Genomic DNA, 57,671 nt, shown 5'->3' with positions numbered 1-57,671 from the left:
ACCTGTTTTTGAATCCGTACGAACATCAAATAAAGAAATACCACATACTATAGGAATTTTTGCTTTTAAATAGGCATAGATATACTGTTTTAGTTCTCTTGTATTACGAATTTCTCTTATGGTTGGAGTAATTCCAACTTTGTTTACAGCAACAGCTATTTGTTCAGAAGTTAAACCAATACTAGGGTATTCCTTAACATAGGAACTTTCTGATAATGCTAATTTTGTAACTACAGAAGGAGAAGGTATTTCATGCTGATTATGTTTACCGGTTATTTGAAATGCAGACCACAAGGCAATAGAAGCACATACAGCTACAGCCTCATCTTGTTCTTGAAAAGCCATACTTTTAACATCCAAAGGAATTCCATACAAATTAACCTTATATTCTCTTACTGCCGTATATTGTCTATTACGTTTACGATCGTTCCCGTAATTTTTTAAACATGTTTTTCCGATACGCTTTGTTAAAGTAGAAGGGCGTAAAGTAATAAATCCTAAATAATGCTTATTTAATTTTTCAATTTCTTCTTTTGAACCAGTAGTTACTAATTGCTGAAATTTTTTCGTATCTAGGATAAAATCTTCTCCTTCAGAAAAAAAATGAATACGGTGACAAAATCTACCATGATCTTTATAACTTCTCGCATAATAATTAGAATAATCTTCTAAAAAATCCTTATCTATATAAGGATCCTCTGCAAGAAAGTAAGAAGTATTTAAATTACTAAAAAATTCTCTTAAAGCATCTTTAGTTTGAACCCGTTCGGTTATGTAGTCTAATAATTTTTCGGCTTTTTCTTCCTCTTTATATGACTCTATCTTTCCTTTAGTATACGGGGGCTCTAAATTCGTAATAGTATCACTCAATGTTATCTTACTATTTCAAAAGGTTTAGTTAATAATTCTCGTGAAATAGGTTTAAGAAGTTTTTCCTTAGGTTCTTCTGCTATTTCTTTTTCCACTCTTCTTTTAGTTTCCTCTATAACTTCGGAGAAGAAAGCTTTATCAAAATCTTTTGCTATTTCTCTAACTTCCTCGATAGTTAATTCTTCTAAAATTTTTATTTTTTCCATGTGTTTCTAAAAAAAGATTTTGCAAATTTAATAAAATTCACAATTAGAATAACAATTTATAAAGTATTTTCAAATTGTATTCAGTTAAAAATCAGTTAAATAAAGTAACTGAGCTTAAAAATATTGGCAATAAATATACCGTTTTTTTTCGATTGACCAAGTAAAATTCGATAAATCACCTAAAAAACACCCTCTCAAGCTTTAAAAAAGTTATTTTTTATTAGTAATAAGCTGTATCTATTTGTACTTTCTAATTGACAACTCTTTCAAAAACTAATACTTTTTCTAGTGCCTGAATGTCATTGAAAATGATGTCTCAAACAAATTCAAAACAGACATTTTCCGCTTAGATAAGCGAAAATTTGAGGGTTTTATTAGGACAGTCTTCCTCATAACCCGAAGGTCGCAGGTTCAAATCCTGCCTCCGCAACCAATCTCCTTTCATAGAAAGGAATAAGAGGATTTACAAAGAGACAAAAATACACTCAATGACCTAAGAGCATAGCCTTAAGTACATTGAGAACCATGCAATCTATCCTCCCTTTACACCAACAATACTGTGAATACTCCTTAACCTTTAAGGGGCTTTCTAAGCGAACCTTAAAGAATGAATATTATGTATTCAAGCAGTTTGTAAGCCATACCAACCTAAACCATCCCGACCAAATCACGAAATCTATTATAGAACGGTATATTACCGAAAAAAAGGTCTACCAAAACTGGAGTGCTAAGACCATTAAAAATACGCTCCAAGCTTTTAATAATTTCTTTAAGTTCTACGTCTCACAAGGCTACGGAAACATAAACCCTGTAGAAGACATCCCAAAACCTAGGATTCCTAAACGCTTGCCTAAATACATTCCTAAAGAGGATGCACTAAAACTTATAGAGTGGACATACGTTGCTAAATTTAGATATACCTTTGAACGTATTAGAGCTAGAGCAATTATAAGTACTTTTCTTTTTACTGGAGTTCGACAAGGAGAACTCTTAAGCCTTAAAGTTTCTGATATTATGCTTGATGAAAAAGTATTAAGAGTAGAAAACGGAAAAGGAGGAAAAGACCGACTTATCCCTCTCAATGCTCGTTTAATTGGTATTTTACAAGAATACCTACAAGAGCGACAAAAACGTAAAAAGATGTCGATGTACTTTTTTACATCGCTACGGTTCGACAAACAAATGAGTCAATCGGTTATTAAACGACTATTTATAAAACTTCAAAAAGACCTTGGTTTTAAAGTATATCCGCATTTATTACGTCATACCTTCGCTACCCTTATGCTCCAAGGTGGCTGTGGTATCTATTCCCTTTCTAAGATGATGGGACATGGCGATATTAAAACCACCACCATATATTTATCACTTACTACGGGACATCTAAACGAACAAATCAACAAGCATCCGCTTAGCTTTACACCAATACAGCCTCTGAAAAAGATTTTTTAAGACTATCTTTAGAGATACTCAAATAAATTTCTGTAGTTGAAACGCTAGCATGCCCTAACATTTCTTTTGTTTGATACAGCCCCAATCCCGCATTAATACAGCTACGAGCGAATGAATGACGTAAGTTATGGGGCGTAAATTTCACACCCGAAGCTTTACTTATTTTCTTACACATCGTATGAATTGTTTTAGGCATAATCTGCGTAGGTTGTTTCAAGCTCTGGAAGAACCAAATAGATTGATTCTTACATTTTTTTCGTTCGTTAATGTAATTCCGTAGCAAAGGAAATAACTTTGGATGTATCGGCACAATGCGCTCTTTATTTCCCTTTCCTTTTTTTATCGTTATTTCTCGTTCCATTATATTTATATCCGTAAAATGCAAATTCAAAAGTTCGTTTAATCGCATTCCTGTAAATAAAAATGTACTTACAATTGCTCTGTTTCTTGCTCGTTCTACTTCATATCGCCAAGGGTATAGCTCTGCATGTATCATGATAGAATGTAAATCTTGTACCTCGATGAATCTAGGTAAGGTTTTGGCAAGTTTAGGTTTTCCGATTTTGGTTACAGGATTGTTACTTATATAACCATGAGAATAGCAGTAATCGAAAAAGGTTTTTAATTGTTGTCGTTTATTTCGAAAAGTTTTTGCAGTCCATAACCTTTGTTCTTTCTGAGCATATAAATGCTCCCTTATGGTTACTGTGTTGATTTGTTCAATATTATTTGCTTGTGCACACTCAAAAAGTTTCTTTGCACTACTAATAATTGACTTGGTTACTTTCGGGGTAATTTCTTTTTCATACAAAGCATAACGTTTAAAGCCAGTTAGGTAGTTTTCAAAAAGCATACAAGAGTTATAAGAAATTAGGATTCTTCTTATAACATAAGAAGTAGGTTTGTATAGAATCTATTTTACTGTAACGGATGAAATTTCTGTACCATTTCCTGTAATTGTTGCAAATCTTCCTGTATATATCGTTCGGTGGTACTGATGTATTTATGCCCTGCTAAGATTTGAACTTCTCGGAGATTGTAGGTAGTGAGCCAGTTTACAATAACAGAAGTTCTAATTTGTTTTACACCTTCTACCTTATGATTAATCTTTTTTAACTTCTTTGCGATAACAGCTATGGTATCTGCTAGTTTTTTAGCTATAAACACCTCGGTAAGTTCCTGATTATTATCAGGTAATAACTTTGGACGTATCTCATCGAGATATTCCATAAAATCCATTACCTGCCAAGGTTTTAATTCTAATGTTCTACGGTTGCCTATTCTGCCTTTAGGCACATAAATTTTTCCTTTTCTTACTTGCAAATGCTCTAGTTCTAATCTTTTTAGATCAGATGTTGTTAACCCTTGATATACCAAAAGCCCAACAATTACCTTGTTACGTTTATGGATGAGATAACGCCAAGGATGTTTGTCGGTTTCTGTGTCGAAGGAATAGTACAAATCCTCCAATTCATCCGAAGATAATAGATTATGTTGGAGTTTATTTCTCATTTCCCCTTTTACACGAACATCTACAAATGGATTTGTAGTTACTTCACCTATTTCTATCAGATAATTAAAATAGAGTTTTACGGAAGAAAGTTTGTGATTGATGGTTTTAACTGCATTTTTTGTTTCCTTTAAAAAGTGTACGTACTCAGTAACTTTTATGTAATCTATAGCAGTTACAGGCAACTCTTGTGTTTCCGTCCACTCCAAAAACTTCTCAGCTAGAAAGGCATAACTTTTAATACTGCTATCACTGTATTTTTCACGCTTTAAGTATTCTTTATAGGCTCTCATAATCATCGTTTTTATTAAGTAAATGTGTGTACAACTGCGTTGTTTCTAAAGAACTGTGTCCTAGAAACTGCTGAATGCTTTCCATTGGCGCACCTTGTTCTAAAAGATGAGTAGCAATACTATGACGTAATTTATGTGCAGTTATATGCTTACTTTTTAGTGTTTCCGTACTCGCATGATTTACGATTTCTTTTAAACGATTATTTATACTCTGTGCACCTAATCGTCTCCCTTGTGAGCCAACAAAAAACGCTTCTATTTGATTGGCTTTATAAAAATCTGGACGTCCTTCAAATAAATAGATTTCCAGTATTTCAGCATTGTAATTGTTAATCGGAACAAAACGTTCTTTGTAGTTTTTTCCTTTTCGTACATATACAAGTTCCTTATCAAACAAAATATCTTTGATGTTAAGTTGTACTGCTTCGTTTACACGTAACCCCAAACTATACAATGCTACTAACATCGCTTTGTCTCTATACCGTAGATGTTGATACGGATGTGCTATTTCTGTAGCTTCAAATAATGCTTTTATTTCTGAAGTAGTTAGTACATTCACTGCTTTTATCGTTTCTTTTTCCTCAGACCGTAGATGTACTGGTATTGGTTTTGCTCCATGTTTTTTAAGAAATTCATTGAACTTGCGTAGTGCTTGTTGATGCTGATTCAAACTTGCTTTGCTCAATCCTCCAGCCTGTAATCTATTAGGTCGTTCTTTTAAATGTTCGTAGTATGATTTTATAGTATTTACAGTAGCTAGAGATACATTATGAAGTTCATTACATTCTAAATAATAAAAGAACTCTTGTAAGTATCTTGGATAGTTATCTCGGGTGCTTTGACTATATCCTAATATATCTAACCATTCACTAAAAGAGCGTAATAGCACTATAAAGTGCTGTTTACGCAAAACTAATTTTTTCATTATCGGTTATGGTTTTTTGGAGTAGCGTGAACCACTTATGTTAGTTTGTTGTTTTTCAGCTGTTTAATTAGTCCATTTTAACAGTGGACTATTAATGAACTTTTGAACTACTTATCTCTAATACTGTCAATTACCTGTTGTAGTATGCTCTGAATCTCTTGGTTTGTTTGTTTATAATCATCGTAATTCACTACTTCATACACAAAACCTTTTCGTTTATCTCCTTTGGTTTTCTGTATTAAATCTACTTGCTGTAACTGTGTCATATATCGCTTCTGATTACTTGGATTCATGCGTAAAGCTCTGCGCATTTCAGCATTGGTAAAGGTGCTTTGCTCGTTATTTTCTAAATAAGCTTTTAAATCCTCAAAGAAACGTCGGCAAGCTCCGTTTAATACATCACTTTTTCTAAGTAATACTTCTGTAATGAGTTCGTTTGCTTCTTGTATATCTTCGATTGTAGTTTCTATATATTCTTCTCCTGTTTCTTTATCGTATTGCTTTTCTCTTTGATACTGTTTATAAAATGTAATCGCTTCTATAAACTGTAAATAGTGAGCATTAGTTCTACGTGGTTTAAATACACTAGAAGGGAGGGATAAGGATAACGCATAAGGATTGACCACTTTGATAGGTTGTAATACACGTTGCGTATTCTGCAATAATCGTACAGCTTCTAACTGCTCATGGTCATTTACTTGTCCTGCGGATAGCATACGCTGATAATTCATAATACGCTCATCCTGTGCAGAGCTTTCATCTATATAAATAAGAAAGCTTCGATTGCTATTATCTTCATAGATACTTTCTCTTGTAGTACATCCGCCAACACTTACAGGACCTTCCACAGTTAGGTGGATGGTCTTTGTCGTTCCTTGTCGGTCTTTATGTACTACCGTTTTGGTAATCTTCTTTTTACTCTGTAATTCTCTAAGTGGATAGAGTACCGATTCTGCTCCGTCTAAATCTTCAATGAGAATCAGCTTATTTTGTAGTTCTGTTCGATTGAAATAATAAAAGGCATTTGCTGATAATACAGTGATCTCAACTTTATCTTCCTCAGGTATGAGTTCTGCTACTTTGGATTGAAGATGAGTTTTCCCTGCTCCTGAACTTCCTAAGCTAATACAGTGTAATGGATTGTTAGTTTTTCTGCTGGTAAAAATGAGATACATTAGCAGGCGATTATTGACTTCGCCAATCACACCGCTCTGGCCAATGTACTCATTTGTCCTCTTTAGCAATTCTCCCGAACGTAAAAAATCAATGGCTTCTTTTTCCTCACTAGCATTTAATTGTTTTATAACAGGTTTTCCTTCTTGTGCTTCTTTATCCAGTAGCACAAAACGGTAGTTTTCTAATTCTTTGGTAAGTTCTTGTAAGGCTTTACGAGTAACGCTTGTTCCTATTTCCAGCCGTTCAGCTACACGTCTGACAAACTTTTCTACTTGGGTATCATTATACAAGTCAATCGAATGACGTAATACATTGGTGTCATTTATTTTTTGGACACTCATAGTTACCCGCATACTGTCAAGTTTGCTCATTTTTAGACCTCCTAGTACATGTATCTTTAAAAATTTTGATTCAAACACATAATTGTTCGGATTAGATGTATTTAATGCGTTCATAGAATTTAATTTAAACCTTATGCGACCAAAATTAATTTTTATAATTGATTTAAGCAAACTTTAAACGCTTTTTATTTTACGTGTACGGTTCACTAATAAAAACCAATAAAACACGATTAACTAAGGTTTATATAGCATTATCATATATGTACTGGTCAACTGAAATACTGTGATTAGATTTTTTTTAGTCGAGTAAGGTTCATATATTTGTTGAAATTGTGTTATTAGAACCAATAGTAACAAGTAAAGCTCAAAATTTATGCTTTCATTCGGACAACGAATCGCTGTTTTAAGGAAAAACAAAAAAATGTCGCAAACAGATTTAGCGAATAAGGTTAATTCTTCGGTAAGTGTCATTTCTCGCTATGAACTCGATAAAATGATACCTTCAATAGAGAGTGCTAAGAAACTCGCTAAAGAACTCGATACTACTGTAGGATATTTACTAGGAGAAAATGAGGATAATAAGATGAAACAAGACCCTGAAATGCTAAAGCGTTTCGAGGATATTATGGCTTTTGATGATGAGGATAGGAAGTACATTCTGTATACCTTAGATGCTCTAATTAAAAATGTGAAGTTAAAGTCAATTACTTAATCAAAACCCAAAAACAATTTATGGATATTTTAAAATTAATTGGAATAACACTAATGGGTATCTATACTTTCATAAAATTATATACCAACTTTTTAGGAGATGATGAGAAATACGCAAAGTTTCAAAAAGCTAACAAAAGGTTTGGACTAATACTAACTGGAATATCTAATAAAATTCTTAAGCCAATATTTACACATCCTTTAACAAACGAACTGTTTTTAGTATTAAATAGAAGTTTAGGAGGGTTAATTTTTCTACTAGGTATTCTTTACCGTTGTATGGCTTACAGTAAATATCATAATTGGTATATTTCATTCGCTGTAATGTTTGCATTATGGGGATCAGCTATTAATATTCTTTACAGAGGAAAGCAAGTTTATAATGTTTTTGATTCAGCAATGAAAAAGCTAAATTAAATATTGGTTACACCAATAATCTTTCCTTTTCCAACATAACAATTCTCTTCTAAATCTATTATCTTAAATCTTCGATTGGAGATTAAGAAGTCTAATTCATTTGGAAAATTATTACTTTTAAAATACACTAATTTTTCTGTTTTTGCTGATAGTGTTTTTTGAGTTGGTTTCGGTAACTTTAAAATACCATCAATTTTTACAGCTTCAAAACCTTTAATTTTATACAAATCTAATTCGTATACCATACCATTTTTCAACTTATGATTATGGTATAATTGAATTTTGATTTCTATTAAAGAATTAAACTTTTCCAAATTTTAAGAGTCTTTTTGATGTTTAGTTGAAATACAGCCTTCTTCATACTCGAAAGTATCTAATAATTCACCTTTTATAAGAAAATTCTCTACTGTTGAGTAGTTTATTATTTTAGGAATGTTAACTGATATCAGCCCTTCAATGTTACTACCTTCATAGTCACAACCTAGCTTAATCAAATCATCAATAATTTCTTCTTTCAAATCCAAATCTTCTTCATTTATAAGTATTCTTATTGTACTATTTCCTGATTCTTCATATAAGCTATCAACAGATAAAATTCCATCTATTAAATTTGCCTTTATTAAATCATTAAAAGCATATTCTTTTACATAGAATGGGATATTTTCAACCTTATATATATTTTCCTTTATATGAGTTGCCCAAAGGCTTTCCACACCTATTTCATCTAAAATTTTGTAATTAAATAGTACTTTTCTCATAAACGATTTTAATAATTTAATAAAAGCCACGCTATTTTTATAATAACGTGGCTTGTAATATTTTTACAAATAACACGGATTACACTTCGTTAAATCCGCACCATCTGGCTTACCTATTCTCCAATATTTCCTACATCAAAACCATCATATAAACTAACATTCATTTCTTCTGCTATTTTATATAAATATTGATTTCTTTCATTTAAAGAATCTATAGTATGATGTTCTATTTTCTCTAGATGTAAATAATACTCTTGTGGATCTTTTTTATTTAGTTTTTCTGCCTCAAAAAACTCCACAAATCTATAATTATCTTTTTCTAATTTTTCTGAAAGTTCTTTTAATTTGTCTGTGTCTTTATCAAGAAAAAAATAACCCCAAAGTAATTCTGCTTCAGTATTAAAATCTTCCTTAGACTTTAAATCATTAAAAAATTCTATTATGGTTTCTTTTGTAATCATATTGTTTTAATTATCCTCTGGTTTTGGTCTTTTTTGACCTTCAGGAGTAGTTCCTGTTTTTTTATAATGTTGGTTCACTTCCTTTTGTTCCCAGTTTAAAATATTTTGTCGACCTTGTACATTTTTAACTTTTACTGTCGCTTTATATTTATCTCCTCCTTTTTTGTTTAGTTTATTAACTTGACTATTTGCTCTGCGTGAAGTTCCATTTTTATTTAATGCACCTCCACTAACACCAACTTTATGCCTTGTACCTTTTGTTTCATTAGTTATTTCATAACCATGCTGAGGCTTGGTGCTAGACTTTGAGTTTCCATTGACTTTACCTTTTACTTTTCTAACTAAAGCTAAAGCTACAATACTTTCCGCATCCTGAATATTTCCCTCACCACTCGTTACTCGGTCTGCCATTTCTTCCATTCCTCTAACACCTTCAACAGTCATTTCTGTTAGTGTCTTTCCTTGCATACCCTCATTCCAAGAAGTAGCTATACCATTCCAAATATTACCCGCTACGTTAGCTACAAAACTACCTACACCGCCGCCTTCACTTCGTTCAACCGTCGGTAATACAACATTATGCAAACCGAAAGTTAATACAGGCTTTCCACCGCCCTTAAAATTAAACATTTCTGTTGAATTTATAGGGTATAATTCCAATCCTTCTAACTCAATTCCCATTCCTAGTTTATTTTCTTGGAAAGCAAAAGTTGAGTTATACATATAATCTTCTGCTAGTGGGTCTACTTGCCAAAAACGTAATGTTGCAGGATCACTTACACGGTATCTCCATTCATGAGTATTTAAGCCTAAATCTTCTGTAAATTCTTGTTTTTGATATGTTTTAAGGTTATTCTTAACTCCCCTTAAAACGGTATTATACCCTTTGTGTTCCAGTCCCCCAGGGTAATAATTTTGTTCTCTTCTAATTTCACTTTGAGAAATAACACCATCATTATTATCATCCGCATAAGACAACCTTGTATTTCCCCAAAAATCAGTATACCTGTAGACATACTTCCAAGAACTTCCATTGGGTTCTAAATACCCTTCTGGCTGAGTGATTTGTTTTAAGGTATTATTTTCATAAACATATTCCCCATTATAATCTGTTGTTGTGATAGATCCGTTATCATTGGTGATTTTTCTAATCTTTGTTCCATCAGCAGTATAGGTATAGTTTATTTTTTTAGTATTGGAATTATTAAACTTAATTTCTGTAGGCATATTCAAGTGGTTATATATCACACTTGTAATTCCTTTATTTAAGTCTTTTATTTGATTTCCATTCGCATCAAAACTAAAATCGTTTCCTGTATTTGTGCCATCTTTAAAACCATAGGTTTTATTTCCTGTATCGGTAACTTTTAATAATTTATTTCCACTATCATAAGTGTATGTTAAATTATCCATTGTTCCGAAGCTGGTTGCTCCTGTATTCAGATGACCTTTTCGTTGTAAGGTTAAAATATTACCCATTTTATCATAAGTAACATTTTGTAGGTTATAACGTCCTGTGTTGTCGATAGCGCTTGAGATTCGGTTCAGAGCATCATAGGAGTAGGTATATGTCTTAGTAGACGTATCTACATTTTGTGTTTGCCAAGAAGTTTCACTTATATTACCGTTATAGAGCGGTGTAGCTCCATTTTCAGGTGCGTTGTAGTTGAGGGTAAAATTAAACAAATCATTGTCATTGTATACATCTTTGTTAATATGTGTCAACCATCCACGTACATTGTACTTATAATCTACTTTTTGTAAACCTTTACTGTTGTCTACAATTTTAAAGTCTTTGATTTTAGCACCTGAATGGTATAAGGCTATATCTCCTAGTAAAGTTCCTGTAGATTTAGTTGCGGACACATAGAAGGTAACACCATTCTTTTTATAATAGATTTTATCTCCAATACGTTCTACTCGGAATATGTCTCCTATTTTATAGGTAGTTCTTTGACCTTTATGAACACCAGATTCATAGACATGAACTTTGTAACTATCTCTAAGATAAATAGCATAATCTATTGTACTATATGAGGCATTAGTATTATCGCTAGATAATCCTACCATAAGGAATTTATCTACTTGTAAACCTGTAAATACTGCATACCCATCTCCTGCAATGGTTCCTTGTGTAGCCAAACCATGCGACCAGTTTGTAGCTCCAGTTTTTGTGATTTCATTATTTGAAACTACTAATCCACTAGTAACATCTTTATAGCCTGTTTTGGTACCGTTACCTAACAATTTACTTTCTAACTGCCCTAAATCATCATAATTGTTTTTAACAATACGCTCAGAGATTTGGTTATTAATCTGTTGGTTTTGGCTTATCAGTCTATCCATATGATCGTATTCAAAACGATCTATGGTAACAATCGGTGCATTACTTGCTTTTGTATGTGTGGTTTTTGTTTCTAACACTTTACCAGTAAAATCATGTAATTTACTTTCTACAATATCAATGGTGTTAAGATAATCATTTTTACTATAAACATAAATAGGTCTAGCTTTTTCATCGTAATAAGTTACGGTAGTAATCCAGTTTGTAGTACCCAACACTCTCGTTTTAGTAACGGTAGCTAATCCTTTGGTTCTTGTGGTTGAGCTTTGTCCATAACTAGTGGTTACTGTAGCACCTAAACCTGTAGGTAAATCTACGTAAGTGTCATAGTAACTAACCGTATGTACCTCAGTAACTGAACTGGGTATAGCTGTACTGGTGTAAAAAATGTTAGTATCCCCTCTTTTTTTAGCTGTAGTTTCTCTTTGCTCCCATTGCGTATAACTATCTGTATTTGCATACCCTTGTAAGGTTATTCTACTCGCAGCTTGATTTGATTGTATTCCTGTATATACTACTCTTCCTAATTCATCATACTTGGTATACAACCATTGATTCTTAGCTTTTAAATTTCCATCTTGTGTCAGCACAGGTCTATCCAGCTTGTCATACACAATATATTCCCAACCTTTACCTGGTATTTTCTTTTCTACCAATCGGTTTCTATGATCGTATTTGTATTGATAACACAATTCGACAAGTTCACTGTTCGAGATTCCATCTTCTGTATTTACTTTGGGTGGAATTACGTACGTAAGATTTCCAAAATCGTCGTACACATAATAGGTATCATGGGCTTCGACTGAGCTCAGCCCACCTGTTGCTGAGTTTATCGAAGCATAGGTACGTTTAAGGACTACCTGACCTTGCTTATTTTTAAACTCTTCGGTAGTATGTAATTTACTGGTAGTGCCATCATGATTTTCATCTTTCGTGATGGTTTTAAATAACTGACCTGCCTTGTAATATCCATTATTACTCGAGTTTATTTGTAAACTTGGTGTATAGGTGTTATTTGCAAAAGTGGTAGTTACAGCATAGTTACGTACTTCTGTATCTATATTTGAAAGGTAATTAAACTCTATTTCATGTCCTCCATCTGATTGCCAAGCTGTACCGGGAGCGGCTTGTTTTTCTACCCTGTTTAATGGTGAATTTTCAAAGGCTTTTTCGGAATAGGCATTGACCTGACTTGGTAATCGAACTCCTGCGAAATCTTGAGTATATTTTTGTTGATAATAGCTTTGCGAAGTTACTCCAATATCTCCTGTTCTTAATGTAGCTTCATTGCTTCCTGATGTGATGGGTAAAAATTCTTTGGTTTGTCTACCTAAATCATCATAAGCCACATGGGTAACAATATCTTTGATCTGTCCTTCTGCCTGTAGTGTTGAAGATCTACTCACTACTTCATCTAAAGGTAACTCACTACCATCCATTTCTTGGAATAACGGGCTCCAAAAGTATTGACGTGTAGCTGTATCGGTACCATGAAACAAATAGTTTCGTAAACGAGTAGATGTACTGTCTTCTTTCCATTTGAACTCTGTTCCGCCAAGGATTTTATTTCCATTAACATCATATACTCCACTTACTCCTGAGTTTTCTCCCGTATAGTTATGTGGATGTACTACTCCTACTAGTAAATACCACGTATTAGCTTGAGGTAAAAATCCATACCAGAAATAAGGATTACTATTGGCTCTACCATCTAAATTATTAACATTTTGAGTACCATGATACGTTCTTCCTGTAGTTGATCCTACTTTATTCTTTTTAACCCAAACCGTATAACGGTAACTTTTGGTATTGTCGATAGTAAAATCGTCTGTATTCCATCCACCATCAGCACCACTGGCTGCATCAGGAATACATTCCCATAATAGGTCTGTGCCACCAAAAGGTGTAGTTCCACTTACAATTCTGTTTTCTTCAGTTGTACCATTCTGGTTAAAGAAATTGGTAGAACCTGTATTTCCAGAGGTCCAATCTAGTGGAATAGTATTATTGGATACCGTATTTCCTCCGGCTTGTAAACCTATGGTTTGTTTTAATCTACCCAGTCCATCAAAATACTGCACGGTAGTCATTACTTGGTCTTTATCGTGACCTGTAATTGGGGTAGTTCTAGGCTCCCTATAGGTTTTAGATACCACAAAGTTCTCATCACTATATCCTCCATCAATCACAGTTACTGGACAACCTGTAGGGCTATTCCCTCCAAAATCAGTTGGACACTGATCATTAGCATTAGCTACATAACCAGAAGGTTGACTACAAGAGGTTGTGCTCACATTTGGATCTCCTAATCCATCATTATCTGTATCTGCATACCATGTTGTTCCTGTGGTTTTTGCTGTTGCAATAAGAACTGTAGCCGACGTACTCCACATACCAGTGTTATTATCTCTAGCTCTAAGGTAGTAAGTACCAGATGCGGTTACCAAATAGGTACTACTGGCATTAGTTGTACTAGTTCCATTTGCATTGGTTCCTTGCCAATACCAAGTCACTCCACTGGGTGGTGTACCACGTTGTAGTGTAGTTCCAGAACAGTTTTGAGAGGCTATAGTAGGCACACTTGGTTGATTAGGTGCTTGTGCTCCAGTGATAGTCACCAAATAAGAACCTAAAAAATTATCGCCTAAATTGTTAGAACCTGAAAAATAGATAGATCCACTACCACCTTGAGTCCATTTTACAGTTACAGAGGTATTGGTTTGACTAATTACATCTGCATTATCTACTAGCCAAGCACCTGTAGCTATACTTCCTGTATTGATAGTTGCCGTATAGGTTCTGGTATCATTCACATTGACTTGTGTATCTCCAGCAATGGTCACATTTATAATTGCTTCACCTCCAATGGGAGCTGGTGTCAATTGCGCTTGTATAGTAGTCACACATAAGACTACTAGTGTTAATAGTATTTTTTTCATAACTTTTTCTTATTGATTTTTATAGTGGTACACATTTTCTTTTAAGATTTGTCCTTCCGCATTTTTAACAAATTTCAAACGATTGAACTCATCATATTCATAATACACAACTTCTCCTCTAGGATCGGTAATACTAGTGACTCCAATTAAAGGATCGTAGGTAAAGAATGTAATTTGAGCATTCTTTAATGCTGTTAATTGATGTAACTTGTTTAGTTGCTTACGTAAATTTCCTTCTTTACCAACATAGCCTTGAGTTCTATCGTTATCTATATTTGAAGCCGCTTGTATAGGATTGATATACGTATCAGGAATATCACTGACTTTAGCTCCTTCAATTTTAGCAACGGGTTGGGTTTGATCATATCCCCAGATATAAACTATATGAGTACCATCAGCTTTACTAACTTCAATTGGATTTCTTCTATTGTCATATTTGTGATATACAATACGATCTTCGTATCCTTGGCTATTTTTCTTAGTTTGAATTATACTTGGTAGAACACCTGTATACACCGTGTTTTGTCCACTTAAAGTAGTGGTAGTACTTCCTACTTTTTTAAGAGTTTCCGTTTTAATCGGTTCGGTAACTCGGTTTTCATTAAGTAATGCTGTATTGTTTAACTCATGCGCATACCATGTATTGGTAATTAACGTTTCTTCTTTACTATTAGTAGTCTCTACCTGTGTAGGCTGTTGATGTAATGGATTAGCATACTTGTACTTTGTTGTTGTAGTAATAGGATTTTCTCCATTAATATCAAATACTCTACTAATTTCACTATCTAAATATTTCCAACGTTTGATCATGCTAAAGCTGGTAATATCAAAAAGATGAATTCTTTTAGCAGGGTCTTCTAAAAAAGCAGAAGCATCTCTTAATGATCCTCTCCTTCTGATATGATATCCTATAAATTCATCATCTAAACGATCATCATATTCATACATCCACTGCTTAGTGCTCAATGTTAAAAAGTGATTTCCCCTCTTTGTAAATACGTGTTCTTCTAGTTTATCACCTAAACCAAAATGATTCGTCAGTGGAGTACCTGGAATATACATACCATGAATACTTATATTTCCTAATTCAGTTCGTCTGGCAACACTAAATTTATGAATAGTACCTCCTTCGGTATAGTTTTCACCTAATTCTTCAATTACCGTATGGTATCCCATATGAGGTCCGCTATAGGTAGGAAAAGCGGAATTAGATAAAATGGTGGTATAACGACCAAATTCATTATTTCCTAATTGGCTAGTTCTGTAACATTCATTTACCAAGACACTAGATTTCCAACTTTTTAATAATGCTCCTGAAGATAAATTTTGTTTTTCTAAAGTGTTATAATGGTATTTTTTTGCTTGTAATAAAGTATGGGTATAATCGAAATTTTCTACTTTACCTATACGGCCACCACCAGCTTCTTTATTTACCTCTACAGTAATAGGTTCTTCATTATAATAACTTATATTAAACCCCGCCTTTGTATTGGCTCTAGTAACCGATAGCGTAAATTCGTATGAATGATTTTTTAGTAATCGTACTTTATAAGGCAAACCTGTATCTTCTAGATAAATTGTAATTCCTGATGATGTGGCTGTACCCTTACATGCAGGCTCAATATTTGGGACATACCTCCACATACATACATCATACTTATTTGTTGTAATGTCTTTTATTTTAAATAAAAATTGAAAAGTATCTAATGTTAACGTTGGATTTCCAAAACCTTCTTCAATCAATTCTCTTAAAAAACTTAAGTCAGCCCACTGATCAAAAGCTACATCAGATATTACAACTTTGTTAGATGCTGTAACCCCATTATTGGAAGTTTGCGCCCACTTTGTTTCGTGTATTTGATCTGGATATTGTTTTTCAAAGATAGAATATGTGTTAGGTTCAAAATGTAGTGTAGAATATCCTTTAGTAGGATAAATGATTTTGTTTAGTAACCCATATGAATAAAAACGAGATGTTTTATCTGCAGGATTAAAATTTGTAAATCTATTTCTATAGTCTAATTGAGAAGCTACAAGGGTAAGTGTTTCATCATCTATTAAACTTAAATTATTTTTACCATTATAAAATCCCCAATAATCTTGTGAAAATGAAAATCGTGCTGGTAATTTGTGAGGCTCATAATATTCAAATACATGTGGTTTTTTAGATACATTATCTGCATTTTGTTCCGTAATACGATCTAAATAAAAGCGAATTCCATCTGAGTTTTCGGTATGATAATATGGACTAGGTGCAACACTAGTAGTATAGCTTTTGTAAGCTAATAAATGCTTTTTAATTACTGCGTTGTTTTGATTACGGATAGTGATTTTATCTAGCTTATCCATACCATTTGGCATACCTGCTTTTTGAGAATATGAAAATTCAACATCTTGGATATCTGACCGAATGGCTTTTAAATAACACATAGCTGCTGTTGTTCTTAATTTACATGGAGTATCGTGTGGATTTCTACTACAAGAAACCCTACTTTGATTACTATCTCTAGATATACTTTGGGTTACTCCTGTATCATAATACACTGTTTTCTTTTGATATTCAAAATCTATTGTTCTACTACTAGGTAGTTTTATTTCTTTTAAATACCATGCATTAGCTACAAAATGAGGTGAGTTTTTATATGGAGTTTCACCACAAGACGAACTACTTTTACTACGTTCTATAGCATTACTATCACCACCAAAAGTATACACAATACCAGTTGGGTCGGTAATTACGAAGGTTAATTCATAATCTATTAATTGTATATCTATTAATAATGGTGAGGCTTCCATTAATACCACCGTTCTATTTGAAATAATACCATTAGCATCTTGTTTTAAGAAAAAACTACCAGAATATCCATTAAAATTAAATGTAAACACATCAGGCTGGTGATCGTATCCATCTTCTCCACTAGTTGCTGTATTGATCTGTAAAAAATTAAGCATTTCTGGAGTATACAATTTTGTTTCTGGATCAGGCATAATCACTTGATTAACCTCTTCATCAGGCTCATCATTTACTCTTCTGGTTATAACTCCATTGGCTATTAAATCCCAGCCTAAACCTACAGGAGAAGAATATTGATCTATACGTATTCCGTTAGAATTATATACTAAATTTACGGGTAATGAATACCCTTGTAAACTAATGGCTGTAATAGGAATAGCCATATTTGGCGAACCGGTAAACATACCTATAGGCACTTCTCCATACTGACCTAATGAATGCGCATTGGGTGTCGGCGGTACTATATTTGGAAGCTCTTGCGCATATCCAATGCATACCAATAACATCATAACGATGTTTACTACAAATTTTCTCATAAAATATTTGATTTTAGCAATTTATGTTAATGTAACAATCTTTATTTTTTTCATTACAAAGGTAATATTAATCTTGAAACCATAAAATAAAAAACATCACTTTTTACATAAATGGTAATAATAAACACACAAAAAGTAAGAAATACTATATAATTAGCCATTGATAATGATTATTTATTTTTAGGCCGTAATAATTTTCGGTCACTCTTCTCTACAACTCAATTCATATAAATCCTTAAAAAAGTAGTTTGTCTTCTGATTTGTTTCTAATTATATTTGTTGATTAATGTATATACTTTATGGGAACTATTAATGTTGTTTTGGTAGACGATCATGTTTTGGTTAGGAATGGTATAAAAGCATTACTAGAAGATCAGGAAAAGATTAATGTGATTGATGAAGCTTCTAATGGTAAAGATGCGCTAGAAATTGTAAAAAGCTTACAAGAAGGTACTGTACTAATTATTGATATTAGAATGCCTGAAATGAATGGTATTGAGCTTGTTAATGAAATCAACACTCATTTTAAGGATCAAAATTTAAAAACCTTAGTACTTTCTATGCACGATTCTGAGGAATATGTGGTGCAATCCATTCAAGCTGGTGCAGATGGTTACTTGCTTAAAGGTTCTAGTAAAGAAGAATTTATTAAAGCTTTATCTAAAGTAGCGGATGGAGATAAATATTTTTCTGGAGATGTGTCTGATGCTATTATTTCTAACTTTATTAATGGAAAAAATACCTTTTTTGAGAAAAAACAAACGGATCATCAATCTAACGTTTTTAAACTTACCAAGCGTGAAACACAGATTTTAAAACTTGTATTACAGCTGAAAAACAATAAAGAAATTGCAGAAGAATTAGCCATAAGTAAACGTACTGTAGAAGTACATCGTTTTAATTTAATGAAGAAATTAAACGTGAAAAATATTATGGAACTCAGTAATAAAGCTCAGGAGTACAACTTAGTGTAATTTTCTTATACAAAAAAAGTTTACAACAAAAAGATTGAAGTTGTGTTGTTTCAATAATATAATATGATTTACAGCTAAAAATTTCATACATACTTCCATGGTGATTATGAAAATAGAAGAAATTAAAAGTAATAGTGGATTTTAGATAGAAAATCGTATCGAAAAAGGCTATTTTAATCACTATAAAGATTGTTCTCGATACAAAATTCTTTTCAGAATTTCACCATCACCAACACCTTTGGTAAGAATTAAAAAACAGACACTTAGACCAGCACTCCAAATAATGTATATTTTCCCTCCTTTGTCTACCATATAACTAAGTTATAAAGATTCGTGATTTTTTTAGCTTCCTTGTTCATTTTTTTGCTTGTCCAAAAAAAGCCTTCGACTGCGCTCAGGATAAACCAAGCCAAAAAAAGGACACTTCTTCAATGAATTTTTTAGCAAATGCTAAAAACCAAATTTCATTCCTAAAATCTCTCCAAGGCTTCGATATTTTTTAACGAAATGAAATTTTATTCTGCGAAGAAGATTCAAAAGCACTGCTTTTCATCACTTTATAATATATTTTGTTATTTAAAATTAGTATCAATAGATCTTTTTAAGTAAAATATCATTACAATCGTTTCACCAATTTTTTGTCGGGAGTCTTGAGTTGTAAAGTGATAAGTTTTTTTTAGACAAAAGTTTAAAGTAGCTTGAGTTTAACATAATTTTACCTTGAACTTATTGTAAATAAGGAAACCATTGCAAAGAAGTGTAACAGATAAAGTAATCTTTTCCTCAAAACTGGATTTTCGTTATTAAATTAATAGATTACTTCTTCACTTCACTATGTTTCGCTTATCGTAATGACGTGATTCATTGATTTACATGTTAAACATGTATTTTTAAATAGAACTCACATTATTTAGCTTTTATAGCTATCATTTGTGATAAATATTCTCTAATCTTATGTAAAAAAAGGTAGTATCTTATGTAAGAAACTACCTTTAATCCAAACAAATAATTTAAAATCACATCGTTTGTCTCCCGATTCAAAATGAAATCGTAAAGTATCTTTGAAGGGTACTTTAAAATTTAATAATGTTATTTTTTAGTTCCGTTGAAAAGTTTAGGCTTAATAATTAACATTGCCCATGCCCAATTTTGGAAGTCTTTAGCAACTGGGTTTCCTGCTGGATTTGGAAAATCATCGCTCTCAAAGAATTGAGAGTATCCTGCTACTAATTTGAATCCTTTGAATTTTTTAGCTAATACTAAATCTATTTCTTGACCTAATGTATTTGCATTTCCAGATTCTTCCGTAAAATTGTGTCCTTTTAATGTTAAATTATAACCTTTTCCTAAGTTGAATTTTGCTCCTAAATTGATATCTACTAACCCGTTACCAACCGCGTGGTTTCCTACATAAAAACGATCCATTAAACCGTTGAATTTATGGTTAGTTCCATATAATGGAAAGAACCCCGGACCATTATCTCCTGCACCGGAAATGATTTCTCCTCCAGCTAATACAGTAATTTTATCTGAAGCTTTATATGTTGCATCTAAACTTGCTAAATAAGCGCCTTCTACTGGAATATCCGAAAGTCCATCTCCACTAATTCTATCTCCATCTTGGAAATATGCATTAGCTGCTAAACCAAACTTACCAAATGCTCCTTTGATATGAACACCTCCAGTAAATAAACCTGCTTTATTTTCTTGTCCATTTTGAAACACATTACCTAATAATAAAGCACTTACACTAACGTTTCCAAATTTCTTATTAGCATGAATAAAAGCTAATTCTCTGTAGCTAAATAATGCTGCAGTATCTACAATATTATCTCCTGCAAAATCCCCATTAGTATTAAGAGAATACCCCGCATCTATAGCAAATCCATTGTCTTTAAATTTTAATATTCCAACATCATGAGTTCTTGCTTGTTGGGCCCAAGCTAAGCCTCCTAAAATCCTTTGGTCGTCATATGACAAAGGTTGTCTACCAAATTTTAATCTCCACTTATCCGATAATTTCAGATCTACCCAAGCTTCTTGAATTCTGAAATTTCCATTTCCTGCTGCAGAAATCTGCGGTCTATCACCAAACTGAAAAACTTCTTGTACGCCTAAGTATACTGTGTAAGTTTCAGTCAAGTATTTAGCATTTAATGCTGCTCTAACTGATGTTCCTAAATATGGAGTTGTACCTTCACGTCCTGATGTAGTTCCGCCAGGTTGGTATCTATAATTGAATCCGTTTCCAAATAACTCCGTACGCGGTCTAAATTCACCTTCTAAAATGAACTGTGCGTTAGCAAACTCTATACACATTGCTATCAGACTAAATAAAATAAGTTTGTTTCTCATGTTTTAGTTTTTAATGTTCTAAAAAATCTATTAAATGTTTCCTGTAACGATAATAATCGTCATGCTCCAGGACTGTTTTTCTTGTTCTTGGTCTTTCAAAATCTATCTCCAACACATCTCCTATCTTAGCTTTAGGACCGCTAGTCATCATTACTACTCTATCTGCTAAAAAGATAGCTTCATCTACATCGTGGGTAATCATAACTGCCGTAATTTTTTCTTTATTCCAAATTTCAATTAGAATATCTTGAAGTTCGCCTCTTGTTAAAGAATCTAACATTCCAAAAGGCTCATCTAGCAATAACACTTTCGGCTTAATAGCAAAAGCTCTTGCTATTCCTACACGTTGCTGCATACCTTGAGATAAATCACTTGCTTTTTTATGAAACGCATCTTCTAAACCTACTTTTTGTAAATAGTACTTGGCTATATCGTTACGTTGTGCTTTTGTAGCGTGAGGAAATACTTGATTTACCCCTAGTAATACATTTTGTAAAGATGTCATCCAAGGCATTAAACTCGGTGCTTGAAAAATAACTCCTCTGTCTGGTCCTGGACCTTTAATTGGTTTTCCTAACACTGAAATACTACCTCCTGTGATTTCATTTAAACCTGCTATCATTGAAAGCATTGTTGTTTTACCACAACCAGAATGACCGATTATAGTTACAAACTCTTCTTTCATGATTTGAAGATTCAAATCTTCTAAAACAACGTATTCTCCTTTGGGGGTTGGATAAACCTTTTTAAGATTTTTTAAATCCAACATCAACTCTTTAGTTTCTATTTCGGGGGCAGTTTGAGTTATTATATGTGTTTCTGCTTCTAATATACTCATTTTTATAATTTTAATTATAATCTAACAAAACTCTTAGGCGCTAAATCTGGTAATATATAAGTACTTTGTTGTTCAGATTTACGCCCTTCACCTATACCCATTAGGTATTCAATAATTGCATTTCTTGTTGTTTTATAAATCGGATTGTCATTTAACTCCGTCTTATCTCTTGGTCTTTCAATATCTATTTTAAACTCCGGGCCTAAAGTTGCATTAGGTCCTGGACGTAAAGGAATAATTCGATCTGCCATGTAAATACCTTCATCTACATCATTGGTTATTAGCAAGGCTGTTCTTTTATCTTTACCCCAAATGTTCAGAATTTGATCTTGAAGATTTCCTCTTGTTAATGCATCTAAAGCTCCTAAAGGCTCATCCATGATAATCATATCTGGCTTCATGGAAAGTGCACGAGCTACAGCTACACGTTGTCTCATTCCTCCAGATAATTCTTTAGGAAGTTTATTGATAGCTGGTGTTAAACCTACCATATCTATATAATGAGCTGCTTTTCGTTTCCAAACCGCTTTTTCTCTTTTTGGAAAAGCTTCTCTAACTGCCATTAATACATTTTGTTCTACACTTAGCCACGGTAGTAAAGAATAATTCTGAAAAATAACCCCTCTTTCATGACTTGTTCCTTTTACCGGTTCTCCTTTAAATAGTACTTCTCCGCTAGTAGGTTCCAATAAACCATTAATTAAATTTACTAGCGTTGTTTTTCCACTTCCTGTAAAACCTACTATTGCTACAAATTCACCTTCCTCTATACTCAAATTGATGTTTGATAATACTTCAGTAGCATCTTTACCTTCTCCGTATGTTTTGTATATGTTTTTAAGTTCTAAATACGCCATCTTACCTTCTTTTACATTTAATTAATTAACTTAAAATTATATACCTTCACTTTTGTTGAATGACACCATATTTTGAATGGTTAACATGAATCTATCTAATAAGAATCCTATAATACCAATAACAAACATCGCTACAATAATTTTGGAGTTAGATTCACTAGATCCATTTTGGAATTCTTCCCAAACAAACGTTCCTAAACCAGGGCTTTGTGCTAATAGCTCAATAGCAATTAATACCATCCATGCCACAGATAATGTGATTCTTAATCCTGTAAAAATTAATGGTAAAGATGATGGCAATATGATTTTAAAGATCTTTTGCAACTGTCCTAATTTTAAAACTTTAGCTACATTGATGTAATCTTTATCTACTGTAGAAACTCCAACTGCTGTGTTCACCAAAGTAGCCCACATTGCACATAATCCTACACTTATAAATGAAATTAAGAATGAATTATCTGAGCTTGTTCCAATTAATAACGTTTTTACAATCATGAATACTAATAAGTACCAAACTACCGGTGAAACTGGCTTGAAAATTTGTATAAACCAGTTGATTGCATTTCGTAATGTTGGACTTAATCCTATAACAATTCCAATGGGTACAGCAATAAAGAAAGCTAACAAAAATCCTGCAAACACTGTTTTTAAACTTCTGATTACAATATCTACAAACGAAGCCCTACCTGTATATACTATTGGGGCTTTACCAGCCGCAATTCTTTTTGCATTTACAGCTGCTGTTTTGTTTTTAAAATCAAGTTTATCTTGTTTTACTACATAATAGTCATTTACTAATGTAATTACTGATGCCCAAACTTGAGTTGGAGATGGTAATGTATTGGTTTGACATGTAGATTCATTAGAAGCAAAGCAAGCTTGTAAAGCATTAGCAGCAGCCTGACCTTGATCTGTAAGTGCTTTTTCTACTCTAAAATTAATCTCTCTCTGACGCAATGCTTCTGCGCCAAGATACCATATTCCAATAAATGCAACTATTGAAATTACTGGGACAATAATTTTTTTCAGATTAAATGTTGGGGTTTTAAATTGTAGCTTAGATAATACAACTTTAATCCCTTCTAGCCATTTTGCTTCTTCTGATTTGCTTACTGTTACACTCTGCTTCATGATCTTAAACTTTTGTAGGTTATTTTATATTCTTCTTTATTTGTCTTTGTTTCCTATAGCGAAACTGTTAATGTATCCTATTGGATCTTTAGCATCATACGACTTCCCATCAATAAAATCAGTAGTAGCCGGTTTATATCCATCCGTAGTTGGTATATCTGTAGCAGGAATCTTTCCTTCTTTTACTAATAACCCTGCTGCTTTTTTCCAGATATCTGGTCTATAAATTTTTTGAATTGTTTCTGAATACCATGCTGCTGGTTTTGTTTCAGGAATTTGTCCCCAACGACGCATTTGAGTTAAAAACCAAATTCCATCTGAGTAAAAAGGATAAGTAGCATGATACTTATAGAATACATTAAAATCTGGCATTTGTCTTTTATCGTCTTTTTCAAATTCAAAAGTTCCTGTCATAGAATTCGCTAACACTACTTCATCAGCACCTACGTATTGTGGCATTGATAAAATTTTAACCGCTTCTTTTCTATTCTCTGGCTCATCTAACCATTTCCCTGCTCTAATTAAAGCTTTTGTTACTGCTACAGCTGTATTCGGGTTTTCTTCGATAAACTTTTTAGTCATAACAAATACTTTTTCTGGATTGTTTTTCCAGATATCGTAGTTTGTTGTTACCGGCACACCAATACCTTTAAATACTGCTTGTTGGTTCCATGGTTCTCCAACACAATACCCATAAATAGTACCTGATTCTAAAGTGGCTGGCATTTGTGGTGGTGGAGTTACAGATAATAATACTTCACCATCTATTTGTCCTTGAATATTATCTGCTGTATACATACCTGGATGAATACCTGCTGCTGCTAACCAGTAACGGATTTCATAGTTATGTGTAGATACTGGAAACACCATTCCCATATGAAATGATTTCCCTGATTCTTTGTATTCTTTTATTACTGGTTTTAGTGCATCTGCTTTAATAGGATGAATTAGTTTTCCATCTTCTCTTTTTGGAACATTTGGTTTCATTTTAGACCATACATCATTAGATACTGTAATACCATTTCCGTTTAAATCCATAGAATAAGTAGTTACTAAATCTGCTTGCCTTCCAAAACCTGCTCCTGCGGCAATTGGCTGTCCTGCTAACATATGAGAACCATCTAATTGACCATCTATCACTCTGTCTAATACATTTTTCCAATTTGATTGTGCTTCTACAGATACAAATAAGCCTTCATCTTCAAAATATCCTTTTTCTTTTGCAATTGCTAAAGGTGCCATATCGGTTAACTTTATAAAACCGAAAGTTAATTGTGGCTTTTCAATTTCTAATGTCGCTACTTCTGGTGTTACTTTTGATTCTGCTTTATTATCTTTTTTTTCCTTGCCCCCACAAGAAAATAATAGAACAGCTACTGATACTAGTGAAATTGTTTTTTTAAATAAAAAATTCATTGTTTTCATCTGTGAGCTTTTATACGTATTAATACTTAGTTTTTGACAAATATATAAGTAGTAATAGTTTAGTAGCATGACAAATACCATGCATTACTATTTTTTTACACCATATAAAAAACTGCGAAAAAACATGTTTTATAAAATCACGGCACAAATAAAAACAGCTAACAAACTAGTTAACTATCATTTAAACTAAACATATACAATGAAATTTTTAATGGAGTTATAGTACTTAATTACGTACTAACTATCTAAAAAGAAATTATGCTGACTGATTTCAGCCTTTAAATTATCAATATTATAAATACCAATTTTTTTTCCTCTTGTTCTAATTAATCCTTCTTTCTTTAAGGTAGATAACGTTCGAATAACTTGCTCTTCAGTAGTACCTGCATAGTCAGCATATTCTTTTCTGCTTAATACTAAATTCAAATAACCATCTGTATCACCAAACTTTCTATTGATATATAATATACTATCTATAACACGCTCTCTTACGGTCATTTGAGATATAGTTTTTACCTTACTCTCACTTCTATTTAACTCATTTGCATAAAATAACATCATATCATATGCTAGCTTTGCATTGTTTAATAATGCTTCTTGTAAGAGTTCTTTAGAAAAGTAACAAAGTAAGGTGTCTTCAAGCGCAACAGCTCCTATAGGATAATGTTCTTCAGTACCAAAACCTCTATGACCGATCACTTCTCCTGATTTAGCAAAACGAACAATTTGTTCTTTTCCATTAATTCCTGTTCTAAAAACTTTTGCTGTTCCTTTAAGGATGATAAATAAGCCATTTACCATGGCACCTTCCATAATAAATTGCTGTCCTTTTTTACATTTTAAAATCTTCTTACTTTCAATGAATTTTCGATTGCTTTCAGAATTCGCATATGAATTGACTATACAATTGGTTTGTGTACAATTTATACACGTGGTTTGTAGTATTGATATTTTAGATCTTGTATGCAAAAAAATACTTTTTATGTATGAAAAGTACGTAATAATACTTAATGAACAAGTGCTTCGTATCATTTTTCTCATATCACCAAAAAAAGCACTCTTTATTTGGAAGTTTTAATTTTACATCACCTTTTTTTATCATAAATCTACCTATATTTTTTAGCTGAGTACTATTGTTATCGTTATATTTATCAAAATATAGCGATACTAAAAATAAGCATATGATTTCCATTGAAGATGCCATTCAAATCATCAAAAAACATAGTACAGTTCAACCTAAAAGCACTATAAAAACTATAGAAAAAGCTTGTGGATATTTTTTAGCTGAAGACATTTCATCTCCTATTGATATTCCTTCTTTTAATCAATCTGCAATGGATGGATATGCACTACATTATCATGATCAACCTACCTATAAGGTTATTGGAGAAGTTAAAGCTGGCGATTCTTGGAATCCTAAACTAGACAAAGGTGAATGTGTACGAATCTTTACGGGTGCTGCTGTACCTAATGATGCGAATACAGTAATTATGCAAGAAAAGGTTTCGGTAGATAATGATCTTATAAAACTTGAAGCTACTATTACCGAAGGGAAAAATATCCGATATAGAGGTGAACAGCTTCAAAAAAATGAAATAGCACTATCTAAAGGTACTAAAATTACTCCAGCAGTTGTAGGTTTACTATATTCTTTAGGCATAAATGAAGTATCTGTATTCAAAAAACCTAGCATTGTCATAATTTCTACTGGAAATGAATTACTACAAATTAATGATAGTTTAAGTCATGGTAAAATCTATGAAAGTAATTCTAAAATGCTATTGAGCTGTCTATATAGTTTAAAGTTTTATGATGTTACCACCTATGTAATAAAAGATAATTATCATGAGATTTTAAAAAGCGTTAAAACAAGTATAGATAGTTGTGACATCCTAATTACTACAGGTGGTATTTCTGTTGGTAAATATGATTTTATCAGATCGGTACTAGATGAAATAGGTGTTGATGCGCTTTTTTTTAAAATAGATCAAAAACCTGGAAAACCTATATTTTATGGTAAAAAGAATGATACACAGATTTTTGCTTTACCTGGAAATCCAGCTGCTGCGCTAATTTGTTTTTATATGTACGTTTATGTCGCTTTGCAGAATTTCATGGGAAAAAAGATAGTAGAGCTACCCAAAATTAAAGCTCAACTTACACATAGTTTTTTCAAAAAAGGAGATAAACCACAGTTTTTAAAGGCTAAATATACTAATAGAAAAGTAGAAATTTTAGACGGACAAAGTTCTGCGATGTTGCAAACATTTGCTATAAGTAATGCATTGGTATATATTCCGAAACAAATAAAGGAAATTAAAAAGGACGATTTAGTTGAAGTTATAGTATTACCGGTTTAAATTAATAGGAATCCTGCGTAAGAAATTCTTGTTGGTTCAAGTGATTTTTCTGAAAAATAATGAAATAAAATTGTACTTCGATTTTACTCAGCAGAACTATTGAGAACAAGACTATTACTTCTCGATACAAAATTATTTTTCATTGTATTACAAATAATTTCACTCGAAGTGACACTATTATTCTTAAACGAGATTCTCATTAGACTAATATTTATGAATACGAATTATGAAATATAAGATCAAGAGTAGAATTTGGATTGAAATAGAGGGACATGTCTTTTTAGGTGAAGGACGCATTCAATTATTAAAAGCTATAGAAAATACTGGGTCTTTATCTAAAGCTGCAAAATCAATTAACTTATCCTATAAAAAAGCATGGCATTTATTAGATTCTATGAATCAATCTGCCAAAGAACCTGTTACTGTTAATAGTATTGGAGGAAAAGGTGGTGGAGGCTCTACCTTAACCGAATATGGTAAAAATTTAATTATAGCTTTTGAACAAATAAATCAGAATTGCTGGAATTTTCTAGATAAAGAGTTAGCTAAAATTAAAGATGTTTAACGTAAACATTATGATAAAAAAAGAAAACATAACTGGTATTGTATTAGCAGGTGGAAAAAGTTCGAGAATGGGAAAAGATAAGAGCTTATTACTTCTTAAGAATAAGCCTTTAATTTCATACAGTATTGATGCTTTACTACCTGTTACTAATGAAATAATTATTGTTTCCGATTATGAAAAACATGAGGCATTAGGATATAAGAGAACTAAAGATGAAATACCTGATTTTGGACCTGTTTCAGGAATTTATTCTGGTTTAAAAGCTTCTACAACTCCTTATAATTTAATTTTGAGTTGTGATATTCCTTTAGTACAAACCAAGATACTACAAACACTATTGAATGAAATTGAAAATGATTTTGAGATTATTATGATTGAAAGCGAAAAAAAAGCAATGCCTTTAATTGCTTTGTATTCAAAAAAATGTGAAGACAAATTTTATCAAGCTATACAAAACAAACAACATAGGTTAATGCATGTTGTTTCTGAATGTAAAACCAAACGAATAGCTCTATCTGAAGAAGAAAAAATATTGACCTCAAATGTGAATACTCCTTACGAATTAGAACTTGTAAAAAATTATTTATCTCTATCCTGAGTTCCATTATTATTGATAATTAACAATTAAAACTTAAAATACTGATTATCAAAAAAAAAAAAAAAAAACCTACTATAAAGGAGGTGTATCGAGAACAATTTGTGTAACGAAAACTTCTCGATAGCCCTGCTGAACTTGATTCAGTAAAAAATTATTTTCCATTTAATTGCGAATAATTTTATTACCATTGATATCTTTATTTAAATACTGAAAAACAAATATTTATACTAATATGCAAATAAATTATATTCCTTCTCCTTTGTCTTGATACAAAGGAGCAAAAATCAAGACTGGAATGATAAGAATTTAAAAATACTACGGCATCTCCAGCCACAGATGAAAAGAACTCGCTAACGCTCAAACAGCTTTTCATCTTTCAGTCAACCCTGCTACCTTGATTTTTACAAATTCTTATCAATAGGTCCTTTTTTTAGTGACATGTCATTACAGCCGTTTCATAAAATCTTTGTCGAGCATCTCGAAGTGACATTCAACAAGTCTATTTTTTTTTTTAGAAAAACCCCTAGGTTTTTAGCATAAAACTCCAATTATTTTAATATAAATCTTGAATTCTTGCAAAAACTTATAAGACGGTTATAGTGAAGTGAAGAAGTAATTTATTAATTTAATAACAAAAAATCTCGTTTTTAAGAGAATGATTGCTTTATTTCACTAACACTTTTTTCTCGAAACTTTCTTTAGGCGCTTGACAAACTGAACATTCATATGAATCTGGTAAATCTTCAAATGGTGTATTTGGAGCTATATGTTGTGTAACATCTCCATATTCTTTATTATACACTGTTAAACATTCTGAACATTGATAGATTTCATCTTCTATAACCTCTTTTTTCTCTTTCTTTTGAGTTGTAGTATCTTTTTCTGTTCCTAATTGTTCAAAATACAGTTTACTTAATTCCATTAATAAACCTGGTAGTTCAATTTTATCAACATCTTGAACATACATAATATACTCTTGGGTATTAGGATCGAAGTTTTTTGCATGTAATAAATTATAAGAATCTCTTATCACAAAATCTCCTATGGCCTCGGGTTTTCTATTCTTTTCAATAACAATTGCTGTAAAATGATACGGATTACTGATATAATTTGTAATTCCAAAACTTAGCCCATAAGTACTTATATCATTTTGATCAAAATTGGCTACTAAATATTTCTTTAAACTCATGGCATCATCATCATTAACTGGCAAATGCCAATTTAGTTCTAACATAGAGTGCCTTACGTTAATCCCGAATCTTCCCAAAAGTTTTTCCCAATCTAGCTTTGAAGCTACAGGAATTCCTTTAACAATAAAAGATTTCCATGGCGTAATCGATATTTTACCTATTTTATTTTCATAACACAGGTCACACATTTCTTTCAAAAATTCAGTATCATAAAGATTATTTCGCCAATATAATCCTAACCAATACTTATCCCCTCTTCTATTCATTCCTTCATAATAAGGAAACGGATGAAAAGGTACTTCTAACGGCTTATCTACTGTTCTATTATTAGTCGTTATAGCATCATTTACCAATTCGAAAACAGTTTCAATAGTTTCTGGTTCTTCTATTAAAATCTTTTCTATCACATTAGCCACTTTATGTAGATCCCAACTATACACTAATGCTGGATACATTTTATTTTTTCTCCACTTAGGTAATCTAACATACAAATACCAGTAATCTTCATATTCTGAAGCAATAAAATTGATATTACCCGTGAATAATGGCACTAATCTTTGTTTAGGATCTGTAATATTGATTCGTAATTTTGGTTCATATTTAAATTGTTCTAAAACATATAAATATCTTGAACTTGTTAGCCATGATGTATTATGGAAAATGTCTGAAGCTACATAAGATGATACTACATTTTGTATCCTGTCTTTTAATGGCGTAATAATTTTAAGTGTATCATACGAAGACAATTTATTCTCATCAATATCTTTAGGAAAAATAATATCTTGTCGAGATCCAAAAGAAATTGCATTCATCCCCAATTCTTCAGCTACTTCACAAATATGTTTCAACTCTCCTGGAGATAATACTCCACCGTTAACAATTAAGCGATTTAATTTTTCCATTATGATTTAGAATTATGGAGAATTTCTCGTACTTCAGTTTTGCAACTTCCGCAACCTAAACCTGCTCCTGTTTTTTTACATAATTCTGTAAAATTAGTACATCCATTTGCTATTGCTTCTTCTATATTTCCTTGTCCTACTTGACTACAAGAACATACTAATTTTCCTAACACAGGAACACTATTAGAACTACCTCTAAGTAACGTATCCCTTTTTTCTGCCATTTCAATTTTACTTTCAATCATGGTTTTAAACTCTGCAAACTCACTTTTATCTCCCATGAGTACAGCTCCAACCAACAGATCATCTTTAATCACACATTTTTTATAATATCGTTTTGAAACATCTGTAAAGATCACCTCTTCATATTTTGAATCGTTTTCTGATATATTAACATCTCCAATGCTACATAAACTTAAATCGTTAAATTTTAAAATATTCATCAGTACAGATCCTCTATAAATACTACTCACATCCCCCGCCAAATAGTTGGCTAAAATTGTAGCCTGTTCTTCGGCGGCAGAAGTGATACCAAATAATTGATTGTTAAATTCAGCTATTTCTCCCATAGCAAAAATATTAGGGTCTGAAGATTGTAAATATTGATTTACAATAACTCCTCTTCTACATTCAATACCATTTTGTTTTGCAATTTCTATATTCGGCTTTGTTCCTATAGCATAAACAATTGCATGTGCATTTATCGTTTTACCACTTTTTAAGGTAATATTAAGCTCTTTAGTATCTTCATCATCAAAAACGGTACTCACTTCGTTATCAAAATAAATTTGAATTCCACGTTCTTGTACATCTAATGCTAACAGTTTACTAGACACTAGATCTAGCTGACGTTCCATTAAACGAGAAGCACGTTGAATAATAGTGATTTTAACGCCTTTATGCTTCATTGCTGCTGCTAGCTCTAAACCTAACAAACCTCCTCCAACAATTACAATATGTTGTTCTTCTGGAGGTAAATTAGTCGCATCTAAATATGCTTTAAACTCATCGGCATCAGTTTTATTTCTCATTGTAAAACGACCAGGTAAATTAATTTGAACATCTTTAGGTAAAAATGCTCTACTACCTGTAGCCATAACTAGCTTATCATACTTATGTGCAACTCCTTTACTATCTATAACCGTTTTATTTTCTTTATCTATTTTAGATATGGGGTTTTCTGAATAAATATTCAGATCTAATTCATCTAATTCTAACTTTTTTATTTTGGTTAGTTGATTCCAAGCTAATTCCTCTGTTACATATTCTGGAAGTAAGACTCTATTGTAAAACAGATTAGATTCTTTAGAAAATACATGAATTTCATCAGATTCATTATATTCTCTATAATTTTGAACAAATCTAAATGCTGCTGCTCCCGCTCCAATCACTATAATTTTTTCAACAGGTTTTTTATATTTTGATACTGAAACTCTTGTAAATTTAAAATCAGGCTCTTTTGAAACTGGGTCAACAACAGTTTTTGTAATATTATTTGCTCTATTTAAATCGCTTTGTAATTGTTTTCCCCAGTGCATTGGTAACATTACCACACCTTTCTTAATGTTATCGGAGATTTTAGCCCTTACTCTTACTAATCCGTTTTCTCCTTTGACTTCTACTATATCTCCATCATTAATTTTGTTCAAATGTGCATCCAGATTACTGATTTGCAACACTGGTACCGGATAATGCGTTTTAAGTCTAGAAACCTTACCAGTCCTAGTCATGGTATGCCATTGATCTCTAATTCTACCTGTGGTTAAAATTAAAGGATATTCAGAATTAACTTCTGTAATAGATTCATAATTAGATACAGGTACATTAAACTGTGCCTTTTCTGATGGTGTGTAAAATTTTTTATCTTGAAATAATCTTACAGTACCTTGATGTCTATGCTCAGGAACAGGCCATTGAAACGTTCCTTCATTTTGTAATCTATCATAATTTAGGAAAGAAACATCAATGTTAGTTCCTTTAGTCATTGATGCATATTCATCGTAAATTTCACTAGTTTCATTGTAATTAAATCCTCTGTAGCCCATTCTATTGGCAAAATCACATAGAATTTCAACATCTGGTCTGGCTTCGCCTGGAGCGTTAATTACTTTTGGTAGGTAAGAAATTCTTCGTTCAGAATTTGTCATCGTACCTTCTTTTTCTAACCATCCGGCAGCTGGTAATACGAGGTCTGCTTTTTCTACAGTGTCTGACTTGAATGAAATGTCTTGAACTACAACAAACTTTGCTTTGTCTAGTGCTTTTTCAATACGATGTGAGTTGGGTAAGCTTACCATTGGATTTGTACAAACAATCCAGATCGCTTTTAAATCACCTTTCTCCAGAGCATCAAACATTTCTGTTGCTGTTAAACCGGGTTTGGGTGAAATTTCTTCTACACCCCAAAACTCAGCTACTTCTCTCCTATGTTCTTTATTTAATAAGTTTTTATGGACTGCTAATAAATTAGCCATTCCTCCAACTTCTCTACCTCCCATTGCATTTGGTTGCCCTGTTAATGAAAAAGGTCCAGAGCCTGGCTTACCAACATGTCCGGTAATTAATGATAAGTTTAATAACGCTGTATTTTTATCTGTTCCTACCACACTCTGATTGAGCCCCATAGCCCACATACTGATAAATCCTTTTGCTGTACCAATGGTATTTGCAGCTTGCTTGATTTCCTTTTCAGTAATACGACAAATCTTTGCAGCTTGTTTAATTGATGTTTTAAAAATCAATTCTTTGTAGGCTTCAAATCCATCTGTATGCTTGTTGATAAAATCTTCGTCTATTAAGCCTCTTTTATATAGGTAATTACCTATGGCATTATACAAAAACACATCTGTTCCTGGGTGGATTTGTAAATGTAAATCAGCAAAGCTAGCGGTATCGGTTTTTACTGGATCTACTACTATAATTTTTACTCCTGGATTTTCCTCCTTATGTTTTTCTATTCTTCTAAACAAAATCGGATGACACCAAGCAGGATTGGCTCCAGTAATCAAAAAACAATCTGCCAATTCAATATCTGCATAAGCAATGGGCACACTATCTTCTCCAAAGGTTTTCTTATACCCTACAACTGCTGAACTCATACAGAGTCTAGAATTGGTATCTATGTTGTTAGTTCCTAAAAAACCTTTGGTCAATTTGTTTGCGATGTAGTATTCTTCTGTTAAACTTTGCCCTGATACATAAAAACCTACACTATCTGGACCATGCTTTTTAATGATTGAACTAAAAACTTTTGATGCTCTATCTAATGCTTGATCCCAGGTTACTCGTTCTCTTGGGTGAGATCTACTCCAACGCATTTCTGGATATAAAATCCTATCTGAAGTATCATTTACAACATAATGTAAATTCATCCCTTTAGAGCATAGCATTCCTTTGTTTACAGGATGATCTTTATCGCCTTCAACAAAAATTTTATTATTGATGTCTTTTTTTACGATAATACCACATCCTACTCCACAATAAGAACATGTCGTTTTAAATTCCATACAGTAAATACCTTATTACACAAATCTAAGTATTTATACTTAATTTTAAATAAAAGAAATACGTATTTCAAAAAAAATCTTATATTCTTATTTTCAGGGATTAAAAATAGAAAAACGTTAAAAATTCACCTTTAAAATTAAATTTTAGATAATATTATCTTCTTACAAAATAATAAATGATTGAATTAGTTAACCTTTACAGAACTGATATCTTTTAGTTATATCGGACTCACATTGACCTCTAAAAAAACTACTACCCAAGTATGGATAGTAGTTATATATAGTTCTCAAATTTAGTGATCTAAACTTATTTATGATTTAGCTGTTTTAGAAAGATCATGATACATTTTGGCAAATGCTAATTCTAAAAATATAGATACTTCTCTTTTCGTTTTGCCTTCTTCTAACATTCTAAAAACAGTATCTATGTGCTCATTTTTAAAATCATTAAAAACTCCATTAGTCTGTTTTAAATCTTGTTTTTTTAATCCTTTTAAGTTTTCAATAATATATTTATTAGCGACATAAGCCGCTTCTCTCTTTTTCAAGAATTGTAGTAATTTCTTCTTTTTTTGGCTGTGCGCTTTATTGTACATCAATTGAGCTTGATTGAATTTCTTTTCTACATTTCTTTCTATTCGTTCTGCATCTTCGTATAATTTCTTTAATCCTCTGAAACCAAGATCAAAATATGTATCTAAAAAGCCTTGGTTTTTATGTAACAGGTCTAAATAGGCAATCGCTTTCTTTTTATAGGTTCTTTTCGATTTTAATTCTCCATCAATCATTTCTTGTTTCGCCTCTCCTAATCGATCTTCAATCGTCTTTATTTTGCGTTGCTCTACAAATTGTTCTTTTTTAGCAATATCTAGAATATCAAAAGTAATTTCATTAGGTTCTCCTTCAAAAATATAGGTTTTATATGCAAAACTGAATGACTTTTTCTTCTTACTCTTCTTGTCTTTGGTAGAAGATTCTGATGAACCATTGTTTCTTCGATTACCTCCTAATCCTTTAATTCCTGTTAAATCAAATGCATAACTATATCCGAATGTAACTGTCAAATCTTGTGTATTTCGATCTGAAACACTTCTAAATAATTGAATAGCACTCAAATTAAAGTTGTGTTTTTTTCTATAAATGTAATTTGCACTTAGTCTAATATTTGTCGCTTTTGTATCATTCGTTTTTCCTTTACTTTGATTATATGATGTACTAAACGTAGTATTTAATTTATCTTGTAAAAATTTCTTACTAACCGCAGCTGTTGGTCCCCAAGTAAAAGCTTCTTCTGTACCTATTGTATTATAGGTTGTGTTTAAAGCAGAAGTAATATTAATTTTTTGCTGTGGTAAACCTAAAGTATAGGAAGTATTAAAATTATGAAAGGTCGAACCATCTCCAATTCTAACAATTCCATTTTCTTCATTTGCTACGGTAGCTAATGAATAATTTGTATTTAAATTTTGTCTTCTTTGCTTACTATTTTCTATGATGTAGCCTACGTTTACATTTGCATTTTGAGAAAGTTGTTTAAAATCGAATAATTCATCTTGATTATCTGCAAGATTATCATCATTAATATTGTCAAACTGATCTAATCTACTATTTGTAAATGTCGTAAAATTCGAATAACTCCCCGAAATATTGATCTTTTCATTTAAAGCATATGTCGCATTTACACTACCAATGGTTCTATTGGTACTTGTTTCCTTTTGATTTTCGAGATCGTCTCGTTGGTATCCTACATTGAAAGATAGGTTTACCTTATTTCTAAAAATAGACGTTGTACCATTTAAAGTGATATTTTCAAAATCATTATTAAAGAAATATCCTCCTAAAGTTTGGTAGCCAGGATCAATTCTTTCATACCCAACTCCGAAACTAAATTTATCAAAAGCGTATTCTAGTTGTGTGTTGTATGCGTTATAAAACTCTGTAGAACCTCTGTTATTGAAAAACAATCCTGCAATTCCTTGGTTTGTATCACTTTCCGTTGCTCTTAAGTCTTGTGTTATTGCCGTAGACGCAAACTCTCCTTTCACTCGTAAACCATCCATAATACTTACACCCCCTTTCATGCTCACTACTAAATTTTCTTTGGGTAAAACGTTCTTTTCTTCTGGAATAGCACTAATAGAATTTATTTCATCTTTGGCATAAAATCCAATTACTTCAACACTGTACTTATCTTTTTCGTACCCAATTTTAGCACCGTATCCCATTCTTCTAAAAGCAGGTTGTGTTCTATTATCTTCATCATCTTCGGTAGCTTGCAATAAACGACCACTCATAGCAGAAAATGTAAAACCTCCATTTGGTGTTAATTCAACTCCTCCTCCAGTAAACTGATGCCCCGCTAAGGTGTAAGGTGAGAATGTCATGGTAACATCTCCAATATGTGCTTGAATCCATTTATATTTTGGATGTAAACTTAAGCGGTTGAAGTTAAAAGGCAATTGATATTCTAAATCTTCTCCTTGATTGGAAAAACTATAACTTACAGGTACCGAAAACTCGTACACACTAAAGTTTAATGTTCCTTGTAAAAAATACGTAAATGGTGCTCTAGATGAATTCTGACTCGAATTATAAAACACTGAATTCGCCGCAATATTTCCATTTACTTTTAATGGCGACCCTTTTCCTATATTTTCAAAATCTATTTGTTGTCCCCTAACTGTAAACACTCCAAAAAATCCCCCAAATACAAGTAGTAAAACTACTTTATATATTATTTTCATCATTCTATTTGTAAACTTTCTCTTTTATTATTCTATACTACATTTTTCTAAATCACTCACTTGAATCCTGTAATTGTTTTTCACTATATGTTATTGATTATTCTTTTATTTATATTGCTATATATGTAATATTCTATTTATTATCTTGCATAACAATTATTTGAATCTCTTACTTGTATTCTATATGTATATTCTCCTAAACCAGAAATTCTAGTTGTATTTGGATTGCTAAAAGGAATCCAACTTTGTCCTGCTATTGTTTGTAATACTCCTCCTTTTAAATATTGATAAAAAAATGTTCGCCCTTTTTCTCCATTTGCATTAATTTCTATATAACCATCGTCTCTAACAAAACAGGTTTTATCTGATCTTTTTGTAATATTAAAATTTACTTGAGCTGTCTCGTTAATTTTTACGTTCCTAGCTGTTAAGCTTGTCCAATTTTCTTCTCCCAAGTTTCTATTTACTGTTTGATATTTAACTTGATAATTCCCCGCATCTAAATTCTCTGGAAACGTATAGCTATAATTTGTCCCATCGTATGATAAATTGGTTGTAGAAAAACTTTTATAGAAATAGAAACTATTAGATCCTACAGTATTTTCAAAGTATAATGCGATTAACATCTTTTCATTGGTTCGCAATGGTCTTTGAAAATTTAATGTTATCCCTCCATCAGAAGTATAATTACATCTGGTTTTTGTTACTGAGTGTGATATAATTGGGGGTGGATTATCTATGAGGTAATAGCTTACAATTGTAGAATTGTAATTAGTATTACATGTTTTAATTCTAAATCTAATGTACTGACCTATATAATTCCCTGATAAAAAATCTTGAGGTCTTTTTATTAGTACTGAACCACTTGCATTGGGTACATACTTCCATGCTCCATTTCCTAATTTATATTCCCATTTTCTATATGTGGGGGCTAAAAATCCTGATGTTGCTCTAGTATTAAAATATTGATTAGGTGCTATATTATTATCTGTAGGTTGAGTTAATTTTATTATAGGATAAATTCTATAACTAAAACGAATATGTGTCATACGTGGAGAATAGCCTTCATCAAAACTACCTTCAACACAATCATTAGAAAAATTTACAGTTTTTGTTCCATTAGCATCTGTTCCAGTTCTAAAATTCACAAATGCAAAACAGGTTATTTTTACAGGCCTACTGTACGCTATAAAAGGAGTTATTTTAAAGTTATTTTCATTATCTCCTCTATTTCTGATAGGTCTATAATATAAATTTCTTTTTGTTCCATTAGCATAATGAATTTCAATATTTATATTGGAACTGGTTCTATTTTTTACTCCTTTATTAATTCTATAATTAAGGTTAAAAAATTCTATTCTATAGCTAGCTTGTGCACCCAAGCTTAGTACTCCCTTAAAACAAAGGAATATGACTATTAATGCTTTTATGTTCAACCTAACTTTACCTCGCATAACAATCATTTGAATCTCTTACTTGTATTCTATAACTTGCTTCCCCCAAACCAGAAATTTTGGTTGTATTTGAATTACTAAAAGGAATCCAACTTTTTCCTGATATTACTTGTACTTGTCCGTCTTTTCTATATTGATAGAAAAAAGTTCTACCACTTTGCCCTGAGGCACTAATGTCTATATAACCATTATTGGTAAAAAAGCATGTTTTATCTTCTGCTTTAGCTATGGAAAAACTTACAGCTTGAGGAGCTCCGATGGTAACTTCACCAGCAAATTCTAAAGTTCGAAAAGAAGCATCTGTAATATTTTCACTAACACTTGCTGTTTGGTATTTGATTTTAAATCTTTTAGCAGGTAAATTATTTGGCCAAAAATAGCTGTAGGTACCATCACCATTGTTTGTTAAAGAGGTAATATTAAGATTTTGTCCTCCTGTAGGAATAATATCGAAATCACCTGTTATTGTATTTCTTTCATAAATAGTAACTGCTAGTTTTTCATTCGAAAATAAATTTCGTTGTAATTTTAATTCAAAACTTCCATCTGTAGTATAACTACATTTAGTACTTCTAGGATTTGCTTCCTTAAATTGAGGCGAACAGGCTCTGATGAGATAAGATAAAGTTCCAGAATATGCTTTAGGATCTGTAGTACCTAATAAATATTTTACTCTTATTTGTAGGTTTTGTCCTGGTACTAATCCTGGAAAATCGGTATACGAAATAGACACTGTTCTAGGATTATTACCATACGGTAGCAATTCTAACCAATTGGAATTGCTTGGAATTTTATATTCTAGTGCATAGGCACACTGTACAGGAATTACAATAGATTTGCTCTCACAGGCTTTAATTTCATTATTGGTATTAGAGAAATTATTCACCACCCTGATGTCGTCAATTTTTCTTAATTCGAAAAACTGAATATTTCTAGTTAAACATTGAAATGGACCAAATGTTCCTGAAATCAATTGTGCACCAAGACAATTATTGAATGCTATTGTATTAGTATTATTAGTGATATTATTACAACTTGGTCCGCCACCACCACCAAGTCCACCTCCACCTATAAAACCTGGAGAATATCTTCCTGTAGAAGTAACTGAAGTAATTTCATTGGTAAATGTTACAATTCTAAATTCGTCTATAGTTGGCACTTGTCCTCTAGTAAAGCTAACATCTAATAACGCTCCTGCATTAGTAGTGATGGTGTTTTCAAAAAACAAAGGGGTACTGGTAACTGATGAATTGAAAGTAGCTTTATATCTGAACAAATAAGTGTGCTGACCATAGCCCAATGTTGTTACTAATATTAGTAACAACATTAAAACTCTATGTTGCTTTATTATATTCATTTTATGGTTGATTACTTAACTTCTTATCTTGCGTAACAGTCTTTCCCTTCTCTTACTTGTCTCACTTGTACTCTATACGTTGCCTCATTTAAACCAGAAATTCTTGTTGAACTTGTAAAAGGAATCCAACTTTGTCCTGCTACTACTTGTACTTGTCCATCTTTTCTATATTGATAAAAAAACATATTTCCTAATCCCGTGGCTTGAACATCTATGTACCCATCATTAGTAGAAAAACAATTTTTATCTGATTTTGAAACTGTAAAACCTACACTGGGAGAATTCTGTATGGTTACCTCTCCCGCAAATACTAAACTGTTAAATGAACTCTGAGTTATATTATCTGTTCTGCGAGCTGTTTGATATTTTATTCTATAGGTTTTTGCAGGTAAATTTCTTGGCCAAACATAACTAAAAGTCCCATCTCCATTATTTCTTAATGAAGTAACACTAAAATTTTGTCCTCCAGTAGGAATAATTGTAAAATTACCAGTAGTAATATCTTGTTCATAAATAGTTACGGCAAGTTTTTCATTCGCAAATAAATTTCTACCTAGTTTTAATTCAAAACTACCATCCTCAGTATAACTACACACTGTTGAACTTGGAGTAGCGCCTTTAAATTCTGGAGAAGGAAATTCAAAAACATAAATGTATGGTCCAGCAGGAGACCAACCATTACATAACTCTAACTTATACTGAATACTTTCATCTATATAATCTTCCGCATTGGCGCCAAATAAATCTTCTGCATCAAATGTAATACTACTTTGCCCCAAGAAACGACTAGGAAATTGTTTCCATCTATTATCTTTAATATCAAAATATTGCCAGTTGTACACTAAAGGATGATACCCCGGGCTTGCTTCTAATGTAATTTCAGTTCTCCTATTTCCCATTCCTGGATTTGGGGTTATGATTTTAAAGTTATCATCTGGACGAATATTTATGTATTCTATATATCTATCCTCACAATAGTTTGATCTGTCTAGTGTGGGATTAAATGTATAACCACAAAAAAGTTCTTGTGGTGATATTGCTATATAATTTCCTGTATTGTTACCTTCCAAACGGACACCTCTTACATTTGTACCAGTACCTACAATTAATAATTCAGGTGTGTCAAAAGCTCCAGGAGGTAAACCATCTGCAATATCTCCCTGTCCACATGATAGAGAAACATCTTCAATTAGACTATTAAACACATATCCTTGTGAGAAAGAAAACTGTTGAATAAACAACATTAGCAATAGTGTCGTATAGTAATATTTAGTTCTCATTTTGCGTAACAGTTTTTAGTTCCTCTTCTTTGTCTTACTTGTACTCGATACGTTGCTTTTCCTAATCCTGAAATTCTAGTAGTTGTACTACCTGTGAAAGGAATCCAACTTTGTCCTGCAACTACTTGTGTAGTTCCATCTTTCTTATATTGATAAAAAAATGTGTTACCTGGCTGTCCAATGGCAGATACATCAATGTATCCGTCGTTAACAGCGTAACAATTTTCATCAGTATCATTGGTTATAGAAAACGTTACTTTCTCCGACCTTCCTATGGTAAATACTGGAATAAATTCTAGGCTATCCCAAGATGGATCAGTAGTAGCAATTCCTCCATTCCCATTGTGAGTTTGGTATTTTACTCGATAACGTCCAGCATCTAATGGTTGTTGCCATTGATATCCATAGGTTCCATTTCCATTATTAATTAATGTTTTGGTAAATTCTTGATTGTACAAAATAGCATCATTATCTCCATCATAAAGGGTAATCACCAAAGTTTCATTAGCGTTTAAATTTCTTCTGAAGTTAATTTTAAAACTCCCATCAGTAGAGTAATTACAAACAGTATTACTAACATTTGTACTATGATATGCAGGCGAACAGGATACAATTTTATACCCTTTAAAAGAAGATTGAATACCATTTTTCATTTTAAACCTGAAATAGATGGTTTTCCCAATATGATTTCTCAGATTCTCTTGAAATGTATTTAAAGCAACTGTGATACTTCTTTTTCCTTGAGAGTTATTAACTACTCCAACTGAAGAGTTTAATAAATACTCCCATTCTATGATAGCTGATGTTGGAACTACGGAAGGGACACTAATTACACTACCTCCATTACAATTTAACTCTCGTATATTATTATCTTCTACCTCAAAATAAATAGCAGAAGGTGCTGCTAAAGCAAATGTTTTTACTTCGTAATAGGAATTTTGATTTTCTGGTATGGTAAAAGTATATCCACCTAAACTATACGTACTACCTCTATTTGATCCTTCTATCCATCTACATTTTCCGCTATTTTCTATAAATCTAGCAGGTCTAGTAGTTAAGGTAAAATGACCATCAATATCCTTTAACAAGTTCCCGTTTTTGTCTTCTAATCTTAAAAAACCATCTACACTTGGTACAGAAGCTGGATTAGACCTAAAACAATAGGATGCTGAACCTGTATTTTGATAGTATAAGGTATTGTTTACACTTACATGATAGGTTTGACCGTAGCTTAAAAAGCTGCAGAATAATAAGATGATATGTAGTAAGTGGTTTTTCAAAATTTAACTTTCCTTATTTTTATTTTTTTCATATTCAAAAGCTCTGATCATATTATGAGATACCTCTGTGAAAATTGAGTTTGTGCATTTTTCTTCTTCTATATGCCTTTTTATTTCTTCGCTAACAAAAATAAAACTTGGTGTTCCCCAAAGAACATCATAATTATATTTATAAACCTGATTATCATATTCAAAATAATTATCATATTCATCTCCATAATAATCTTTGAATTTATGTAATGATATTCTCTCATTTCTTCCCATCTTGGCTTCAGTGAACTCAAACCTAGATTTAATTATTCCTTCGGAATATGTTTCAATAGTAATTTTTTCATCTTTTTCATTTCTCGTTAGCTGTTTAAATGTACATTTCTCAAAATCTACAATTTCCCCCTCTTTATCTTCTATCATATGAAGTAAAAAATAATCACTTCTAGTTTCTTTAACATACTTACATTTAATTTCAACAGGATAAAATTGATGGGGTGGTAAATTATATTTTTCAATAATCTTTTTGACTTTATTACTTATGATTAATAATGCTCCTCCTCTAGGTTTTGTACTTCCTAAAGTAAAATCATCAGACCATCGGATAATATCTACAAAGGGAGTTTCTCCTTCCCACTCGCCAATATTTTCATAACTATCAATTAACTCCATCTTTATAGGTAACTCTTTATCTTCTATAAATATTTCTTCATTAATTGGGACAATAACCTCATGTAATTTCTTACCTGCTAACTTTACTTCCCATTGAAATACATCTGCTGACAATTCGTAAAAATTCATAATTTGTTATAACATATTTATTTTAGCATTCTTCTTAAAATTGAAACAGTAATCAAATCATTAACTTTAGTTCGTTTCCAATTTTCACTTAACTTCTCTCCTTCACCTATTACACTATCTTTTGCTAATTTTTCTTTAACTTTTCTAACTAAAGTCATTATATCCCTATCTATTACTTTTATGGCATCATTTATATTTAATTTATCATTTTTAATATAATTGTCCCATCTTTCATTTATTACATTCTTTAACGCTTTATTATATTTCGAATGAGATGCATGTACTCCTTTTCCTTTAGTAAACTTTTCAAGCATTATAACATTAATTAAACTTGTTTCTCCATTAAGATCTAATTTGGTATATCCTATTGATTCATACCATTTTCTGAACCCTCTAGATTTTAACATTTCAACAACTAAAACATGGTGTGACTCAAATACATGAAACAATTTGCTATCTCTTAAATCATCAAAGAAATCTTTAGCTTTTCTACCTTCTTTCAAGTATTGTTTTAATGATTTAAGTTCTCCATTTATGATTACCTCGTACGCTTTACTAAAATCATCGAAACTTGCTCCAAAGGCTAGATCAGCTTTTCCTTTATTATAATAGTCTTTAATACGTGAAAAAGTATTTGCTGCAACATCAGAAGTACGACTTGCAAATGCAGAACAATTAAGATATCCTAATTTTTTTAATAACGAAGATAAATTATACCCCCTTAATCCATAACTTATAACTACATCTTCTACATCTAATGTTTTGTTAGATATGGCTTTAATATCTTTAAAACTATATTGAGCATTTACTTCATCTGCATACTTTCTTAATTCTAACCAAGTATCAATAATAGCTTCATTATTCTCTATATCTTTAAAATTCTTAATGTTATTGATTAGTAAATCTTTTTTACTAATTGATCCACTGGCACCTATTTTATTTTCTTGAGAAGCAACATTAAATTCTGATGTACTTATAACCTTTAAAAATTCTTTTTGATCAGCATCTGACAACTTATTAAATCTAGGTAAAATATGGCTAAAACCATCTAATAAAAAATAGCCTCTTCTAATATCTTTAAACTCTTTCAAAGCCCTCCATGCGTCAATATGAATACTTTTTAGGCTTTCCATATTACTTTTTCTATATAATAAACTTGCAATACCTATCTCTGGTGGACCACTTAATTTTTCGTTATGAAATAAGTCTGCTAAAAACTCTGCTTTTTCTTCTAAATTATTCACAAATCTACTTTCTATTGTAGCTGCAAAATCAGGATTCAATTTTTCAAGTCTCTCCCAATTAATTTGATCTGCAGTTCTATTGGATAGTTCTATAAAATCATCTATAAAATCTACATCATCTAGCTTGTTTTTGTCAGGTCCTCTAGGTCTAGCATTTTCAGGTATTTCAGTAGACTTTTCAACATTATGTTCTAGTTTATACCAATCAGAATCTCCTCCTGTGTTTCTTGATACACTAGTAATCGAACCATCATTATACACCCTTACAAACCCATCTGTGGCATAAACTTTATATCCTTCTCCTAAATGGTCAACTAATTCTTGCGCTGAATCTAAACTTGTACATGAAAGAAGTCTAATTTCTTTCATATCAGGTTTATTTTTCTTTAACCAATCAGCTATATCCGTAACATTATCTACATAGTTGCCATCAATCATGAAACGTTCAGCACTTCCATGAATCACTAAATCTAGAATTCCATCAACATTTTCATTTTCAAACTTTGCTAATCGTGCCAGATCAATATCATTGCCCAGTACTACCAAATGCTTACTGATATCAAAATCTAAACCACTCTCTAGTTTATTAATTGCATTTACAATTTTAGCTTCTTTAGCTTCATCTAAAAGATCTAAAGCCCTAAAATCTTCTAAATTTCCTTCAAGGATTCTTCTACCAGCTCCTATTTCAACAGCACTCAATTTATCTATTGGTGTGTTTTCAATCTCATCTGTAAACTTTATAACATCTTCTACAATATCATTAGCTGATTTAGCAAGATATTCTGCAGGGATTACCGTTTTTAACAATTTGTTAGGTGTTAACATATCACCAATACTTGTAACACCAGTAACAAGACTCAATTTATTATAGAATTTAGAAAGTTCAGGGTTATTCTCTCTATTAGCTGTAGCTAAAAGACTGGATACTGAACTTATTTTATCTGCATAATAAAATACTTTACCCAGCTTTGTTAAATTAGCTGCAGGTATCGGTAGAGTAGCTAAATCTATTACAGATTGTATTATATCACTTTTCGTTTGTTCATTTCCTACTTCACTTGCATAGTATAAAATAATTGCAGGTAATGGTACGGACTGAGGTTTTCCTTCTTTATCTTTTAAACTAAATCCATTTAATAAGCTTTCTTTACTTAGATTCATCATAAGAGATAAATCAAACGGTCCAAAGTCATCTTCATGTAATGTTTGACTTGTAAACCCCCATTTTAATTTTTGTTTTAAATGAATCTTATGAGTCGATTGTTTAATTTCAGCATCTATAGAAAAATAGAAGTCTTCAGGATCATAAAATATACCACCAGGAGCATTTGAGTTTTTAAAATGAGTAAAACCTCTTCGTAATATATTCTGATAGTCATTTTTAAATGTATATAGTTGCTCATTAAGCGCTTTAATAGCACTTACAGGTTGCCCTAAAACTTTTTCTTGGTAATCTAAAAATACACTTTTAACATCTGTCTCGTATAATGAAGAATTATAATAATGATTTAGCAATTGTAACATTATTGCATTTCTATTGTCACCAGGGTATAGAAATTTAGAGTCATCTATCTTATCAAATAATACTTCCCAAAGTGGTATATCAAAATAGGTTGTTGTTCCATATTGAGATGTAATAGATAACGAAATAATTGTATCAGTTAAGTACTTAATAAATGTATCGGTATTAAAACTAGATGGAACATATTTAATTAATCTTTGGACAACAGTTTCTTCTCTATCTCTAAGATAATCATCTGTATTTCCATCATTAGCAATAATTCTTAAAGCTTCCTGCCTATTCTCCTGCGATATTAATTTAAGTTCGTCATCACTTGCTAGTTCAATACATGCATAGATTTCATCAGCTGTTTTATTTTTTAAATTATTTAAACATTCAAAATTACTTTCGCTTTTACTATCAGTATAATTTCTTAAATCAATTGTGAACTTTTTATAGAAATCATATAGTTTCGAATTATGATTCGCTATATTATCTTTCCATTTTCTATAGTCGCTCAATTCACTTTCTATTGTCTCTTGAGTTACATTATTCTTATCCCACTCTCCCCCTTTGTATGCAGATATCCTTGCTATAATATTAGCACTTACTGATAAGTAATTTTTTTGTGTTAATGCATAAACATTCCATTGATCAAACCATCTAGAATACTTATCAAATAAAAATGGATATCTGTTTTGTATTTCGGCTATTTTAATTAATAAAAATACTTCAGGTTTTTCATCGTGACCTACTGTAAGTATACCTTCAATTAAGGTAGTAAAATCAGTAATGTTAGGAACTTCAAAATATCTACCTCTTAAAATCTTCAGTTCAGATTCTGTAACATCTACTTGTTCTTCTCCTAAGATTTTTGATATATTATCAAATTTTTTGATTCTTGTAGGTTGTACATTATCAGAAAATAACCCTAAACTTTTAAACTCATTAGAAGTTACTTTTAAAACTTTCTGTTCTCCTTGTGTATGCTTTTTTAAATCTTTAAGTACAAACTTATAATTCTTCCATTTAGATGTATTTCCTGAATTACCTCCATAAGGTAAACCTATAACAACACTATTATCGTCTCCCTCTAATTTATCTTCTAGATATTCAAAATTATTATTGTACCCTGAAAAATTTTCCCCATCAGAAGATAATGAAGACACATATTTTATTGATTCTGCTTCCCCATCTGCTCTTTTTCTGAATCCAATTAAAGTACCTGGTACTATGTGAGTATATTTATCATTACCTATTCCATGATAAAAAATTGGAAAATAATCCTGTGATAATACTATTCTTTTTCCTGATGGTGTTAAATAACCATAATAATACTTTCCTTTTACTGATTTAACACAATTACCATCTTCACATTTATATTTTACTTCATTTATAGCTAAAGATTTATGTAAAGTTGTTATGACACTTTCACCTGCCTCATCTCCTTGAAACCAGTATAACTGAATACCTGGCGCATGTAATTTTTGCCAATCCATATGAGTGAACTTCGTACCTGATCCGTAATCCATCAGATATTCTGTTTCTTCTCTAAAGTCTTCATAACTATATTGGTCCCAAGGGTGCTTTAAACCAAAAATACCATGTCCAATTTCGTGAGATGCAATTCTGCCTGCATCATTTTCTGTAAATACAAAACCAAACTGGCGTTTTAATGGCATAAAACCTTCTAATTGCTTTGATAGTTGAACACTATTCTTTACAAAGAACATGTAGTATTGATCACTTTTAGTTCCTTTACTCGATTTGTATGCCTCGATTATATTTTTTTCTCCATTTGTATAATGTGATAATAAGTCGCTATCTCCTACATCTAATGAAGACAAATTTAAACTTAGGTTTTCTTCCGTAATTTTAAAATGTACTCCTGCTTTGTTATAAATTTCATTAATTCGTTTTCCTACATCAGTTAATGGAGCACCATCTATAGACACTAAGGTTAAATTAATTTCTCTTTGTTGCGCATGCCATAGATCTAACTTTCCAGCAACATCATATTTACCGTCTTTCTCCTTAGGTTTAACTGTTGCTATGATTTCATCTTTACCGAAATCAAATTGTCTTTTTAAGGTTATAGTTGCTTCATCAGTTGACCATGAAACGTCTACTTTAGAACCTTGCTTGGTTTTAAAAACAATATCTTCTTTAGTCTTTCCATTGGCAAAAGATACCTTAGCTTTTATTACATCAGTTTGTTTTGGTTTATCTGTAATAAACTTATACAATACAGGATATTCCTTGTTATCATGTGTTTTGATGAACTCATACTCATCTTTATATTTATCTGATGAAATTTTATCATTATACTGATCTATTCCATAGTATCCTGAAGGAATAAATTCAACTTCAACATCTTTTGACGTAATTTCATTTACGTTTCCTGAGCCTGAAACACCATTGGTATTCGCACTTGTTGCTTGCCCACCTTCAGCAGCTGCTCCTTCTGTTACATTACCTTGTTCGTCTACCGTCCATTGATCTCCATTTTGATCAGTAATTACTACAGGTACATCAGATATTATAGTTTGCTGTTCTCCATCTTCAGTAGTGATTACTATATCTCCATTTTCACTAACCTCTACTGTTGCTATATCTAAATTTGTTGCATCATAAGTAGATATGTTTCCGTTATCCCCTGCAATATCATTTATAATTTCATCAGCATCTAAAATTCCTCCCCAATCTGGATCGTAATCTGTTACAACAACACCTTCAATTAATTGCTTGCTGGTATTTATTCTAACATTTTCAAACTTTACTTTGATACGGGTATACTTTCCTATATTGATTTCTCCTCCAGACGCAATGTTGGCAGCATCTATAATTTCTTTTAGGTTTTCTAAAAATGGTAGTGTAATATATCCCCAACCACTAAACGAACCATTTCCTCCTGATACTTCTCTGGTGATTACTGGAAAGTCTCCCGCAGTAAAGGCTTCATTAACTTTTAAACTTGGTAAAGGATCTTGATTTTTAATATCAATTTGTGGTGTTAATCCACAATTATAATATGCAGCCTCATCGTTAGTAGGCGTGGTAAATTCTTGAATGTTAGAATAGGCAAAACCTGATAATGGTGTACATTCTCCTCCTACTCTGAATTCATATACTGTATCTGGTTCTAAATTGTATATGTTTCCATCCGTAGTGTATGAGTCTACTTCAAACCAATCGTTATCTCCAAAACCTTTTTTTCTATATTGAATTCTATATTTTATATGATCTGACGTTTGCCACTCTATACGAACTGATTCTGCTGTCAGTGCTTGTGATATTACAAAGCTTGGTGGTAAACAATCTTCTAAATATTTAAACCAGAAAATTTCACTTCTTCCATCATTTTTAAATACGGATGTTTCTTCTATTCCATCACTAACAAAAGCTCTTACCTGCCAACCATACACTTTTCCAGGAATCATTTGTGGTGCTTCAGGACCAACTAATAAAGTGGTACTTCTTGTTGTAGTTTGATAAAATGGTATTGATCCTAGAAATATTGCTTGTGGATTTTGATTATCCCAAAGTTCTTTTAACGTGAATTCATATTGTACATCACTTAAATTGCTATGTCTAGGTGTCCATGTAAATAATACATTTTGTGGGTTAGTAGCATTTACAATATTATCTCTAAATGGTAAGTTTAAAAATGGTGGATCGCTTTTTAAGATAAAAATAGTTGTACATCCTCTATTCGATAATAATCTCCCTGTAAAGAAGTCATAAACTTCAAAGCAGTAAGTATAAGCCCCATCAGGTAAAGGATTGTTGTATTGTTGAGGAGTTATTCCTAATAAATTATTAAGCTGAAAATATGGTTGTAAATCTAAATTTGACAATCTTAAGTTAACCCCACCATCTACAAAAATTGGTGCTGCTCCATTTACTACATCCTGTGTTGTGATTGAAAGCCCTTGACCTTCAATATACATTTTTAGACGCACTCTTCTTCCTACTTCATTTACATCAGTAAGTAGAATATTTGCAAATAACTTTTCACTAGTTATAGTAGTATAATCTGATAACTTGGCACTGTATGATGGAATTAATTGAGGAGTAACCTGTACAGGAAAAGTTTGTGCGTTTACCAACCATGTAGTAAGCATAAAACTTATTGATAAAATAAATTTTTGTAGCATAATTCTGTAGTTAACTTTAGTTTTCATAACTTTTCTTATCTAGCTTCTTTTTGTACTTTAATATCTACCGTAATAAATGAGTTTAATCCATTTTTAGTAAACTCTTTTATTTTTATGGCACCTTTTCGTTTATCTGCTGTTTCAAATACTACGATTCTTGGTACTACAGTATTATCAAATTCTTTTGATCCTTCAGTTGTAGCTGTTATTACTAAAGATTGTAGTGTATTGTCATTATTCATCGCATCAAATTCTGCTTCTGATATTGTTACTCCACAATTACAACCTTCTAACTTATTTATGATAGTTGTTTTTACTGCATTAGGAATCGTAGTGAAAGCTGACGACATTGCTTCATCAGGACTTACAAACTTGTTAAAAATGAATTCTTCATTTAACCCAAAAAACACTAAGTCTATCTTTGCCCCAATTTCGTCTGTAATTTCACTAGCAGTATACACTTCTCTTGTTGAAGTAGAAAAGAATGCTCCTATAGTATCATCTTTATGGGCTGTATTAATTCCTAGTTTTATATTCTCAAACGTCCTTAAATTGGTGTTTTCTGTAACTGTAATTTGTTTAGTCGCTACGTTATTTCCTTTGGAATTTGACGCTATTAATTTAATAGTATATGTTCCCGGAGTGGTATACGTGATACTTAAATTTTCATCAGTACTTGTTGGCACATTTGAACCTGTAAGCTCCCATTGATATCCAGTAGCACTTACACTTTTATTTTGTAATGCTATAGTTACTGGAGCTTGAAAATCGTCATCTTCAAAAGTTACTTGAGTATCAAAACTAGCGGCTAATAATGGAGCAACTTCTATACTTTTTTCGATGACCTGTTGTTCATCTCCATTATCTACCATCAGAATGATTTTATGCTCTCCTGGAGTGGTAAAAATAACTTCGGGAGGGTTTTGCTCTGTAGAACTAGCTGGTAAGCCTCCTTCAAAAAACCATTGATATGAGGTAGCACCAGTAGTAGTATTCGTAATTATTGCTTTTACTGGAGAAAAGTTATCATCTATTGCAACATCAAACCCAATATTTACTGCTGGTTTTGCTATTACTTTCTTTTCAATAACATCAAAACTACCATCTCTATTTGAAGCTTCTAATTTAATCGTGTACTCTCCTGGTTGTTCATAAGTAATAATCCCTGGGTTCCTATCATTAGATGTAGTTCTATCCCCTCCTTCAAATTCCCATTTGTATGTATCTGCTCCTTCAGTATTATTATTTATCCTAACTCTTACAGGTACTGTCTGATCTGAGTCTACAATTTCAGTATCAAAATTAGCTTCTACTGGTATTGCCACTTCATCAATACAAGCGGATAAGACCATTACAGCGAACAAAAAATAAATTACTCTTTTCATTATTCTATGACTACTTTTCTAATTCTTTTAGTTTTTGCTGTTTCTAATAATAAGATATAAATACCAGCTGGTGCTTTCATATCATAATCTACTAAGTACTCTTTATTACCTTTAAGTACTTTATCATCATTAATTGTATTCGCTCCTAAGCCGAACAATCTTAACGAAACTTGCGCTTCTTTTTCTAGTTCTATTTCAGCTTTAAATTGTCCTTTATTTGGATTTGCATACACCTCAAACTTCTTCACAAAAGGACCTTCTGTATCTCCTACATCCGGTAATACTCTTTCCTTTAAAACATTTACGGTTTTTATATCCTTTTTAATACAATTTCCTTCTATAGATACTAGACCAATATTATAGTTTCCAGGCGCAGGGAATCGTACTACTAATCCTTCATTTTCTTTTTGGATTACTGTAACATTAGATGGTATTTCCCATTCTACTGTTGAACTTATTGGATCAGATACATTAATAATTGCAATATCTTCACCTACAAATGCTTGAGAAGTTAAAATCAATTGTGCGTCTATTTCTACATCTGATTTAGTTACCGTAAGTGTTTTTGTTATTGTACAGCCTTTATCTGTAGTTACTGTTAATGTATATGCTCCACTTTCATCAAGAGTTACTATACTTTCATTACTTGTGAACCCATTGTCTGAAGTCCAATCGTAATTAGCAATACCACTCATTGTTACGTCATATTCAATAGATTCTCCAGCACAAAGTGTCACTTCATCTGGCACTAATTCAAAAACAAACTCTTGAGGATTTTTTAAAGTGAATGTTTTTATAATACTACATCCTCTTAAGTCGGTTACTTCAACAGTATAATCTCCGCTACATAATCCTGTAAGTGATGAAGTAGTTTGACCTGAATCCCATGTAATAATGTAAGGGGCTACTCCTCCATCTATCGCTAAATCGATTCCTCCAGAGCATGCATCAAAACATATAATATCTGTGATAGTTTCTTGCACTCTTAATGGTGAATTATTTTCAAGGACTACATTTTCTGTTACCTGACAACCATTAGCATCTGTGATGAATACAAAATAAGTTCCTAATGATTTATTTTGAATTGTTGCTGTTCTTTCTCCTGTATTCCAGAAATAACGGAATGGTGGTGTACCTCCTGTCACATTCGCTGTGATTGTCCAATCATTATCAGTTCCACAACCTGCACTTACTGGCGCTAAGTCTACCTCTAAAACATCTGGTTCGGTAATCACTAGATCAGCACTTTGAACTACATTATTCTTAGCATCTGTAACAATTACATAATAGATTCCAATACCAATATTACTTATCGAATTGGTTGTGGATTGAACATTGGCATTTCCTTTTATATACCATTCATAGGTATAAGGGGCTATACCTCCTGTAACTATTGACGAAATACTTGCTGTAGTATCTCCTTTACATAACACTATAGTTTGTTGAGTTGTTGTTACTTTTAAAGCATCTGGTTCTGTTACCGTATAGGTTTTATTTACTGTACAACCTTGTGCATCTTCCAAGTCCAAAGTATATGTTCCAGCTACTAAGCTTGAAATGTCTTCAGTATTTGCAACTACTCCTCCTGAAATATCTTTCCACACAAAAGTGTATGGAGTTGTTCCTCCCACCACTGTAATATCAATACTTCCATTATTTAATCCATTTCCTGTTACATCAGTTATCACTTCACTTACCTCTAAAAGATTAGGCTGTATAAGTGTATATGATATCGTTTTTACAGTTCCTGATTCTTTTAATAAACAATCGTTTGTATCTTTTACTTGTACTTCATAATCTCCAATTGATAACCCTGAAATACTTGTTGTTCCACTAAACGCTATCCAAGTACCGTAATTACCTCCGTCTTTTCGATATCTATACAAATATCCTGGAGTACCTTGACTAGCTGAGATGTTAATTGTTCCGTCTGCACTTTCAAAACAAGACAAGTCTTTTTTACTAGTTGTAACTTGTAATAATGTTGGTTGGATTATTGTGTATGTAGTACTTGTAGCTTCATTATTATTTGCATCTACCACTTTTACATAGTAATCTCCAGCAGATAAATTAGAAATACTTGTTGTATTTCCGCCTATTGGTGTATTGGTAATCGCATTAAACCAAGTATATGTATTTCCGCCAATACCTCCTGAAGTTTCTAACTCTAGAGTTCCTGAACTATCTCCATTACATTGGATTGCTCCTATTTCTTTTATTGAAATAGTTAATACATCTGGTTGGTTTATTACAAAGCTATCCGTAAGTATACATCCTTGTGCATCCTCTAATTCTACACTATATGTTCCTGCTGTAAGATTTGAAATATCTTCAGTATTCGCAATAACTCCTCCACTAGCATCCTTCCATACAAAAGTATATGGAGTTGTACCTCCTGTGATGGTTACATCTATACTACCATTACTTAAACCAAATCCGGTTGCTGGTTTTGTAATATCACTAAGTTGTAATACATCTGGTTGTGTTACTGTAAAATCTAAGGTTTGGGTAAATCCTGATGCATCTTTTAAGAAACAATCTTTATCATCTTTAACTTGAACCTGATAATTTCCAATGGCTAATCCATTTATAGTTGTAGTTGAAGTAAATTCGATCCATGCTCCATATCCTCCACTATCTTTTTGATATCTATAATAATAAGGAGGTGTTGCTAAAGAAGCAGATAATGTAATCTCTCCATTATTACTTTCAAAACAAGATAAGTCTTTTGAACTGCTCGTTACGGCTAATAAGGTAGGCTCAACAATTGTGTACGTAGCACTAATGGTTTCGTTATTCTCAGCATCAACTACTTTTACATAATAATCTCCTGCTAATAAATTTGAAATACGCAATGTACTTCCTATAACTCCATTTGTAGTAGCGTTATACCAAGTATATATATTTCCTCCAACTCCACCAGAAGTTTCTAATTCTAACACCCCAGCTGCATCCCCATTACATTGTATTGCTCCTATTTCTTTTATAGATATAAGTAACGGATCTGGTTCTCCTAAATTAAAATCTGCTCTAACTTCACATCCTCTATCATCTATAACTAAAAGATCATATTTTCCTGCGGTAATATTTTGTATAGATGCAGTATCTCCCACTTCTGCTCCAGTTTCATCAGTCCATTTATAAGTGAACGGCATCGTACCTCCAAGTACTTCAATTGCAATTTCTCCATTTGATAATCCTGCTCCTGTAGGTCTTTTAAATACTTTAGTTTCTATCTTATACTCATTTGGTTGCGTTATGGTTATGGTTACCTGATCTTTACAACCGTTATTATCAGTAACAGTAACAGTATAATCTCCAGCTACTAAACCTGAAATATCTTCAGTTCTATCTCCATTACTCCATTCGTAAACATAAGTACCAGTTCCTGTACCTCCTGTTACTGTAATATCTATACTAGCATCACTACCATTGTAACAAGTTACGTTTGTGATATCTGTAGATGCATATGTAATTTCAAGTACTGGATTTTCTGATAATGTTTCTTCTGAAGGAATAATAGCTCCTGAAATATCTCTAGATTTTGATACATTTCCATTTGAATCTGTAACTACTAATCTATACGTTCCTGCTTTTGCCGTTAACGTAGTATTTGTACCAACTACTGTAGATAAGTCAGATACATTATACCATTTATAATCGTAAGCATCACCAGAATTTAGAAACCCTCCTGTTACTGATGAACTCAATGTTCCATTTTCTCCATTACATTTTACAGTACTACTTACAGATAACTCTACTAATAATTCTGAAGGTTGAATGATAGTATATTCTTTACTCACCAAACAATTATTTGCATCGGTAATAGTCATTATGTATACTATACCTGTTTCCGAACCAGCTAAAGTAGTAGTTGTGCTTGAAGTACTAACTTCTACACCCGTTGCCTTATTTCGTAATGAATATTCATAATACGCATTTCCTGAAGCATCAACAAATGGCGTACCTCCTTGACCCAAAACGGTAATCGTACCATCAGAAACTCCAAATCCAGTTGCATTCGTAATCACTTCAGAAGCTGTATTAACAGAAATAACAGTAGTAGGTTCTATAATTTCTACTTCTAATTCTTGGTTTACAGCATCAAAACATCCGTTATCATCAGTTACTTTTACATAATATTTACCAGCTGCTAACCCTAAAAGATTTCCTGTGTTTAGACTAGCGTCATGTCTCCAACTATAATTGTAATTTCCTGTACCTCCTTCTGGAGTAATCATAATTGATCCTGTACTTTCTCCTTTACATTTTACATCAACTTGAGTAAACTTCACAACTACTTTTGGGTTATCTCGGATAACAACTTCAGAAGAAATTATTGCTCCAGATATATCTCTAGATTTTGATACGTTTCCGTTTGAATCTGTAACTATCAGGCTATATGTACCTGCTACTTCTGTTAATGTACTTAATCTACTAACTACAGTACCAGTTGCAATATTTTTCCACTCATATTTGTATGTGTCGCCTGTTTTTACAAGACCACCTGTTACTGTAGGAATAATCGTTACTGTTTCGCCATTACATCTTGTGGTTACAGGATTCGTTGAAAAACTTACTAGTAATTCATCTGGTTCTCCTATCTTAAATTCTAATGCCTTTGCTACTCCTGCTATTTTTAAAGGACAATCATTTGAATCTTTAATTTCGACTTCGTAATCTCCTTTTGTTAATGTATTAATTGTAGCCATAGAAGTAAAACTAGTCCAAACACCATAAGCTCCTGCATCTTTTTTATATCTATAGAAATAAGGTGCTGTTCCTCCATTAATTGAGAGTTCTATAAAAGCATCTGCTTCTCCGAAACCTGTAGCATCTGTTGAAGATGTAATAGCTGTATCAACAGTTAAAGGATTTGTAGGTTCTAAAATTTCTACCTCTAATTCTTGATTTGCCGCATCAAAACAACCATTTTTATCTGTTACTTTAACATAATACTTCCCTGCAGTTAAATCTGTTAAACTTCCTGTATTTAATGTTGAATCATGTCTCCATATATAGTCGTAATTCCCCGTGCCTCCTTCAGGAGTTACTGTAATTGATCCAGTATTATTTCCTTTACATTTTACATCAACTTGAGTAAACTTCACAACTACTTTTGGATTATCTCGAATAACAACCTCTGAAGGTATTATAGTTCCTAAAGCATCTCTTGTTTTTGACACATTCCCATAAGAATCAGTAACTTTTAAACTATATGTTCCTGCTATTTCTGTAAGACTCATTAATCTACTTACCACTCCTCCTGTTGTCACATTTCTCCATTCATATTGGTAATCTTCACCTGATTTTAAAAGTCCTCCTTTTACATCAGGATTCACAATTGTTGTTTCTCCATTACATCTTGTAAATACTGGATTAGTAGTAAAGTTTACTATTAATTCTGCAGGTTCTTCTATTTTAAATTCTAAAGTTTTTTGGGTTCCTGATTCTTTTAACACACAATCATTAGCATCTTTGATTTGGACTTTGTAGTCACCTTTATCTAAGTTTGAAATTGTAGTTGAAGGGTTAAAACTCACCCAAGCTGTATAAGTGCCATTATCTTTACTATATCTATAATAATAAGGTGCTGTTCCATCTTCTGCAACAATATCTATTTTACCATTAGCTAATCCGAAACCTGTAACACCTTCATGTTTCGTATTAGCAGCATCTATTTTAAGCGCTGTAGGTTCTACTAGAGAGAAAGTTAAGGTTTCAATTGTACCATCTGTTTTTTTAGCATCACAAGTATTTTTATCTTGAACTCTTACTCGATAAGTACCTTCTCCTAAATTCGGAATTGATGTTGTGTTTGTAGCGGTAAAAGGTATTCCTACAGTATTAAAAGCTCCACTATCTTTACTAATAAAATATACATAATCTCCAACTCCCCCTGTAACTCTTATATCTATTGAGCCTTTTTCACCAAAACATTTAATATCATTTTCTTTGGTATTAGCCATATCAAAGGCCAGTTTACTAGGCTCTTTTAAAGAAAAATCAGTTTTTGGATAATTTTTTACTTCAGTTCCATTTCTAT

Annotated in this window: 35 protein-coding genes (2 of these 35 cut by a window edge); 7 read left to right on the top strand and 28 right to left on the bottom strand. The window is 32.0% G+C overall.

Annotated elements, in window-relative coordinates; all coding sequences use genetic code 11:
* Positions 1–870 carry the 5' portion of a hypothetical protein gene (locus tag BVC87_RS02155; RefSeq protein ID WP_075340706.1) on the bottom strand. Its footprint begins 735 nt before the window's first position, so the window shows 870 of its 1,605 coding nt (coding positions 1–870); it begins with the start codon at positions 868–870; the stop codon falls past the left edge of the window.
* 2 nt (positions 871–872) lie between these two features.
* Positions 873–1,076, bottom strand: a complete 204-nt coding sequence (locus BVC87_RS02150) for a hypothetical protein (protein ID WP_075340705.1) — start codon at positions 1,074–1,076, stop codon at positions 873–875.
* Positions 1,077–1,601: 525 nt separating this feature from the next.
* Here BVC87_RS02150 and BVC87_RS02145 point away from each other — a divergent pair.
* On the top strand, positions 1,602–2,525 hold the full coding sequence (locus tag BVC87_RS02145; protein ID WP_075340704.1) for a tyrosine-type recombinase/integrase: 924 nt from the start codon (positions 1,602–1,604) through the stop codon (positions 2,523–2,525).
* Here BVC87_RS02145 and BVC87_RS02140 read toward each other — a convergent pair.
* The 4 genes from BVC87_RS02140 to BVC87_RS02125 form a co-directional block, all read right to left on the bottom strand.
* On the bottom strand, positions 2,491–3,378 hold the full coding sequence (locus BVC87_RS02140; RefSeq protein ID WP_075340703.1) for a tyrosine-type recombinase/integrase: 888 nt from the start codon (positions 3,376–3,378) through the stop codon (positions 2,491–2,493). The two genes, BVC87_RS02145 and BVC87_RS02140, sit on opposite strands and share 35 nt — an antisense overlap.
* Before the next feature lie 65 nt (positions 3,379–3,443).
* Entirely contained in the window at positions 3,444–4,328 is an 885-nt protein-coding gene (locus BVC87_RS02135) for a tyrosine-type recombinase/integrase (protein WP_159439304.1), read from the bottom strand.
* Positions 4,315–5,253, bottom strand: a complete 939-nt coding sequence (locus tag BVC87_RS02130; RefSeq protein ID WP_075340701.1) for a tyrosine-type recombinase/integrase — start codon at positions 5,251–5,253, stop codon at positions 4,315–4,317. The genes BVC87_RS02135 and BVC87_RS02130 overlap by 14 nt, the downstream gene beginning before the upstream one ends.
* A gap of 107 nt (positions 5,254–5,360) precedes the next feature.
* Complete coding sequence (locus BVC87_RS02125) at positions 5,361–6,884, bottom strand: hypothetical protein (RefSeq protein WP_075340700.1); 1,524 nt, start codon at positions 6,882–6,884, stop codon at positions 5,361–5,363.
* 259 nt (positions 6,885–7,143) lie between these two features.
* Between BVC87_RS02125 and BVC87_RS02120 the strand changes: the two genes are divergently transcribed.
* Together BVC87_RS02120 and BVC87_RS02115 are read left to right on the top strand one after the other, a co-directional pair.
* Complete coding sequence (locus tag BVC87_RS02120; RefSeq protein ID WP_075340699.1) at positions 7,144–7,482, top strand: helix-turn-helix domain-containing protein; 339 nt, start codon at positions 7,144–7,146, stop codon at positions 7,480–7,482.
* A 20-nt stretch (positions 7,483–7,502) separates the two neighbouring features.
* The gene (locus BVC87_RS02115) at positions 7,503–7,898 is read left to right on the top strand and encodes a hypothetical protein (RefSeq protein ID WP_075340698.1); all 396 of its coding nucleotides are present in this window, start codon (positions 7,503–7,505) and stop codon (positions 7,896–7,898) included.
* Here BVC87_RS02115 and BVC87_RS02110 read toward each other — a convergent pair.
* The 5 genes from BVC87_RS02110 to BVC87_RS02090 all read right to left on the bottom strand — a co-directional run bounded on the left by BVC87_RS02110 (position 7,895) and on the right by BVC87_RS02090 (position 17,730).
* The gene (locus BVC87_RS02110; protein ID WP_075340697.1) at positions 7,895–8,212 is read right to left on the bottom strand and encodes a hypothetical protein; all 318 of its coding nucleotides are present in this window, start codon (positions 8,210–8,212) and stop codon (positions 7,895–7,897) included. The two genes, BVC87_RS02115 and BVC87_RS02110, sit on opposite strands and share 4 nt — an antisense overlap.
* Positions 8,213–8,215: 3 nt before the next feature.
* Positions 8,216–8,656 carry a DUF4265 domain-containing protein gene (locus BVC87_RS02105; protein ID WP_075340812.1) on the bottom strand — a complete coding sequence of 147 codons (441 nt, stop codon included), beginning with the start codon at positions 8,654–8,656 and terminating at the stop codon, positions 8,216–8,218.
* A gap of 113 nt (positions 8,657–8,769) precedes the next feature.
* Entirely contained in the window at positions 8,770–9,117 is a 348-nt protein-coding gene (locus tag BVC87_RS02100; protein WP_075340696.1) for a ribonuclease E inhibitor RraB, read from the bottom strand.
* 6 nt (positions 9,118–9,123) lie between these two features.
* On the bottom strand, positions 9,124–14,400 hold the full coding sequence (locus BVC87_RS02095; RefSeq protein ID WP_083629196.1) for a DUF6443 domain-containing protein: 5,277 nt from the start codon (positions 14,398–14,400) through the stop codon (positions 9,124–9,126).
* Between the two features lie 9 nt (positions 14,401–14,409).
* A complete protein-coding gene (locus BVC87_RS02090) occupies positions 14,410–17,730 on the bottom strand; it encodes an RHS repeat protein (RefSeq protein ID WP_143569692.1) in 3,321 nt (1,106 codons plus the stop codon).
* Between the two features lie 299 nt (positions 17,731–18,029).
* Here BVC87_RS02090 and BVC87_RS02085 point away from each other — a divergent pair, with 299 nt between their 5' ends.
* Positions 18,030–18,704: a response regulator gene (locus tag BVC87_RS02085; RefSeq protein WP_075340693.1), complete on the top strand. Its 675-nt coding sequence runs from the start codon at positions 18,030–18,032 to the stop codon at positions 18,702–18,704.
* 1,089 nt (positions 18,705–19,793) lie between these two features.
* Here BVC87_RS02085 and BVC87_RS02080 read toward each other — a convergent pair.
* From BVC87_RS02080 to BVC87_RS02055, 6 genes are all read right to left on the bottom strand, one after another.
* On the bottom strand, positions 19,794–21,059 hold the full coding sequence (locus BVC87_RS02080; RefSeq protein ID WP_075340692.1) for a hypothetical protein: 1,266 nt from the start codon (positions 21,057–21,059) through the stop codon (positions 19,794–19,796).
* A gap of 10 nt (positions 21,060–21,069) precedes the next feature.
* Positions 21,070–21,828 carry an ABC transporter ATP-binding protein gene (locus tag BVC87_RS02075; protein WP_099098827.1) on the bottom strand — a complete coding sequence of 253 codons (759 nt, stop codon included), beginning with the start codon at positions 21,826–21,828 and terminating at the stop codon, positions 21,070–21,072.
* An 83-nt stretch (positions 21,829–21,911) separates the two neighbouring features.
* A complete protein-coding gene (locus BVC87_RS02070; RefSeq protein ID WP_075340690.1) occupies positions 21,912–22,754 on the bottom strand; it encodes an ABC transporter ATP-binding protein in 843 nt (280 codons plus the stop codon).
* A gap of 36 nt (positions 22,755–22,790) precedes the next feature.
* Positions 22,791–23,885 (bottom strand): ABC transporter permease, encoded by a 1,095-nt coding sequence (locus BVC87_RS02065; protein WP_075340689.1) that lies wholly within the window; start codon positions 23,883–23,885, stop codon positions 22,791–22,793.
* Between the two features lie 36 nt (positions 23,886–23,921).
* A complete protein-coding gene (locus BVC87_RS02060) occupies positions 23,922–25,301 on the bottom strand; it encodes a CmpA/NrtA family ABC transporter substrate-binding protein (protein WP_075340688.1) in 1,380 nt (459 codons plus the stop codon).
* Positions 25,302–25,547: 246 nt separating this feature from the next.
* Positions 25,548–26,279, bottom strand: coding sequence for a Crp/Fnr family transcriptional regulator (locus BVC87_RS02055; RefSeq protein WP_234974620.1), 732 nt, complete (start codon positions 26,277–26,279; stop codon positions 25,548–25,550).
* Positions 26,280–26,491: 212 nt separating this feature from the next.
* Here BVC87_RS02055 and BVC87_RS02050 point away from each other — a divergent pair, with 212 nt between their 5' ends.
* The 3 genes from BVC87_RS02050 to mobA all read left to right on the top strand — a co-directional run bounded on the left by BVC87_RS02050 (position 26,492) and on the right by mobA (position 28,833).
* Positions 26,492–27,670, top strand: a complete 1,179-nt coding sequence (locus BVC87_RS02050; protein WP_075340687.1) for a molybdopterin molybdotransferase MoeA — start codon at positions 26,492–26,494, stop codon at positions 27,668–27,670.
* A gap of 226 nt (positions 27,671–27,896) precedes the next feature.
* Positions 27,897–28,235 (top strand): winged helix-turn-helix domain-containing protein, encoded by a 339-nt coding sequence (locus BVC87_RS02045; protein WP_075340686.1) that lies wholly within the window; start codon positions 27,897–27,899, stop codon positions 28,233–28,235.
* Between the two features lie 10 nt (positions 28,236–28,245).
* Positions 28,246–28,833, top strand: coding sequence for a molybdenum cofactor guanylyltransferase (gene mobA, locus BVC87_RS02040; protein ID WP_159439303.1), 588 nt, complete (start codon positions 28,246–28,248; stop codon positions 28,831–28,833).
* Positions 28,834–29,497: 664 nt separating this feature from the next.
* Here mobA and BVC87_RS02035 read toward each other — a convergent pair.
* The 11 genes from BVC87_RS02035 to BVC87_RS01985 all read right to left on the bottom strand — a co-directional run.
* Positions 29,498–30,925, bottom strand: a complete 1,428-nt coding sequence (locus BVC87_RS02035) for a rubredoxin domain-containing protein (RefSeq protein ID WP_075340684.1) — start codon at positions 30,923–30,925, stop codon at positions 29,498–29,500.
* Positions 30,925–34,431: a nitrate reductase gene (locus BVC87_RS02030; protein ID WP_075340683.1), complete on the bottom strand. Its 3,507-nt coding sequence runs from the start codon at positions 34,429–34,431 to the stop codon at positions 30,925–30,927. Before BVC87_RS02030 ends, BVC87_RS02035 begins: the two co-directional genes overlap by 1 nt.
* A gap of 311 nt (positions 34,432–34,742) precedes the next feature.
* Positions 34,743–37,178: a porin family protein gene (locus BVC87_RS02025; RefSeq protein WP_234974619.1), complete on the bottom strand. Its 2,436-nt coding sequence runs from the start codon at positions 37,176–37,178 to the stop codon at positions 34,743–34,745.
* A gap of 137 nt (positions 37,179–37,315) precedes the next feature.
* Entirely contained in the window at positions 37,316–38,629 is a 1,314-nt protein-coding gene (locus BVC87_RS02020) for a hypothetical protein (RefSeq protein ID WP_143569691.1), read from the bottom strand.
* Complete coding sequence (locus BVC87_RS02015) at positions 38,619–39,986, bottom strand: hypothetical protein (RefSeq protein WP_075340681.1); 1,368 nt, start codon at positions 39,984–39,986, stop codon at positions 38,619–38,621. Before BVC87_RS02015 ends, BVC87_RS02020 begins: the two co-directional genes overlap by 11 nt.
* Positions 39,987–40,009: 23 nt before the next feature.
* Complete coding sequence (locus BVC87_RS02010; protein WP_143569690.1) at positions 40,010–41,266, bottom strand: hypothetical protein; 1,257 nt, start codon at positions 41,264–41,266, stop codon at positions 40,010–40,012.
* Positions 41,263–42,546: a hypothetical protein gene (locus tag BVC87_RS02005; protein WP_075340679.1), complete on the bottom strand. Its 1,284-nt coding sequence runs from the start codon at positions 42,544–42,546 to the stop codon at positions 41,263–41,265. The genes BVC87_RS02010 and BVC87_RS02005 overlap by 4 nt, the downstream gene beginning before the upstream one ends.
* A 3-nt stretch (positions 42,547–42,549) precedes the next feature.
* Positions 42,550–43,335, bottom strand: a complete 786-nt coding sequence (locus tag BVC87_RS02000; protein WP_075340678.1) for a hypothetical protein — start codon at positions 43,333–43,335, stop codon at positions 42,550–42,552.
* A gap of 17 nt (positions 43,336–43,352) precedes the next feature.
* Positions 43,353–50,267 (bottom strand): fibronectin type III domain-containing protein, encoded by a 6,915-nt coding sequence (locus BVC87_RS01995; RefSeq protein WP_083629193.1) that lies wholly within the window; start codon positions 50,265–50,267, stop codon positions 43,353–43,355.
* Between the two features lie 8 nt (positions 50,268–50,275).
* Entirely contained in the window at positions 50,276–51,625 is a 1,350-nt protein-coding gene (locus BVC87_RS01990) for a PKD domain-containing protein (RefSeq protein ID WP_075340676.1), read from the bottom strand.
* Positions 51,625–57,671 carry the 3' portion of a SprB repeat-containing protein gene (locus BVC87_RS01985; protein WP_159439302.1) on the bottom strand. Its footprint extends 2,308 nt past the window's final position, so the window shows 6,047 of its 8,355 coding nt (coding positions 2,309–8,355); its start codon lies off the right edge, out of view — the gene reads right to left on this strand; the stop codon is at positions 51,625–51,627. The genes BVC87_RS01990 and BVC87_RS01985 overlap by 1 nt, the downstream gene beginning before the upstream one ends.

The organism is Tenacibaculum agarivorans (assembly GCF_001936575.1).
GTDB lineage: Bacteria > Bacteroidota > Bacteroidia > Flavobacteriales > Flavobacteriaceae > Polaribacter > Polaribacter agarivorans.
Note: the sequence above shows the minus strand (reverse complement) of the source record. Positions and strands in the feature narration are given on the sequence as shown.

Coding starts and splice junctions, on each gene's coding strand:
- BVC87_RS02150 (WP_075340705.1), bottom strand. CDS start 1,076: ATGGAAAAAATAAAAATTTTAGAAGAATTAACTATCGAGGAAGTTAGA.
- BVC87_RS02145 (WP_075340704.1), top strand. CDS start 1,602: ATGCAATCTATCCTCCCTTTACACCAACAATACTGTGAATACTCCTTA.
- BVC87_RS02140 (WP_075340703.1), bottom strand. CDS start 3,378: ATGCTTTTTGAAAACTACCTAACTGGCTTTAAACGTTATGCTTTGTAT.
- BVC87_RS02135 (WP_159439304.1), bottom strand. CDS start 4,328: ATGAGAGCCTATAAAGAATACTTAAAGCGTGAAAAATACAGTGATAGC.
- BVC87_RS02130 (WP_075340701.1), bottom strand. CDS start 5,253: ATGAAAAAATTAGTTTTGCGTAAACAGCACTTTATAGTGCTATTACGC.
- BVC87_RS02125 (WP_075340700.1), bottom strand. CDS start 6,884: ATGAACGCATTAAATACATCTAATCCGAACAATTATGTGTTTGAATCA.
- BVC87_RS02120 (WP_075340699.1), top strand. CDS start 7,144: ATGCTTTCATTCGGACAACGAATCGCTGTTTTAAGGAAAAACAAAAAA.
- BVC87_RS02115 (WP_075340698.1), top strand. CDS start 7,503: ATGGATATTTTAAAATTAATTGGAATAACACTAATGGGTATCTATACT.
- BVC87_RS02105 (WP_075340812.1), bottom strand. CDS start 8,656: ATGAGAAAAGTACTATTTAATTACAAAATTTTAGATGAAATAGGTGTG.
- BVC87_RS02100 (WP_075340696.1), bottom strand. CDS start 9,117: ATGATTACAAAAGAAACCATAATAGAATTTTTTAATGATTTAAAGTCT.
- BVC87_RS02095 (WP_083629196.1), bottom strand. CDS start 14,400: ATGAAAAAAATACTATTAACACTAGTAGTCTTATGTGTGACTACTATA.
- BVC87_RS02090 (WP_143569692.1), bottom strand. CDS start 17,730: ATGAGAAAATTTGTAGTAAACATCGTTATGATGTTATTGGTATGCATT.
- BVC87_RS02085 (WP_075340693.1), top strand. CDS start 18,030: ATGGGAACTATTAATGTTGTTTTGGTAGACGATCATGTTTTGGTTAGG.
- BVC87_RS02080 (WP_075340692.1), bottom strand. CDS start 21,059: ATGAGAAACAAACTTATTTTATTTAGTCTGATAGCAATGTGTATAGAG.
- BVC87_RS02075 (WP_099098827.1), bottom strand. CDS start 21,828: ATGTTGGATTTAAAAAATCTTAAAAAGGTTTATCCAACCCCCAAAGGA.
- BVC87_RS02070 (WP_075340690.1), bottom strand. CDS start 22,754: ATGGCGTATTTAGAACTTAAAAACATATACAAAACATACGGAGAAGGT.
- BVC87_RS02065 (WP_075340689.1), bottom strand. CDS start 23,885: ATGAAGCAGAGTGTAACAGTAAGCAAATCAGAAGAAGCAAAATGGCTA.
- BVC87_RS02060 (WP_075340688.1), bottom strand. CDS start 25,301: ATGAATTTTTTATTTAAAAAAACAATTTCACTAGTATCAGTAGCTGTT.
- BVC87_RS02050 (WP_075340687.1), top strand. CDS start 26,492: ATGATTTCCATTGAAGATGCCATTCAAATCATCAAAAAACATAGTACA.
- BVC87_RS02045 (WP_075340686.1), top strand. CDS start 27,897: ATGAAATATAAGATCAAGAGTAGAATTTGGATTGAAATAGAGGGACAT.
- mobA (WP_159439303.1), top strand. CDS start 28,246: ATGATAAAAAAAGAAAACATAACTGGTATTGTATTAGCAGGTGGAAAA.
- BVC87_RS02035 (WP_075340684.1), bottom strand. CDS start 30,925: ATGGAAAAATTAAATCGCTTAATTGTTAACGGTGGAGTATTATCTCCA.
- BVC87_RS02030 (WP_075340683.1), bottom strand. CDS start 34,431: ATGGAATTTAAAACGACATGTTCTTATTGTGGAGTAGGATGTGGTATT.
- BVC87_RS02025 (WP_234974619.1), bottom strand. CDS start 37,178: ATGATGAAAATAATATATAAAGTAGTTTTACTACTTGTATTTGGGGGA.
- BVC87_RS02020 (WP_143569691.1), bottom strand. CDS start 38,629: ATGCGAGGTAAAGTTAGGTTGAACATAAAAGCATTAATAGTCATATTC.
- BVC87_RS02015 (WP_075340681.1), bottom strand. CDS start 39,986: ATGAATATAATAAAGCAACATAGAGTTTTAATGTTGTTACTAATATTA.
- BVC87_RS02010 (WP_143569690.1), bottom strand. CDS start 41,266: ATGAGAACTAAATATTACTATACGACACTATTGCTAATGTTGTTTATT.
- BVC87_RS02000 (WP_075340678.1), bottom strand. CDS start 43,335: ATGAATTTTTACGAATTGTCAGCAGATGTATTTCAATGGGAAGTAAAG.
- BVC87_RS01995 (WP_083629193.1), bottom strand. CDS start 50,267: ATGAAAACTAAAGTTAACTACAGAATTATGCTACAAAAATTTATTTTA.
- BVC87_RS01990 (WP_075340676.1), bottom strand. CDS start 51,625: ATGAAAAGAGTAATTTATTTTTTGTTCGCTGTAATGGTCTTATCCGCT.